Below are 57,671 nucleotides of genomic sequence, written 5' to 3'. Positions count from 1 at the left end.
GCCGCCTTCCTGCGCCGCGTCGTCACCCGGCTGTGCCTCGATCACCTGAAATCCGCCCGCGTGCGGCGCGAGACTTATACCGGGCCATGGCTTCCCGAACCAGTGGTGGAGGAAGAGCCGGTAGAGGACGTGACGCTGCCGCTGCTGCTGGCGCTCGAACGGCTTTCCCCGCTCGAACGCGCGGCGTTCCTGCTGCACGACGTATTCGGCGAGAGTTTCGAGGATATCGCCGCCGCCATCGGCCGCGATACCGCCGCCTGCCGCCAGCTTGCCAGCCGCGCGCGGGCCAATGTGCGCAGCGAGCGCCCGCGCTTTGCCGTCGACCGGGCGCACGGCATGGCCATCGCCGACGCCTTCTTCCAGGCCTCTCGCGGCGAGGGCCTCGCCAATCTGGGCGCCTTGCTGGCCGAGGACGTGCGCTTCCATTCCGACGGCGGCGGCAAGCGGCCCGCCGTTGCCCGCGTGCTGGAAGGCGCGGACGAAGTGGTCCGCGCGCATCTCGCACTCGAACGCCTGCGCCGCGCGCCGTCCGCGCTGGTCCGCTACGGCTTCGTCAATGGCCTGCCGGGCTTCGTGACTCGCGAACCGGACGGCATCCTCCAGACCACGGCACTCTTGGTGGAAGATGGACTGATCCGTGCCATCTACGTCACCCGCAATCCGGACAAGCTGCGCCATCTGGAAGATTCGCTGCACTGAGATGGTGTTTTCCGCGCTTTTCACGCTTGGCCGCGCAAGCTGCGCGATTGGCCGACAAAGGAAAGCTTGTGCTTGACCTCTCTTTCTCAACTTAATAGGTTGAGTTTACCCCGCAGATGACCGGTGACCGGGCCGGACTGCATTTAAAGGGGCCTCGGTCCGCGGCATTTGATGGGAAGCAGCTTGCTCCGCGATACCAACCGCTAAAGCGCGCGATGCTCGGGCGACAACGCCAAGCGTCGTGTTCCCCTCACGAAACGATGAGGTGATACGATGCCGAAATTCCAGACCAGCGCCTGATACCGCAGACCGATACGCGAAGGGCCAGTCGAGCCGCACCGGACAACCGTTGCGCGTGTGCCTGAAGCTGTCGGCCTGAAACCGGATCTCCAGACCCCCTCCGCAACGCGCTGAGCGCGCGGCTGCGAAGGACCCGTCGTGCCCACCGGGCATCGACCGGCAGGCTTTGCGGCGTGCCCGGCGATGCTGGTGCACGCCCTGGCGAGACGGCTTCCCGGGCCCTGCTTCTCCCCCAGCGATCACACCGAATGAATTCGCCGCCCGCAGGTCGTCGTCACGCCTGACGAAAGCGGCACTAACAGGGAAATACCGTTCAATGCTCCGCACGTCTTTCAGGAATACCGTTTCCGCCACCAGTCCCCTGGCGCTCGCCGCCGCTCTGCTTTTCACCGTGCCCGCCTATGCTGCCGAGGCCCCTTCGGCCGATCTCGCCGCGGCGACTCCGGCCGGGAGCGCACCGGATGCCGCTGCCGCCGATGGAAACGGTGATACGGGCAGCACGATCATCGTCACCGCATCGCGACGCCGCGATGAAAACGTGCAGGAAGTGCCGGTGGCGATCAGCGTCATCAGCGCCGCCGCGCTCGAACGCCGGGGCGACTATACACTGGGTTCGATCCAGCAGCAGGTGCCCAGCCTACAGGTCATCACCTTCAACCCGCGCAATACCAACATCAACATTCGCGGCCTTGGCTCCAACGTCTCGCTGACCAACGACGGACTTGAGAACGGCGTCGGCTTCTACATCGACAACGTCTATTACGGCCGCGTCGGCCTTGCGCAGTTCGACCTCGTGGACATCCAGAGCATGGAGATCCTGCGCGGGCCGCAGGGCACGCTGTTCGGCAAGAACACGACCGCAGGCGTCATCAACGTCACTTCGCGCAAGCCCACGTTCGATCCGGAGCTCTCGGCCGAAGCCAGCCTTGGCAACTATGGCTACTATCAGGTCCGCGCCTCGGCATCGGGTGGTCTTATCAAGGACCTGCTGGCCGTGCGTCTGTCGGGCGCGATCAGCCAGAATGACGGGTTCCTGTGGAACAAGACCACCAACACCCGCGCCCAGAACTATCTGAACAAGAGCATTCGCGGGCAGCTGCTGTTCACGCCCGATCCCAACCTCGAAGTCCGCATCATCGGCGACTACGCAAGGCAGAAGCAGGACTATGTCCTCAACGTCTTCGCCGGCCTGCACACGACATATGCGGACGGCACCCCGATCGCCGGCAACTTCGCCCAGCGCGCCGCGCGCTTCCCGGGCTACACCCTGCCCGACTTCGCGCCCTTCGACCGCGTGGGCGAGGCGGACAGCCATTACCAGTCGAACATGGCCGGCTACGGCGTTTCGGGCGAAGTGAACTGGAAGCTGGGCGGACCGACGCTCACGTCCATCACCGCCTATCGCTGGTGGGACTGGGATCCGGCTAACGACGGTGACGGTACTTCGCTGCCGATCGTGGTCAAGGCCCAGCAGGCCAACCGCCAGCGCCAGTTCAGCCAGGAACTGCGCCTTGCCTCGAAGGACAATGGCACCTTCGACTGGGTGGTCGGCGCCTATTACTTCTGGCAGACCGTGCGCGGCTACGGCGCGACGGGCTATGGTTCGGCAGCGCCGCTCTGGTTCCTCGGCGCGTCTAACCCGGTGAACAATGCCGCGCTCAGCGGTTACGAGGTCAATTCCTACTCCGACCCGCAGACCAAGACCTTGGCCGCGTTCGGCCAGACCGACTGGCACATCACGCCCTCCCTCACGCTGACCACCGGCCTGCGCTTCACGCATGAAGAAAAGGACGGCGTGTTCGAACAGTGGGTGGCGCAGGCCGCCGACATTTCCGGCTTCTCCCCCGCCGTCCAGACCCAGATCCAGGCCATTCGCGCCAGCTTCAACAAGGCCGTCCCGCTCACCCACACCAGCTTTACCGACAACAGCCTTTCGGGCCTCGTCTCGCTGAGCTGGAAGGTTGCGCCGGACGTGATGGTCTACGGCAGCTACGCGCGCGGCAACAAGTCGGGCGGGCTCAACCTGACCCAGCTTCCCTCCAGCGTTACAGATCCGACGGTGAAGCCTGAAAAGGTCGACGCGTTCGAGATCGGCGTGAAGTCCCAGTTCCTCGACCACCGCGCCACGCTGAACGCCGCCGGGTTCTGGACCGAGATCAGCGATTACCAGACCGCGATCACCGATCTCGATCCCTCCAACCCGCTGGTCAGCCGCCAGTACATCGCCAACATCCCCAAGGTCCGCTCGCGCGGTATCGAGGGCGAGCTGACCGTGGCGGCGACCGACTTCCTCTCCTTCAATGCCTCGGGCACGTATACCGACGCCAGCTACATCAGTTACGACAACGCCCCGCAGGCGATCGAAAACCTCAACCACGGCGCGATCCAGGATCTTTCGGGCGCCCGCCTGCCCGGCGTTCCCAAGTGGGCCTGGACGCTGGGCGGAGACTTCAACCATGCGCTGACGACGCTCGGCGGCAAGGACGTCTCGGTCTACGCCCATGCCGACTACGCCTACCGGTCGAACTACAACACTTCGGCCTCGAACTCGGCCTGGGCGCAAGTGCCCGGCTACGGGCTGGTCAATGGGCGCATCGGTTTGCGCACCGATGATGGCCTGTGGGACCTCTCGATCTGGGCCAAGAACCTGTTCGACAAGGACTACTTCATTGCACTGGCGCCCGCGAACACCGGCGTCGTCACCGCGCAGATCGGCGAACCCCGCACGATCGGCGTCACCCTCCGCACCAAGCTCTGACCGCCGGCTCATAACGTAGCACAGGGAACCCGCGAGCCATGCATTACCAGTCCTTCGCCCGGCAACGCCTCAGCCAGCACCAGAGCCACAGGAAGCTCGATGCATGGCGCATGTTCCGCCTCAACGCATTGGCCATTCCGATCTTTGCGGCGGCGCAGCCGGCAGTGGCCTTCGTACCGGCCATTCTGGCGCGGGACTATGGCATTCCGCTCGCGGGCCTCGGCCTTGTCTACCTGATCGGGCAGATCGCCAATTCGCTGCTCGACCCAGTGATCGGCGCGCTCAGCGATCGCACACGCAGCCGCTTCGGACGGCGGCGGCCGTGGATCGCGGCCGGCGGCCTGCTGTTCACCCTTGGCATCGTCATGCTGTTCTTCCCGCCGCACGGCGCCGAACTGCTCTGGGTGAGCGCGGGCGTGTTCTGCTACTATGCCGGCCACTCGATCACGCTGACGACAGTGCTGGCCTGGTCCGGCGAGATCAGCGGCAATTACAACGATCGCACGCGCATCTCCTCGCAGTTCACGCTGCTGTCGGCAGTGGCGCTGGTGCTCACCCTGCTACTCCCTGCCGTTGCCGACCAGTTGCGGCCCGACGACGGCCCGCTGCGGCTGACGCTGTTCGGCACGCTTATACTGGTGACGGCGGTGCCCGCGCTGCTGCTCACGCTTACCGGCGTGCCGGATCGCAGCGCCCCGGCCGACAGCGAGCCTTTCGCCTTCGGCAAGTCGATCAAGGCGATCTTCGGCAACCCGCTGCTGCTGCGCGTGCTGGCGGCGGACGCGGCCGTCACTGCCGGGCAGGGCGTGCGCACCGCGCTGCTGCTGTTCGTCATCACCCTCTATTTCCACCGGCCGGTATGGGCGGCGGGCTTCTTCCTGCTGCAGTACGCGTTCGGCGTGCTCGCCGGGCCGATCTGGCAGCGCATCGGCCTCGTTCTGGGCAAGGGACGGGCCGCCGTGCTGGCCGAAGTGGCGCAGGCCGTCATCAATCTGGGGCTGGTGTTCCTCACTCCCGACCGTTTCGGCCTGATGGTCTTCCTCGCCATCGCACAGGGTCTGACGCAAAGCTCGGGCAACCTGATGCTGCGTTCGATGGTGGCGGACATTGCCGACCTCCACCGCGCCGAAACCGGCGAGGACCGGGTGGGCCTTTACTACTCGGTCTTCAGTGTCTCGATGAAACTGGGCCCGGCACTCGCCTTCGGCATCGCCCTGCCGCTGGTCACGGCTTTCGGGTTCAACCCCGCCGCCGCCACCAACACGCCCACTGCGCTGAACGGCCTGCTGCTGGTCTTCGCACTTGGCCCGGCGCTGGGTCATGCGCTGGCCGCCGTGCTGGTCTCCCGCTTCCCGCTCGACGCCTCGCGCCATGCGGAAATCCGCCGCCAGATCGAAGCGCGCGACGATGTCTACGCCGCCGCCTCTCTGGTTCCTGCCGAATAGTTCTCCCCCCTACCCCCCATCAAGAATCCACGACGAAGGAGTAAATGCCATGACCTCGATTGCCACTTACGCCAATGCCAAGGACCCCAATTCCCCGCTCGACATCGCACCGATCACCGGCACCATCGGCGCCGAAATCCGGGGCGTGACACTCTCGGGCGATCTCGACGGCGAGACCGTGCAGCACATCAAGGACGCGCTTGTCCGTCACAAGGTCGTGTTCTTCCGCGGCCAGCACGAATTGAACGACGAGCGCCATGAAGCCTTCGCCTCGCTGTTCGGCGCGCCGGTCGCCCATCCGACGGTTCCGGTGGCCGAAGGTTCGAGCTACCTGCTCGAACTGGACAGCAAGGAAGGCTACGCCGCCTCCACCTGGCATACCGACGTGACCTTTACCGACGCCTATCCCTCGGGCTCGATCCTTCGCGCGATCACCATTCCCGAAGCGGGCGGCGACACCGTCTGGGCCAATACCGAAACCGCTTACGAAGGCCTGCCGGAAAGCCTGCGCCAGCTGGTGAACAATCTCTGGGCGGTCCACTCGAACGACTACGACTATGCCCAGGTCCTCGCCAACACGCCCAAGGCCAGCGAAGTGGCCGAAGAGCGCCAGAAGTACCACAAGAACATCTTCGCCGCGACCGTCTACGAGACCGAGCATCCGCTGGTCCGCGTGCACCCGGTCTCGGGCCAGCGCAGCCTGCTGCTGGGCCACTTCGTGAAGCGCATCGTCGGCCTCAACCAGGCGGATTCGGCGCGGCTCTTCGCGATTCTGCAAGACCACATCACCCGCCCCGAGAACGTCGTGCGCTGGCGCTGGCAGCCCGGTGACGTGGCGTTCTGGGACAACCAGGCGACCCAGCACCGCGCCGTCTCCGACTTCGGCCTCCAGCGCCGCACCCTGCGCCGCGCGACGATCGCGGGCGTGGTGCCGGTGGGCCTCGACGGCCGCAGCAGCCGCACGATCCGCAAGGAAAAGGCCACCACTTACGAACCGGCCTGATCCTTCCACCCTGTAGGGCCGACTACTGGAGCGCAATCCGTTCATTCCGAATGGAATTGCGCTCCATTTTTATCGTTTGTTTGCCGCAGACCCGCGCCGCGCACCCAACCGCGGCGCGGGACTTTTTTGCGCCAAATTCTCCATCCGCATGCTCGATTTTCAGGAAATCCTCGATGTCTGCCAAGCGTCTTTTCAGTTTCGCCACCGCTCTCAGTGCGGCGCTGCTTGCCACCACTGCCGCCAGCCCGGCCGCCGCCCAGAGCGCGCCCAGCGCCGCCCCCGCGCCGGTTCCCTCGCCCGCGCGGCCGAACTTCCTGGTGATCGTGGCCGACGATCTCGGCTGGTCCGACCTAGGCGCCTTCGGCGGTGAGATCGCGACGCCCAACCTCGACCGTCTCGCTCTAAGCGGGCTGCGCCTCACCGGTTTCCACACTGCGCCCACCTGCTCGCCCACGCGCTCGATGCTGCTGTCGGGCACCGACAATCACCTTGCCGGGCTGGGCAACATGGCCGAACTGACCGCGCCGAACCAGAAGGAGCAGCCGGGCTACGAAGGCTATCTGCGACCCGAAGTCGCCTCGCTGGCAGAGCGCCTCGCCGCCGGCGGCTATCGCACGCTGATCTCCGGCAAGTGGCACCTCGGCCTCAAGCCCGAGCAGGACCCGCATGCACGCGGCTTCCAGTACAGCTTCGCGCTGCTGCAAGGCGGTGCCAACCACTTCGGCCTCGATCAGTCGGCCGATCCTACCAAGGGCGCGACTTATACGCGCGACGGCAAGGTCCTCGCCTCGCTGCCTGCCGGGTTCTATTCGTCCGACGCCTTTGCCGGCAACCTGATCGAAGAGTTGCAGCGCAGCCGCAAGGACACGCCGGACAAACCGTTCTTCGCCTATCTGACCTTCACCGCGCCGCACTGGCCGATGCAGGCGCCGGACGAGGATATCGCCCGCCAGCACGGCCGCTACGATGCCGGCTTCGAAGCGATCCGCGCCGCGCGACTGGCCCGGCAGGAACAGCTCGGGCTCATCGCCAAGGGCACGGTCGCCCACACCCCGCGCGCGCCGCGCGGCGGGTGGGACGGCCTCTCCGTCGCCGACAAGCGCGAGGCCGCGCGCAACATGGAGATCTACGCCGCGATGGTCGCGCGCATGGACGCGAACGTGGGCCATGTGATCGACGCGCTGCGCGCCAGCGGCGAACTCGACAATACCGTGATCGTGTTCCTGGCCGACAACGGCGCCGAGGCGCTCGATGCCAAGACCACCGGCGCCAAGATGCTCGCCCGCTACACCACGACCGCGAACAACGCGCTCGACAATCTCGGCAAGGGCACCAGCTACACGACCTATGGCCCCGAATGGGCGCAGGCCGGCACCGCGCCTTCGTGGCTGACCAAGGCCTATGCTTCGGAGGGCGGCACGCGCACGACGGCCTTCGTCAACTTCAGGGGTCTCGCTCACCCCAAGAGCATCGGGGGTGCCTATGTGAGCGTGGCCGACATCGCGCCGACCCTGCTCGATTACGCCGGTATCCCTAGCGGCGGCACCACATTCGAGGGTCGCACCGTGCTACCGATCACCGGCAAGAGCGCGCGCCCCTGGCTGGAGGGCAAGGCCGCATTCGTCCATGCCGCCAATGAGCCGATCGGCACCGAACTGTTCGGCAGCCGCGCGCTGCGCAAGGGCGACTGGAAGGCTACCGATGTAGGTGACGGCCAGTGGCGCCTGTTCAATATTGCCGCCGACCCCGGCGAAACCCAGGACCTTTCGGACAAGTATCCCGACAAGCTGCGCGAGCTGGCGGCGGACTGGGACGTCTATGCCAAGGCGAACCACGTGATCCTGCCGGATCAGGTGCTCTACCGCCCGTAAATGCGGATGCCCCTCACGTGGTTGTCGCCACGTGAGGGGCACTTTTTCAGAGCTTCGCCTGGACGCCCACGAAGATGCGCTGGCCGGGGTAGTAGAGCTCCAGCGGCATGTCCTTGTTGATGTAGGTCTTCGAGTATTCCTTGTTGATGTTCTGCATCTCGAAGAACACGTCGAGGTGATACTGCGGGAAGCGAAGGGTAATCTTGCCGTCGAGATAACCTTCGGCCTTGCGGTAGATCGGGTTGTTGCCGTTGGTGGCATCGATCACCGTGTCCAGCCACTTGGAACGATAGTTGTAGTTCAGGCGGGCGTTGAGCATGCCTTTGTCAAAGAACACGCTGGCATTGTAGGTGTAGGTCGAAAGGCCCGGATATTCCTTCAGCGCACCGCCCGTCGCGACATTGGTGAGGTTGGTGCGGATGGCGCGGGCATAGGTGAAGTTGCCCGAGGCGCCGAAACCGTCGAGCGGCTTGGGCAGGAACGTGAACACCGTCTGCGCGCTCGCCTCGATACCGTCGAGCAGCGCACCGCTGCCGTTCACGGGCTGGCGGACGGTGTAGGTAATGCCGTCGTGGAACAGGTCCACGCCGTCGCGCAGGACGTTGCCGATCACGAAGCTGGATTCGGACTTCTTGTAATAGCCAAGGCTCAGCATAGTGTCCGGGTTCGGATACCAGGCAAGGTTCACTTCCCACTGGTCCGCGCGGTAGGGCTTCAGGTCCGGATTGCCTGCGGTGCAGACATCGTCCGCGCCGGAGATCGTCTGGTCGTCCACGCAGTTGATGTTCGGCACCAGATCGGTCGGCTTGGGCCGCGCAAGGTTCTGGGCATAGTTGGCGCGCAGATAGAGGTTGGGCTGGATTTCGAGGTTGGCGTTGAACGCGGGCAGGACATCCGTGTAGCTGTTCGAGATCTCGGCCTCTTGCGCCGCCACGACCACCGTCTCGGTGCCGCCGGTCGCATTGATGCGGGTGACGCGGCTGATGTTGGTGCCAAGGCCCTTGTCCTCGGTATGCGTCCAGCGAACACCCGCGTTGCCGGTGAGGTTCATGCCGAAGATCTGGGTGTCGATATCGAGCATGGCATAGCCCGCCAGCACCGATTCCGTGATCTTGGCGCTGGGGATCTGCGGATAGCCGTCGGCAAAGCGCACGAGGTCATGATCGAAGCCCGACAGATCGTAGATCTGCGACAGCACACTGGAATCGAAGTTGGGATAGGCCAGCCGGCTCGGAATGCCCGAAGGCGCGTTCTTGAGGCCGGTGTAGAGCGGCGCGCCGCCCGTCACCCCGCCCAGCGACGAGATCAGCGAGGCGTACTGCGCGGGCGTGATGTAATAGGTATTGCCGTTGCGCGCCTGCGTGGGGTTGTTCTGGATCGTGGTGGTGTACGAGACGTTCGCGGTCGACTGATAGGTCAGCGTCGCGGGATCGATCAGCATCGAGCCGCCGCCGAGATAGTTCAGGAACTTCTGGCGGCGAGCCTGCGCGCCGAACTCGAACTTGCTGACGATGGGGTGGTCGATCTCCCAGTCCGCATCGAACTTCAGCTGATCTTCGGTGTTGTTGTATTCGGCCGGGCGGTACTGGAGCCCGGGCCCGTAGATCGGCAGGACCTGCCCATTGGCATCGGTGCGCGTGGCATCGGAATAGACCGACGGATTGGCCGGATCGAAGTTCGAGGGGAACTGGAAGACCGGAATGCCCTGCGCATTGTTGCGGTCGATCACGATGCCGGAAACGCTCGTGCCCAGCGAGATCAGGTTGGTTTCCGAATCCGTGTGCGCGGTGGCATGCGATCCCAGGAAATCGATGTGCAGCTTGCTGAGATCCCAGCGGAACCCGCCGGAGAAGTACTTCGAATTCTGGTCGTAGCTGAAATCGCGGCGCTGCACGCCGACGATGTTGGCGGCGCCGCCCCAGTTGGGCGCGGCCGCCGTGCCGAGGTTCACGGCATTGAGCGCGGTGGTCAGGCCGGTGACGACGTGGTTCTCATTTACCGTCGACGTGCCGAGCGCCACCTGCTGGCGCGATGTGCCGCCACCGGCACCGGCGGCAAGCTGCGGATCGAGGTTGAAGCGCTGGATCGTGCCAAGATCGACCGAGTAATTGACGTCCTGAAGCGTCTGGTTGCGCACGTTGATCTGCACATTGGTATAGGCGCGGAAGTTCGGCGCGATCTGATATTGCAGCGTGAGATCGCCGGAGATGCGCTTGTCTTCGCGTACGAGGTTGCGATAGCGCGGCGTCTTCGGGGCCCAGTCGAAGAACTGGGTTTCGCAAGCGAGGCGGTTGGCGGTGGCCTTCGCCGCGCTTGCCCCGCCGACACCGGCGCAGCTCTCGTACGTATTGTAGCCCGCATAGAGCGGATCGGCGACGGTCTTCTCGGTCGAATGATCGAAGTCGGCAATGCGCGCCCAGCCCGTATTGCTGATGTAGTCCTGCCGGGTAACCACATCGCTGTATGTGGCGTTCAGCAGCACGCCGAGACCGTCGATCAGGAAACGGGGCGTGCCCGCGAAGAACGAGACGCGCGGGCGCCAGTTCTGGGTGGTGTCGAGATGCTGGCCGGACACGCTGAGCGACAGGATCGGCTTCATCAGCTCAAGCGGCTTGCGGGTTTCCACACGCACGGTGCCGCCGATGCCACCTTCGGTAAGATCGACCGCGTAGCCCTTGTAGACGTCGATCGACTTGACCAGTTCGGCCGCCAGTTCGCGGAAGTCGCCCGAACGATCGCCGGTGGCGCTGACCTGGCTGACGCCGTTGATTTCCACACGGTTGAGATCGGGCTCGACGCCGCGGATCGAGACTTTCACGCCTTCGCCGAAATCGCGGCTGAGCTGAACGCCAGTGATGCGGGCAAGTGAATCGCCGATGTTCTTGTCCGGGAAGCTGGCGATGTCGTCGGCAACGATGGAATCGACGATGGTGCGGGCCTGCCGCTTGCGGTTGATCGCCGACTGGAGCGAGGCGCGCGTGCCGACGACGACGATGTCGTTGGCGGTGGTGATCGCCTTTTCGGCGGTCTTTTCGTCGACCTTGGCGGTCACTTGATCATCGGCTGATGGAGAGTCGCTCGGCGGCGGGTTTGACGGCGCATTTGTCTGAGCAATAGCCGGAGCGGAAACCGTCAGTGCAACCGCAAGGGCGAACCCGGAGGCTCCCTGCAACACCCGATGACCAAGGCGGTTTGCGTGAATAATGGACGTAACTTCAGCGTTCTGAGCCGGCATAGCCTCTCCCCTCTTTCCCCTGACGATCTCGCTTGTCCGGTTTTCCGGCGTCGGATCGAATCACTTTCTAGACGGACACTTATGGAACCGATATGTGGGATGCAATGCTATAATTTGGACCTTATCGGTTCCATATCAGGAGGATGATGCAAATGGCGGCCCAAATCCGTGCGCTGGCCCTGATGGCCGGGCTTGTTTCTCTGCTCCCGCTGACGGGCCCTGCCCTTGCCGCGACTCCGGCGGCGCGCATGGCTCCGGAACGGCTCGATCGCGGGGCCGTGGCGCTACCCGCCAAGGATGGCGGCGTGCTCGTGAATTGGCGGTTTTTGAACACCGATCCCAAGAATGCCCGCTTCCGCGTGCTGCGCGACGGCGCGCCGATCCACGTCACCAAGCCCGGCGAGGCGACGACATTCGTGGACGCACAGGGCACGACAAAAAGCGCTTACACGGTGGAGCGCATCGGCGACCGCGCGGGGCCGCAGCGCGCCATGATGTGGGACAAGGGCTATCTCTCGATCCCGCTCGTCCCACCGGCAGACGGCGTGACGCCCTCCGGAGAGGCCTATTCCTACACCGCCAACGATGCCAGCGTGGGCGATCTCGACGGCGATGGCCGCTACGAAATCGTTCTCAAGTGGGACCCCACCAACAGCCACGACAACAGCCAGACCGGCTATACCGGCGATGTCTTCCTCGATGCCTATCGCCTTGACGGCACCCGGCTCTGGCGCATCGACCTTGGCCGCAACATCCGCGCCGGGGCGCACTACACCCAGTTCCTCGTCTTCGATTTCGATGGCGACGGACGCGCCGAAGTGGCGATGAAAACCGCCGATGGCACCGTGGACGGCACCGGCAAAGCGATCGGCGATGCCAATGCCGACTGGCGCAGCACGGGCGGCGAAGTGCCGCAGCAGGACCGCACCGGCGCGAAAGTGCTAGCGGACGGCACCAAGGTCGCGCCGATGCAGGGCCGCATCGTCAAGGGCCCCGAATATCTCACCGTGTTCGAGGGCCTGACCGGCAAGGCGCTTGCCACCGCGCCTTACGATCCGCCGCGCTATCCGGGCGGCAACCCGACGCCGGAACAACTCGCCGCGACCTGGGGCGATGGCTACGCCAACCGCTCGGATCGCTTCCTGGCGGGCGTCGCCTATCTCGACGGCCACCAGCCGAGCATGGTCTTCGCGCGCGGTTACTATTCCCGCACCGCCATCGCCGCGTGGGACTGGCGCGGCGGCAAGCTGACCGAGCGCTGGCTGTTCGACAGCGCCGCGCCGGGCAACGCGGACTTTGCCGGGCGCGGCAACCACCAGCTTTCCATCGCCGATGTCGACGGCGACGGGCGCGACGAGGTGATCTACGGATCGATGGCGGTGGACGACACCGGCAAGGGCCTCTGGACCCGCCCGCTGTTCCACGGCGACACCATGCATGTCGGAGATCTCGATCCCGCCCGTCCGGGCCTCGAAAAGTTCGGCGTCTTTGAGGAAATCCGGCACAATGGCGGGCTCGGCTCGGCCCTGCTCGATGCCCGGACTGGCGAAGTGCTGTGGAGCAAGCCCGCCGAGGAAGACGCCGGACGCGGCCTCGCCGCCGATATCGATCCGCGCCATTACGGCGACGAGTTCTGGGGCGCCAATTCGGATCGACTTTTCGACACCAAGGGCCAGCCGATCGGCCCGCACCCGCGCCAGACCAACTTTGCGATCTGGTGGGACGGCGATCTGCTGCGCGAACTGCTGGACGGCACCACGATTTCGAAGTGGGACTGGGAGCACGGAACCACCACGCCGCTGCTCGCGCCCGAGGGACTTGCCTCGAACAACGGCACCAAGGCGACGCCCGCGCTTCAGGCCGATCTCATCGGCGACTGGCGTGAGGAAGTGATCTGGCGCCGGGCCGACAACCGCGAACTGCGCATCTACACCACGCCCTTCGCCACCCCGCATCGCTTCGTCACGCTAATGCAGGATCCGGTCTACCGGGCGGGCGTGGCGTGGCAGAACACCGCCTACAACCAGCCGCCGCACACCAGCTTCTATCTTGGCGCGGGGCCGAACGGAGAGCGCTGAGAACGCGCCCACGCCAGCGAGCGAACGAAAGGGTGTACCAACTCCCAACCTTCGTCATTGCGAGCGTAGCGAAGCAATCCAGGGCAGCCCGGCGCCGCTCTGGATTGCCACGTCGGCTTCGCCTCCTCGCAATGACGAAGGAAAGGGAGAGGGACTACGGCGGTGTCGGCGGTGGGTCCGAATTCGAATTGAAAACGCGCAATTTACGTCGCAGCGCCAGTTGACGACTCAACCCACATAATGAAATATGATCCCACATAAGGCACTTGCGAGGTGCCACACCCAAGGGAGAGAGCATGACCAAGCCGGGCTGGAGCCGCCGCGAGATATTGGCCCAAACGCTGGCGACATCCGCCGTCGCGGGTTCCATGGCGCTGATGCCCGGCCGCGCGAATGCTGCGCCGATCGGCGCGCAGGAGCCGCTCGGCTCGGGAATCGCACCGGGAGACGACGTGGTCTGGCTCGACGGCGCGCTGCCTTCCGGCGCCGATAGCCAGAACTGGGGCCAAAGCTGGGGCCAGCCCTGGCCGCGCGGCACGCGTCTCGACAAGCGCGGCTATGTTCTCGAAAGCGCGGGCGGCGCGCGCGAGGCGCTTCAGACATGGCCGATGGCATGGTGGCCGGACGGTTCGATCAAGTGGACCGGCCACGCTCTGCCCGCCGGCGGCGGTCAGGCGAGCGGCCTGCGCGTGGTACCCGGCTCCGCAAAACCGGCACAGATCCTGTTCCTGCGCGAGGCGGGCGATACGATCACCATCACGGTCGGTCAGACGGTCTGGACCGTCGGCCGTTCCGGCGAGGCGCTGATCCGCTCGGCGCGCGTGGGTTCCGCCGAAGTGCTGCAATCGGTGCGCCTCATCGCCAGCGCGCAGGACCGGCCGGACGATGAGGACGGCGCCCCCGCTCTCGCCCGCTGGACCGGCACGATCGAGAGCGCCACGGTCGAACAGAGCGGCCCGATCCGCGCGGTCGTGAAACTCGATGGTCGCCATCGCGGCAGCGAGGGCGACTGGATTCCCTTCTCCGTGCGCCTCTATTTCCACGCCGGGGCGGACAGCGTGCGCATCGTCCATTCGATGGTGTTCGACGGCGATCCGGCCAAGCGCTTCATCCGCGGGCTCGGCCTCGAAGGCGCGGTGCCGATGCGCGACAAGCTCCATGACCGCCACGTACGCTTCGCGGGCGAGAACGGCGGCCTCTGGGCCGAAGCAGTGCGCCCGCTCACCGGCCTGCGCCGCGATCCCGGCAATGCCTTCCGCAGCGCGCAAGTGGCCGGGCAGGCAACGCCCCCGCTCGACCAGATGAGCCCGGCGCTGCGACAGAACCTCGATTACGTGCCCGCCTTCGGCGATTTCCGCCTGCGCCAGCCCAATGCGGACGGGTTCTCGATCATCAAGCGCACGCGGCCCGGCTTCGGGTGGATCGATGTCGATACGGCAGGCCGCTGCCCCGGCCTCGGCTATATCGGCGGGCCTTCGGGCGGCGTGGCTTTCGGCATGCACGATTTCTGGCAGCGCTGCCCGGTCGGCCTCGACGTGGCCGATGCGGCCGGTGACACCGCGCGTTTCACCGTCTGGTACCATGCCCCCGATGCCCCGGCGATGGACTTGCGCTTCTACCACGACGTCATGGGCATGGACGACTACGAGAAGCAGAACGCGGGCCTTGATGCGACTTACGAGGACTACGAGCCGGGCTGGGGCGATCCCTCCGGCGTGGCCCGTACCACCGAGTTCCGCCTCTGGGCCCTGCCCGCCACGCCCTCGCGCGAAAGGCTTGCGGCCATGGGGCAGAACCTTGCCGCGCCGCCGCGCCTGGTCGCCAATGTCGCGCGCGTTCATTCGGCCGGGATGTTCGGCCCGTGGAGCCCCATTGCCAAGGGCGGGCCGCTGCGTGAAAAAGTGGAGACGCGGGCCAAGCGCGAACTCGATTTCTACATCGGGCAAGTGGACCAGCGCCGCTGGTACGGCTTCTGGAACTACGGCGACGTCATGCACAGCTATGACAATGACCGGCACGTCTGGCGCTACGACATCGGCGGCTTTGCGTGGGACAACAGCGAACTCTCGACCGACCTCTGGCTCTGGTACGGCTTCCTGCGCACCGGCCGCGCCGATGTGTTCCGTCTGGCCGAGGCGATGACGCGCCATACCGGCGAAGTCGATGTCTATCACTCCGGCCGCTTCAAGGGCCTCGGCACCCGCCACGGCGTGCAGCACTGGGGGGACAGTTCGAAGCAGCCGCGCATTTCCAACGCCGCCTTCCGCCGCTTCTACTACTACCTCACCACCGACGAACGCTGCGGAGACCTGATGCACGCGCTGGTCGATAGCGACCATGCGCTGAAGACGGTCGATATCGGCCGGAAGGTCCTGCACCGTGCCGAGCCCCTCGCCGGAACTGGTGCAGTGGTGCCGGAGCAGCCGCTGGCGGAAGGTCAGGTCTTCATGCAGTTCGGCACCGTCTGGGGCTCTCTGCTGGGCGCATGGCTGACCGAGTGGGAGCGCACGCGCGACACCCGCTGGCGCGACCGCATCGTTGCGGGCATGCGCTCGATCGCGGCCATGCCCAAGGGCTGGCTGGCGGGCGGCGGCGCCTTCGACCTTGCCAGCGGCCGCTTCGTTAGCGGCGGGAACGAGGTGAACATGAGCCACCTCAACGGCGTGTTCGGCGTATTCGAAATCACCGCCGAACTGCTCGAACTGGTGGACGAGCCCGCCTATCGCAAGGTCTGGCTCGAATACTGCGAACTCTACAACGCGCCCGAAGCCGAGTTCCGCGCCCGCACCGGCTCCCCCGGCAAGGGCCGCGCGCTGACGCAGGCGCATTCGCGCTTTACCGCTTATGCCGGGGTGCAGCTCGGCAAGCCGGAACTGGTCAAACGCGCGTGGGGAGAGTTCTTCGGCGCGGGAGACCGCGAGGGCCGCGACCAGTCGCGCGGCGCGCACCGGGTGGAGGGCGCGGCCGTGCTCAAGCCGGTGGACGAGATCGCCGAAGTCTCCACCAACGACGCCGCGCAGTGGGGCATCGCCGCCACCGTGAACCTCACGCTGATCGGGGATGTGCTGGAATGAGAGTGCTCGCTGCCGCCGTGGTGCTGGCGCTGCTCCCGGCGGCGGCGAACGCACAGGCTGACGACTTCCGCCACGGCCTCTCACACTGGCGCGTCGAGGCCGAGGCGGCCTCGCGCGTCAGCGTAAAAGGCGGCGTGATGGACATCGACGCGCCACAAGGCATTTCGGTCTGGTGGGCCGACGAACTCACCGGGCCTGTCGCCATCGAGTACGAAGTCATGGCGGTCTCCGAAGGCGGGAAGAACGACGCGGTGAGCGACGTCAACGCCTTCTGGATGGCCACCGACCCCGCCGCGCCGGACGGATCACCGCTGACGAACCCGCGCAGCGGGGCGTTTGGGCGTTATGACACGCTGAAGACCTACTACGTGGGCATCGGCGGCAACCGCAACACCACCACGCGGATGCGCCGCTATGTGGGCGAGGCGGGCAACCGGCCGCTCCTGCCCGAGCATGACCGGTCGGACCCTGCCGCGCTGCTCGTGGCAAACCGATGGGTGCCGATGCGCCTTGCCGCCGATGGCGCGACGGTGACCGTGGATTTTGACGGCCAGCGGCTCTTCACGATGACGGACGCCGCGCCCTACCGCCGGGGCTGGTTCGCCTTGCGCACGACGAAGAGCCATCTGCGCATTCGCAATTTCCGGATCGTGCCGCTTGGGGCCAAGCGCTGAGGTGAACCGGATGGAACAGCTCCTCCCCTGCAGGGGGAGGGGGACCGCCGCGAAGCGGTGGTGGAGGGGTATAATGCTCTCGGCGTGGCACACCACCGAAAGGCTGACACCCCTCCGTCAGCCCTACAGGCTGCCACCTCCCCTTGCAGGGGAGGAGCAGCGCTTAGCCTCACGCCCCGTCGGAGGGAATCTTCAACCCATGCCGAGCCCCGAACCGCGCGAAACGCGTGAGCCACACCCCGGCGCGGCCGTCCGGTTCGAACAGCGGCGCGCCGTGGCCGCCCTTTTCGATCACGAAGAGTTCGGAAGGTATCTTCGCCGCCCGGCAGCCCTCGAACATGGCGAGGCTGTTGCCGCAATCGACCACGGTATCGTCCGCCGCATGGCCGAGCAGGATCGGCGGCGTCGTCGCGGGAACGTCGAGATTCACCGAATAACGCCGCGAGAGTTCCTCGCTCGGGTTCGCGCCGAGAAGCTCGCTGCGCGACTGCGCATGGGCGAGCGGCGGCACCATGCTGACGACCGGGAAGAACATGCCCGCGACGATCGGCCGCGCGTCCAGCGCATCGGCTGCATCGACCGGCTCGTAGACTTTCACCCCCGCCCGCGTGGCAAGGCTGCCGCACAGGTGCCCGCCTGCCGAGAAGCCGATGGCCGCCACGTTGGCCGGGTCCACGCCCCACTTCGCGGCATTGGCGCGGATCACGCGCATGGCGCGCTGGGCGTCCTGCAAAGGCGTGTCCGGTCCGCCGGTCCAGCCGTCATGCGGCAAGCGGTAGAGCAGTTCGAATGCCGTCACCCCCTGACTGGCGAACCAGCGCGAAGTCGCGGAAGGCTTCGTACCCATGGCGACGCGCGCATAGCCGCCGCCCGGCATCGTCAGCACCGCCGCGCCGGTGGGCCTTGCGGCCGGGCAGACGGTCAGCATCGGCACCGCGACATGGGGCCAGGCGAAATCGTCGGGGTTGCTCTTGTTGGAGCGCAGCACGCGCTCCTCGGTCACGCCGCCCTTGGGCAGCCCCGGCGGCGAGCCCGGCCAGATCGGGAAACGCTCGCCCGTCACGACGTTTTCGCCGCTTGCAGCCGGCGCCCGGCCGGACAGCAGCGGGGCCGCGGCCAAGGCAGTAAGCGAACCCAGAAACTGACGGCGGTCACTCGACATATTGCACAAAGCCTTGGAACGACAAAGACGCTGGCTGACTATATGACTAAATAGACTTCATCAACTTGAATTTTCGTGAAACATTTAATCGAATTATCTCGGATAATTCGATCGATTATCCGTTTTCAATTCGTTCAATTCGCACAATTGCCCATATAAATCGCAGCATTATCCGAAGAAATTGACCTTTTCAATTTCCGATAACGCCTAAACGACCGGATTTATTCGGATAACACAGCGCAGAGACGCCGCTATACTCTCTACGACACGACGCATGCGAAGCTTTCATGCCGCAGGAAGCAACATCCCGGACCAATCGTCGGATCGTTGCAGGTCGCCCGTAGCGTGGGCGCGTCCGTAATCGCGGCCGGGAGGATCCAGGCTAAACTCAGGCGCTGCCGGATGTCCTCGGCGGCGCCAGAGTCATCCGCTGTTCCAGGACGGCCTTTGTCATGTCCACCAGTTCGGCAATCGGCTCCGCATTCTCGCGCGCGTAGAGCGAGACGACCATTGGGGCCGCTTCGCCCAACCCTGTCAATCGGCGCAAGGCCCTGCCCTCCACCACCGAGCGGGGCAGCAGCGACAGGCCCATGCCCGCCTCCGTCGCGGCCAGAACGCTCTGCAAGCTGCTGCCAGTAAAGGCGACATACCACCGCCGCCCGGCCGCTTCGAGCGCGCGGAACATCGGCTCGCGGTAAAGGCCGCCGGGGGGAAAGGTGACCAGCGGCACCGGATCACGCGCCTCCAGCGCGTGATCGCGGGCGGCGAACCAGCCAAGCGGCTCGGGATAACTGGCGCGGCAATCGGGCGCGGGCCGGTCTTCCTTGACGACGACAAGATCGAATTCGCCCTGCCGGTACCGCGCCGCGAGATCGCGGCTGAGGCCGGTGACGACATCCAGACGAATGCGACTGTTGGCCGCCGCGAAACCGGCAAGCCGCTGCGCCATGGCGGGCGTTGCCAGATCTTCGGGCAGGCCGATGGAAACCCCCGCCGTGCCCGCCGGATCGCGCAGGAGGTTGCGCGCTTCCTCGTCAAGTTGAAGGATGCGCCGCGCATGGCCAAGCAGCCGCTCCCCCATGGCGGTGGGGCGTACCGGGCGCGCCGCCCTGTCGATCAGCGGATGACCTGCCGCTTCCTCCAGCCGGCCCAATTGCTGGCTGATCGTGGACTGCGTCATCCCCAATTGCTCCGCTGCGCGGGTGAAATGGCCGCTATCGACGATGGCCACGAAACTGCGCAGAAGCCGGGGATCGAGCATGATGATCATGTATATATAGAATGATGGGCATTCTGACATCTAATTTGTGAATGCATCTGCGATCTCCTACCAAGGCGACAAAGGAGACAGGTGCCCATGAAGTTTCTTGCCCCGTTGATCGCCGGCCTCATGGCCTCCGCATCGCCCGCTCTGGCGGCAAGCGAGGGCGACCTGATGATCCGCCACGTCACCGTGATCGACGTGGAACATGCGCGCGAGGTGAAGGATCAGGCCGTGGTGCTGCGCGGGGCGGACATCGTCGCGGTGGGCGGCGATGGCGAAGTTTCCCGCCAGTGGCACGCGCAGGATGTAGTGGAGGGCAAGGGCCGCTTTCTGATCCCCGGGCTATGGGACATGCATGTCCACTTCGGCGGCGGGCCGGACCTGATCGAAGAAAACAAGGCGCTGCTGCCGCTCTATGTCGCGCATGGCATCACCACGATCCGCGACTGTTCGGGCGACCTTCCCGATCAGGTGCTCGCCTGGCGCGGAGAGATCGCCAATGGCACCCTGTTCGGCCCGCGTCTGCTGACCTCCGGCGCCAAGATCGAAGGCATCAAACCGGTGTGGAAGGGCACCATCGAAGTGGGCAGCAAGGCCGATGTCGATGCCGCGCTCGCCCGACTGCAGGACCGTGACAAGGTGGACTTCGTGAAGATCACCGACAGCACGCTGGATCCGCAGCTGTTCCTCTATGCCGTATCGCAGGCCAAGGCGCGCGGGCTGCGTACCTCCGGCCATATCCCGATGGCGCTGACCGTCGGGCAGGCGGTGGATGCGGGGATCAGCTCGATCGAGCATATCGACTATGCCTACAAGGCCGGCGTCAAGGACGAGGCGGCAATCGCGGCGGACTTCGCGGCCGGCCGCATCGACCGCGCGGAAGCGAACCGGCGGCTCGATGCCGGGTTCGACCCCGCCACCGCCATGGCCTCCTACCGCAACTTTGCGCAGAAGGGCGTCTTCGTCACGCCGACGCTCAACGGCGGCCGCGTGCTCGCGTGGCTGGACGCGGATGACCATGCCCACGATCCCTACCTCGCCTATATCGGCCCGAAACTGCGCAAGACCTATGACTGGCGCATCGAGCGCGCGGCCAAGGCGGACGCGGCAGCCATCGAGGCCCGCCACGCCCATTTCGAGCATGAGGCCGCCGTGCTGCCGATGCTGGAAAAGGCCGGTGTGACGGTGATCGCGGGCACCGATGCGGGATTCCTCAATTCCTTCAACTATCCCGGCATCGGCCTGCATGACGAGCTTTCACTGTTCGTGAAGGAAGGGCTCACGCCCGCGCAGGCGTTGTCCGCCGCGACCCGCGCAGGCCCGGCATGGTTCGGCCTGCTCGACCGCTACGGCGCGGTGAAGAGCGGCATGGCGGCCGACCTCGTGCTGCTGGACCGCGATCCGCTGAAGGACATTTCGGCGACGCGCGCGATCCGAGCGGTGGTGATGCGCGGCAAGCTGCACGACCGCGCGGCGCTCGACGCCATGCTGGCCGAAACCCGCAGCAAGGTGGCGGCGTGGAACGCTGCCGAAAGCAACGGAGCGGCACAATGATCGACCGCCTCTTCACTGGCGCCGTGCTGGCGGACGGCCGCTCGGTCGACCTTGCGGTGCGCGACGGGCGCTTCGCCGCCATCGGGCCAAACCTTTCCGCTGACGCGGCAATGGAAACGGTCGATCTGACCGGCAGGCTGGTCCTGCCCGGCTTCGTCGACGGCCATATCCATCTCGACAAGAGCTTCGTCGGTGAGCCCTGGCAACCCCATCGCCCGGCCGCGAGCCTGCGGGAACGGCTGGCCGCCGAGAAAGCGCTGCTGGCGAAAGTACGCCCCACCGCCCAGCGCGCCGATGCGCTGATCGCGCAAGTCGCCGCCTTCGGCACGGTTGCCATGCGCAGCCACGTCGATGTCGATGCCACCACCGGCCTTTCCCACCTCCACGCGGTGATGGAAGCGCGGGAGAAATGGCGCGACCGTGTAGACATCGAACTGGTCGCCTTCCCGCAGGCCGGCATCCTGACCTGCCCGGGCACGGCCGACATTCTGGAGGCTGCAATTGCCGAAGGCGCCGAAGTGGTGGGCGGCATCGATCCCGAGGGCATGGACGGCGACTCCGACGGGCATCTTGACGCGGTCTTCGGCCTCGCCGACCGGCGCGGCGCGAAGATCGACATCCACCTCCACGAAGGCGGCGCGGGCGGCATCGCGCAGCTCCATCGCATCGCCGCGCGCACGAAGGCGCTGGGCCTTGGCGGGCGCGTAGCGGTCAGCCATGCCTATGCGCTGGGCGATGTGGACGGGGCCGTGCTGAACGGCATTGCCCGCGCGCTTGCCGATGCGGGCGTGGCGATCATGACCAATGCGCCCGGCGACCGCGCCTTCCCGCCCATTCTTCGCCTGCGCGAACATGGGGTCAGGGTCTTTGCCGGCAACGACAATATTCGCGATGCCTGGTGGCCTTACGGCAATGGCGACATGCTCCAGCGGGCCATGCTGATCGGCTACCGTTCGGGCTTCTACCGCGATGAGGAACTGGCCGTCGCGCTGGCCATGGCGACGGAAGAAGCGGCACGCGCACTCGGGCTGGAGCCGCCCCGGCTGGAGGTCGGTATGCCGGCCAGCTTCGTCGCCTTGCAGGCCGATACGCTGGCCGCCGCCGTCGCGGCCCCGCCCTCCGATCGCGTGGTCGTCCATCGCGGCCGAGTGTTCTGATCGGTCAAGATACAGGCATCGGCGCTCTTGCTATCCGGGCGATCAGGGCCGAGATGGAGCCGTAGCGAGGGCGCTTTGCAGTGCCCGCATTCGATAGAGAACTCGCATGACCAGCCGCTCCGTTGCCGGGATCCATCCCGCCCATCGCGACGATATCGCCGACCTCATCACGCGGCGACCGGTGCCCGGGCCCGGCATCGATCAGGTCGACCCCTTTCTGTTTCTCAATCACCACGGCCCGCAGGTCTATCAGCCCGGAAACAACGGCCTGCCTTTCGGCCCTCATCCGCATCGCGGGTTCGAGACGGTGACGTTCATCCTGGAAGGCAATCTCGCCCACTACGATACGGGCGGGCACGAGAGCATTATCGAAGCGGGCGGCGTGCAGTGGATGACGGCTGGATCCGGCCTGATCCATGCGGAAGTGTCGCCTCCCAGCTTCAAGCAAGCGGGCGGCGCCATGGAAATTCTCCAGCTCTGGGTCAATCTGCCGTCAAACTTGAAGATGACGGCGCCGCGCTACACCGGCGTCCAGGCCGATGGCATTCCCGCGATCCCGATCGCAGACGGTCAAGGCACGCTGAACCTGATTGCGGGCGCGTTCGGCGATGTCACCGGTCCGATCCCGTCGTTGACGGGCGTGTTCATGTCCACCCTCCGCCTGTCTGCCGGAGCAAGTCTTGACCTGCCGGCTCCCAAAGGGCGCAGTGTCTTTCTCTACGTCGTGTCTGGAAGCGTTTCGGTCAGCGGCAAGGCGGTGAACGCCTGGCACCTCGTGACCATGGACGACGACGGCGATCTGGTGTCGTTCGAAGCGCACAGCGACGCGGTACTGCTGTTCGGCCACGCGGACCCGATCGGTGAACCGGTGGTAGCGCACGGCCCCTTCGTGATGAATACGCGCGAAGAAATCGGCGAGGCCATTCGCGACTATCAGGCCGGCAAGTTCAACGGCACGGGTCCCTTGCTCGGCGTTGGCCAGTAAGCGAGCAGCGCCCCGCATCTTCGACCTGTGCATGTGGCAATAGGGCGATGACTGTTGCGCCCCCAACACGATATCGCTAACGGCCTTGCATTCGCTCGGACCCGGTGAAATTCCGGGTGGCTATTCCGGCCGCCGATCCGCCGGACAACGCACTTCGCCAGCATTGACCCTTCCTGGCCTTGCCAGTTGCTTGCGATTACTGCGGAATATCCCGGTTCATGAATTTCCGATCTTTCGCTCGTTATCGTGCCGAGTGGTTCGGCGGCGGCGTCGCCGCTGCACGCCGCGATGTCCTGGCGGGCCTGGTGGCCACATTTGCGCTCATCCCTGAGGTCATCGCGTTTTCGTTCGTGGCCGGAGTGGACCCGCAGGTCGGCCTTTTCGCCTCCTTCGTCATCGGCATCGTGATCGCCTTTGCCGGGGGGCGGCCAGCGATGATCTCCGGCGCGGCAGGTTCGGTCGCGCTCGTGGTCGGCGCGCTCGTGAAGGCGCACGGCCTGCAATACCTGCTGGCAGCGACGATCCTTGGCGGACTTCTCCAGATCGCGTTCGGACTGGCGAAACTGGATGTTCTGCTGCGCTTCGTCTCGCGTTCGGTGCGCACCGGTTTCGTCAATGCCCTGGCGATCCTGATCTTCTCCGCGCAAGTGCCGCAGATGCTGGGCGTGACCTGGCATACTTATGGGATGATCGCGGGCGGCCTGGTCATCATCTATCTGGTGCCCAGGATCTTCAAGGCGATCCCCTCGCCGCTGATCTGCATTGTCGTCCTGACGGCGATCGCGATGGCCTTCCCGATGCCGATCCACACCGTTTCGGATCTGGGCACGCTGCCCGCTTCGCTGCCCGTCTTTGCCCTGCCGGACGTGCCTTTGAATCTTGAGACCTTGCGGGTCATCGCGCCCTATTCGCTGGCGATCGCAGCGGTTGGACTGCTGGAATCGATGATGACGGCCAGTGTCGTCGATGACCTGACCGAGACCACCAGCTCGAAGGCGCGCGAATGCACAGGACTTGGGCTGGCGAACATGGCGGCGGGTGTGTTTGGCGGCATCGCCGGTTGCGGCATGATCGGACAGACGGTCGGCAATGTCCGTTATGGCGGGCGAGGCCGCCTGTCGACGCTGGCAGCGGGCGTTTTCCTGCTTGTGGTCCTTGTGCCCTTGCGGCCTTGGGTTGCCCAGGTCCCGGTCGCGGCGCTCGTGGCGATCATGATCATGGTGTCCGTCAGCACGTTTTCGTGGACATCGTTGGGCGATCTGGCCCGCCATCCCAAAGTCTCCGGCGCCGTCATGCTTGCCACCGTCGTGGTTACGGTGGCGACCCACGACCTGTCATCAGGCGTGATCGTCGGCGTGCTGATGAGCGGCGTCTTCTTCGCGTTCAAGGTGACCCGGATGATGGATGTGGCGATCACCTACGATCCGGATACGGACACGAGGACTTACGCGGTTTCCGGCCAGATTTTCTTCGCAAGCGCCGATATCTTCGCCGATCGCTTCGACTTGCGCGATACGGCCCGAAGCGTGCGCATCGACCTGACCGCCGCCCATTTGTGGGACGTGACGGCGGTGGGGGCGCTGGAAGTCGTGGTGGACAAACTGCGCCGACACGGGATTGCCGTCGATCTGATCGGGTTGAACGAGGCAAGCGCCATATTGGTGGACCGTCACGCGCCGCTCGTCCGTCGTGCAGGATGAATGATCGGCCGCAAAATGCCGGTCTGAGGATGTAAAGGGCGGTGCATAAGGCAGCCAATGCGGGAAAGCGGACACGCCCCCTACCCCGCTCATCCTGAGCTTGTCGAAGGATCTTGGATCCGCGCCACGCCTCGGGCGCTTCGACAAGCTCAGCCTGAGCGGATTTAAAGGGCCGGAATTGCGGGTTAGCTGTTGTCCGATTTCATGCTTTTCGGCGTGAGCGCCTGCGAGAACCCCCGGCCGGCCTTGGGGGGCCGACCGGGGGCAGCCCGCGCACCGCGGGGGGAACGGTGGGGCTGTCGATACGCAGTCTTGGCTTATGGGGCCTTGGCCGCGCGCTCGATCAACTGCGCCACTTGGGCCGGGTGTGAGACCATGACGACATGCGAGGCGCCCTTGACCACCACCGTCTCGCGCGCGCCGGCACGCTGCGCCATGAACTGCATCGCCGCCGGCGGAATGTTGCGGTCGGCATCGCCATAGACGAACCACGAAGGCACGTGCTTCCACGCCGGAGCAGTCGAGGCCTCCGAAAGCGCGGCATCGGCAATCGGGCGCTGGCCTACGGCCATGAGCCGAGCCTGCGCTTCCGGCACATCGGCGGCGAACTGCGCGGGGAAGCGGGCCTGCTGGATGTAGAGGTCGTTTCCGCCACCGGCCAGCGGCACCGGTGGCGCCAGCGTCGGCCCCAGCGTGCTGCCGGGGAACTTGCCGGTCAGCCCCAGCGCGGTCTCGCCCGCTTCGGGTGCGAAGGCGGCGACATAGACCAGCGCCTTGACGTTGGCCGCGCCCTCGGCCGCTTCGCTGATGACCGATCCGCCATAGGAATGGCCGACCAGCACGACCGGGCCGGCGATGCCCTTCACCACGTCCGCCACGATATCGGCGTCCGCGCGGACCCCGCGCAAGTTGTCCGGCGCGGCAACGACGGCGTAGCCGTCATGCTGGAGCGCGGCGATCACGCCGTTCCAGCTCGACGAATCCGCGAAAGCGCCGTGGACGAGAACCACGGTAGGCTTTGCCGCCGAAGCTGCGGGCTCTGCCTGAGCAGCCGGTGCAAGGAGGCCAGCGGCGAGCATCAGCCCGCCAGCGATAAGCGATTTCTTCATGGGCTGTTCTCCAGTTCAGACGAGCGCGACGACGGTGTCGATGTTGCCCTTCACCGCCTTCGAATAGGGGCAGGTGCGATGGGCGGCCTCGATGATCTGCCGGGCGAGGTCCGGATCGACGCCGGGCACGCTGACGTCGAGCCTTGCGGCCAGCGCATAGCCGTCGCCCCCGTGGCGCAGTTCCACTTGCGCATCGATCGCGAGCGTTTCGGGCAGCTCCACGCCTCTCGACTTCGCGGCGATCGCCATGGCGCCTTCGAAGCAGGCGGACCATCCGGCGGCGAACAGTTGCTCCGGGTTGGTGCCCGCGCCGGATGTGCCGGGGGTGGTCAGCTTCACGTCAAGGTGGCCGTCGGAACTGCGGGCGGCGCCTTCGCGGCCCCCGGTTACGTGGACATGAGCGGTATAGAGGGTCTTGCTGTCGGACATGGGTTTTCTCCTGTGGGGGGCGGATTTGGTGTGAAGGTCAGCGGAGCGGGCGGAACGCGGCGCGCACTTCCTGTGCGAAGAGCGCGGGCTGTTCCCAGGCGGCGAAGTGGCCGCCGTCGCTCACTTCATTGAAGTAATAGAGGTTCGTGTAGCAGCGCTCGGCCCAAGTCTTGGGCGCGCGGAAGATCTCGCCGGGGAAGACGCTGACGGCCACCGGCAGGTCGATCACCCCGCGCGCGTTGAAGTTGTTGCTGTGGTCTTCCCAGTAGATCCGCGCGGCAGAGGCGCCGGTGGCGGTGAGCCAGTAGAGCGAGATGTCGTCGAGGATCGCGTCGCGGCCCAGCACGCGCTCGGGCTGGCCGTCGCTATAGGTCCACTGCGCGATCTTCTCGTACATCCACGCGGCCATGCCGACCGGCGAGTCCACCAGCGAATAGCCGATGGTCTGGGGCCGCGTGTTCATCATCGCGGCATAGGCGGAATTGTCGCGGTAGAAGGCTTCCAACTGGTCGAAGGCGGCGCGTTCCTTGACGGAAAGGCTGGCAGGCGCGGGATCTCCGGCGGCGAGGATATGGGCCACATCGGCGGGCACGACGGCGGGCATGTTGAGGTGGATGCCCAGCAATCCCGGTACTTTCTGCAAGGCCATGCGCTGCGAGATCACCGAGCCGCAGTCGCCGCCCTGGCCGACATAGCGATCATAGCCAAGGCGCAGCATCAGCGTGGACCATGCCCGCCCGATCCGGTCCGATCCCCAGCCCGGCACCGTCGGCTTCGCGGAGAAACCGAAGCCCGGGATCGAGGGGATGACAAGGTGAAAGGCATCTTCCGCCCGCCCGCCATGCGCGGTGGGATCGGTGAGCGGGGCGATCACGTTCAGGAACTCCAGCACCGAGCCTGGCCAGCCATGGGTCAGGATCAGCGGCATGGCGTTTTCGTGGCGGGAGCGGACGTGGATGAAGTGGATGTCCAGCCCGTCGATCTCGGTCATGAACATCGGCAGGGCATTGAGACGGGCTTCGACCTTGCGCCAGTCGTAGGCGCCCGCCCAGTACTGCATCAGCGGCTGCAAGGTCTGTCGGCGCACGCCCTGGCTGTCATCGCTGACGGGCTGCGGATCGGCCCAGCGGGTCTCGGCGATCCGGCGCTTCATGCTGGCGATCTCGGTTGCGGGAATGGCGATGCGGTACGGGCGGACGCTGTCTTGCGTAACCGCCGCGCGGGCCAGGCCGGGCATCGCCGTCATCATTCCGGCCAGCGCCGCGCCCTCTCCGATCCGGGCGACGAAATCGCGCCGCGATGTGGAATATCCTGCAAGCATTTGTCTATCCTTCCGCCGATCATCCGATCTGTTGGCTGGATGATAGAGCGGACGCGCTTCGGGCGCCCGTTAGGTGCCGCAATGTCGTGTTAGCGTCTGCCTGGGAGCGCTTCAGGCACCGCGCGCTCTCACCGGCTAACGCGGCCCATCAGCATCTGGCGTGAAGCGCGCCGGACGGCGCCCTAGATCTCTTTCCCGATCAACAGGCGCTCAACCGGAGATATCCGTCATGACCACGAACCGCTCGATAGGCTTCATCGCCGCTGCCCTGATGGCGGCGGGCACCACCACCGCGACGTGCTGGCGCGAGGCGCTGGCGCGCACGCCAGCGGACGGCGATGCCATTGCTTCCGCGCCCAGCGATGCAACGCCGCGCCCGCTGCAAGTGCTGGCCGATGCGCGTCCATGGCTGGGCGGGGCCGCACCGTCGCTGCGCGGCAAAGTGGTGGTGGTCAATTTCTGGACCTATTCGTGCATCAACTCGCTGCGCGCCCTGCCCTACCTGCGCGGCTGGAACGAACGCTATGGGGACAAGGGCCTGACCGTCATCGGCGTTCACGCGCCCGAGTTCGATTTCGAGCACGATCCCGGCAAAGTGGGCGCGGCCACGCAGGCGCTCGGCGTCGGCTACCCCAACGTTCAGGACAACGACTATGCCGTCTGGCGCGCCTTTGGAAACGAGGGCTGGCCGGGGTTCTACATCATCGACGCCCATGGCCGCGTGCGCGGCTATACCGTGGGCGAGGGCAATTATGCCGAGGCGGAGCGACTGATCCGCAAACTCCTTGCCGAAGCCGGACATGATGTGTCCAGCCTGCCCGAAGCCCCGATCGGCGCGGCAGGCGTGGAAGCGCAGGCGGACTGGCCCAACCTGCAATCGCCCGAGGCCTATCTCGGCTATGCTAAGGCGCAGGCCTTCGCCTCCCCCGGCGGACTGCTTCGCGGCGGTTCGGGCACTTACACTCCCGCCGCATCGCTGCCGCTGAACCGCTGGGACCTGGCCGGAAGCTGGACCGTCTCGCGCGAATTCGCCCGGCTCGACAAGTCCGGCGGCGCGATCCGCTTTCATTTTCATGCGCGCGATGCCCATGCCGTGCTCGGCGCGCCGGCCGATGGCCAGCCGGTCCGCTTCCGGGTGACGATCGACGGCAAGGCCCCCGGCGCCGATCACGGAACCGACACCGACTCCGCCGGATGGGGGGAACTGCGGCAGGACCGGCTCTATCAACTGGTCCGCCAGCATGGGCCCGTTTCCGACCGCACCGTGCGCATCGAGTTCTCGCGCCCCGGCGTGCGCGCCTATTCGTTCACGTTCGGATGATCTGATCTCGCCCCCAACTCTACTAAAGCCTCTCCCACGACCGGCAACCATCGTATAGGTAGCCGGACATGCCGCACTGCGGCATGATTAAAGTGCGGCATTTTAGTGAGATAGGGGCAAGACGGCATCGTGGCGCAAGGTGAAAGTCAGAACCCGGACAGGCAGGATCTGGGCGAGCGAATGGCCTTCGGGCGCTTCTGCCTCCATCCGGCCAAGCGCCTGCTGACGCGCGACGGGCAGCCGGTGGAGATCGGCGGGCGTTCGTTCGACATTCTCGTCGCTCTGGCCGAGCAGCCGGGCCGCGTTCTGTCCAAGCGCGAACTGCTGAAACGGGTCTGGCCCGACGTCGTCGTCGAGGATGGCAGCCTGCGCTTCCACATGGCGGGGCTGCGCAAGCTGCTGGGCGAGGGCGCGGATGGCGACGGCAGCCGTTATATCGCCACCCAGGTCGGCGTGGGTTACGCCTTCGTCGCTCCCGTGGAGCGGCTGGAAGTGGAGCGGTCGGAGCATGCCGTCGCGGTTGCCCAGCCAGTTTCGGCTCCGGCGGGCTTCACCACCAACATTCCCCCGCCGCTGCCGCATCTTATCGGCCGCGAGCGCGACCTCGATCTGCTGCTGGCCCGCGTGGCCGATACCCCGCTGTTCACGATTGCGGGCCCGGCGGGCGTCGGCAAGACCTCGCTGATGATCGAGATCGGCCACCGCCTGACCGCGCATTTTGCCGGGCAAGCGGCTTTCGTGGACTTCGGCATGCTGGAGAACCCGGCGCTCGTGCCGCCGATGATCGCGGGCGCCATGGGCATTTCGGTGCAGAGCGGCGATCCCGCCGCCGTCATCCTTGGCCATTTGCGCGGCGGCCCGTTCCTGCTCCTGCTCGACAATTGCGAGCATGTGATCGAGCAGGCGGCCGAGATCGTCGAGCGCATCATCGAAGCCGCACCGCAAGCCCGCATCGTCACCACGTCGCGTGAGCCGCTGCGCGCACTGGGTGAGCATGTCCACCGCCTCGATGCGCTGGACTATCCGCAGGAGGTGAAAGGGCTGACGCGCGAGGAGCTGCTGGCCTATCCGGCGGTGGAGTTGTTCTGCGAACGTGCCCGCGCCGCCGACAGCACGCTGGAAATCGACGATGCGGACGCCCGCCTGATCGCGGACATGTGCCAAAGGCTGGACGGCATGGCGCTGCCCATGGAACTGGCCGCCGTGCGTGTCGCCACGCATGGGATCGCGGCGACCGCGCGCCAGATCGGCGAGCGTTTCAGCCTTGCCTGGTCCGGCCGCCGCACCGCGCAGCCGCGCCAGCAGACCCTGCGCGCGACGCTGGACTGGAGCTACGACCTGCTTACCCCGGCCGAGCGGACAGTGCTGGACCGACTGGGCGTCTTCGTCGGGCCGTTCTCCGTCGATGCGGCGCTCGACGTGGTGACCGATGCGGCCTTGGGGTCTGACGAGGCGGCGATGGCGCTGGACGACCTCTCCGCCAAGTCGCTCATCGCCGCCAACCGGGCGCGAGGATCGGGCACCTACCGCCTGCTCGAAATGACCCGTGCCTATGCGCGCGAAAAGCTGGCCGCGCGGGGGGCCGAGGAACACCGCGCGACGACCCGCCGCCATGCGATGTTCTTCCTTTCCGAACTGGAAGCCATCGCCGCGCAGGACAAGGCCGCGTTTCAGGATACCCGCTCGCTGCGCCCGCAACTGGGCAATATTCGCAGCGCGCTCGACTGGAGCTTCGGGCCGGAGGGCGACATCCGCCTTGCCGTGCGCCTGGCGACGGCGAGCATGCGGGTGTTCCTCAATCTTTCGCACCTGGTCGAATGCCGTACCTGGGCCGCCCGCGCGATTGCCGCGCTGGAACCCGATCAGCGCGGCACGGCGATGGAACTGGAATTGCAGGGCGCGCTCGGCATCGCCTTGATGTTCACGCGCGGCAACACCCCCGAGGCGGGCGAGGCGCTGGCCCGCGCGCTGGAGGTTGCCACTCTGGTGGAGGACCGCTGGAGCCGTCTGTGCATGCTGGGGCGGCTGCACATCTTCCATGAGCGGATCGGGGAATATGCCGTGGCCATGGCCCATGCCGAACAGGCGATCGCGGTGGCGGAAGAGATCGGCGAGCCGGAAGCACTGGCCGTCGCCTGTTCGCTCTCGGGCATTTCCCATCACCTCGCCGGCGACCAGACCCGCGCGCGCCGCGATCTGGAGCGGGCGCTGGAAAACAGCCCGCAATCGCAGCGCAATCTTACGATTGCCTACGGTTTCGACCATCGCAACCGCTCCGGCATAGCACTGGCCCGCGTGCTGTGGCTGGCGGGCGAGTCCGACGCCGCACAGCATCTGGCCGAGCAGACCGTGGCCGAAGCGGCAGCGCTCGATCACCCGGTCACGCATTGCATCGCCCTGATCTGGTCGCTGTCGGTCCACTTGTGGATGGGCGACGTGGCGCGAGCCGAGCAGGCACTCCGCACTTTCCGCGATTGCGCGCAGGTCGATGCCCTTGGCCCCTATATCGCGGCGGCACAGGGTTTCGGGGGTGAATTGGCCATCGAGTACGGACGCTACGCCGAAGCCGTCGAAGCCCTGGAAGAGAGCCTCTCGCAATTGCGCGGCGCGCGCTACGAACTGCTGGCGACCCCGTTCTCGATCGCGCTGGCGCGCGGACTTGCCGCGGAGGGCAGGCTGGCCGACGCACGCCGGGCGGTGGAAACCACGATCGCGCGGTGCACCGCCAGCGGCGAACGGATCGCCTTGCCCGAACTCTTACGGATCAAGGCGGCCATTGCCGGTGCCGGTGGTGCCACGGAGGATGCGCTCGCCGCGCTGGAACAGGCAGGGGCAGTCGCCCGGCAGCAGGGCGCGCGCGCCTGGGAAATGCGCGTGGCCGCCGACCGGGCGGGTCTGCTTGCCCACTCGGTCAGCCCGGGGGCAACAGAGCGGTAAGCGCGTCGCCCTCCGGCCCGTCGAACACGGTGGCGCGGCCGACGCCGAGCCACCGTGCATGGGCTTCGCCGCGTTCGGCTTCGGCGGCGTCGAACGAGGCCAGCGCATCCATGCCCAGAACCAGATGGGCAGGCACGTCGTCGCGGTTGGCGAGGCACAGAATGACCTGCGCGATGCGCGCCGGGTCGCCCACTTCGTTGCCCGCATAGGCCCTGATCCGCTCCAGCGTAATGCCGACCGTTTCGGCATAGTCCGGCAGCACGGTGCTTGAGGCGGCATTGCCCGCGATATCGGCCCAGTCCGTGCGCATGCCGCCCGGTTCCAGCGACACGATGCGGATGCCCAGATGGGCGACTTCGCTGCGCAGGACTTCAGTGAAGCCGCCGACCGCCCATTTCGCCGCCTGATAGGCAGAGAGGCCCGGCGTGCCGACCCGCCCGCCCACGGATGAGACATTGAGGATGTGACCCGAACGGCGCTCCCGCATGAACGGCAGCACCGCGCGCGTCATGTTGACGACGCCGAACAGGTTGGTTTCCACTTCGGCGCGGAAATCGGCGGAGGATTTCTGCTCGAACGCTTCGAAATGGCCATAGCCCGCATTGTTCACCAGCACGTCGATCCGTCCGAAGGCGGCAATCGCGGCGGCGGCAGCCTCGCCGGCGCGCGCCTCGTCGGTCACATCCAGCGCGAAAGGTTCGATGCGGTCGCCGTAAATCGCCTTGAGGTCGTCAAGCTGCGCCACGTTGCGGGCAGCGGCGAGCACGTTGTCGCCGCTTTCCAGCACAGCGGTCAGGATCGCGCGGCCAAGGCCGCGCGCGCTTCCGGTGATGATCCAGGTCTTCTGCATGTCTTTTGCTTTCTGTCGGGGGGAAGGATCAGGCGGCGGGCTTCAGGATCGCGCGCGGCTCCAGGAAGGCGTCGAGACCATAGGCACCGATCTCGCGCCCAAGGCCGGACTGGCGAAAGCCGCCAAACGGCGCGCGGGGATCGTGCGGCGCACCGTTGATGACGACGCGCCCGGCCACCAGCTGCCGCGCCACGCGCAGCGCGCGGCCTTCGTCCGAGGAGAGGACATAGGCCTGAAGCCCGAAGTCTGAATCGTTGGCGATGGCGATGGCGTCAGCCTCGTCGTCATAGGTGATGACGCTCAGGACCGGGCCGAAGATCTCCTCGCGGGCGATGCGCATGGTGTTGGAGACATCGGTGAAGATCGTCGGGCGCGCGAACCAGCCCCGATCCAGCCCTTCGGGCCGTCCTTCGCCGCCGGTCAGCAGAGTGGCACCTTCCTCCAGTCCCAGCCGGATCCAGCTTTGCACGCGTTCCCAGTGCGCGGCATTGGCGAGCGGGCCGATGCGCACTTCCGGATCGGTGGGAATACCGACCTTGAGCCTTTCCGCCTCCCGCTTCAGGCGCGCAAGGATCTCTTCCCGGCGCGAGCGCGGCACCAGAATGCGCGATCCGGCGACGCAGGCCTGCCCGCTGTTGGCAAAGCCGCTCATCAGCGCAATGGGGATCGCGGCATCGAGATCGGCATCGTCAAGGATGATCGTCGGGCTCTTGCCGCCCAGTTCCAGCACCATTCGCTTCATCGTTTCCAGCGCCGAACGCTGGATGATCCGTGCCGCCGGCGTCGATCCGGTGAAGGTGATCAGCGCCACGTCGGGATGGGCCGTCAGCGCCGCGCCGACTTCCGGGCCGGTACCGTTCACGACATTGAGCACGCCCTTCGGCAGCCCCGCCTGATGCAGGCATTCGAGCAGCACCTGCGTCTGGATCGCGCTCTGTTCGGCGGGCTTGATGACGATCGTCGATCCCGAACCGATGGCATGGGCCAGCTTGGTCGCGATGAAACCGAAGTTGCTGTTCCACGGCGTGATCGCCCCGATGACGCCGAGCGGCAGCATCGTCACGGCACTGGAACCGGCCGTCCGATCAAAGGCATAGTCCTCCACCGAGGCGGCCATGACTTCGAAAACGGAAGCGGTGTTCTGCACCGAAAAGCCGGTGAAATAGGCCGGTGCGCCGTATTCCTCGGTCATTGCGGCGATCAAATCGTCGGTCCGGGCCTTCACGGCGTCCCGCAGGCGATAGAGCATGGCAATCCGCTCTGCCTTGGTGGTGCGCGCCATCGCCGGGAACGCCCGTTTGGCCGCCGCGACGGCCAGACGCACATCCTCCGCATCGCCCAGACGGACGCAGCCGATCGGTTCTTCGGTGGCGGGGTTGAAAAGGTCGAAACGCGCGCTCCCGTGCGGCGTTACGAAAGCGCCGTCGATGTAGATCTTGTCGATATTCCGCATTGTCCGTCTCCATTGGTCAGCGACGATATGGCTTACGCAAGCTGTTCCGATTAGAAGGACAATGAGAGACAGTCTGATGAGGAAAATCGCGCAATGCCCAAGGCGAGCCTCGCCGAACTGGAAGCCTTCGCCACCGTCGCGCGCCGGGGCGGCTTTCGCGCCGCTGCGCGCGAACTGGGGGTTTCCTCCTCCGGGCTGAGCCATGCCATCGCCGCGCTGGAAGAGCGGCTGAACCTGCGCCTGTTCAACCGCACCACGCGCAGCGTCGCCTTGACCGCGGCAGGCGCGCGGTTCCTGGAGGAAATCCTTCCCGCGCTCGCCGCAATCGATGGCGCGATCGAGAATGCGGGGGAGCATCTGGGCGAACCCTCGGGCCTGCTGCGCCTCAACATGGCGGCGGGCGCGGCGCGGTTCGTCATGGCGCCGCTGATCCGCGACTACCTTAACCGCTACCCCCGCATGCAAGTGGAGATCGTCAGCGAAGCGGCGCTGGTCGACGTGATCGGCAAGGGCTTCGACGCCGGGATACGGCTGCGGGACAGCGTTCCGCCCGACATGATCGCCGTGCCCATCATCCCGGAGGTGCGCCTTGTCGTCGTCGGTTCACCGGATTACCTGCGGGATCGCCCACGACCGATCGTCCCGCGAGACCTGCTTGCGCACGAATGCATCCGCTACCGCATGGGCAGCGGGCGCATTTATCACTGGGAGTTCGCGCGCGGCGGCGAGCGACTGGAATTGGACGTGCCGGGCCGCATGATCGTCGACGACAGCGGGCTGATGCACGATGCGGCGCTCGCAGGGATGGGGCTGGCCTATCTGGCCGAGGAGACAGTTGCCCCGCATGTTCGGGAGGGACGCCTGACGCGGCTGTTGACGGACTGGATGCCTCTGGAACCGCCGCTGTGCCTTTACTACTCCGGGCGCCGTCAGGTCCCGGCCAAGCTGCGCGCCTTTATCGAACTCGCGCGCGCTCTGAAATAGCGCAGGCCGGACATGTTCGGCGGAGCGGATGAAAACCGATCCAGAAGACGCCGGAAGAATGGAGGCCAAGGTTTGACGCATAAGCCGGGGCTGGCTACCGCCTGAGCCATGATCGTTCTGCTCTCTCCCGCCAAGACTCTCGACTTCGAACGCACGCTGCCGGCCCTTGCCGCCACGACGCCACATTTCGTCAAGGAAGCGCACGATCTTGCCAAATCGGCCGCGAACCTTCCGCAAAAGCGCTTGGCTGAATTGATGCGCATTTCGCCGCGCCTCGCAAAACTCAATGCCGACCGCTTCCGCGACTTCGCCGACCTGCCGGAGCGACAGGCACTCTATGCCTTTGCGGGTGACGTCTACACGGGGTTCGAGGTGGACACACTGGACGAGCCGGGCGTGGCCTTTGCCCAGGACCATGTGCGAATTTTGTCCGGCCTTTACGGGCTGCTTCGCCCGATGGATGCGATCCGTCCCTATCGCCTGGAAATGGGAACGCGCTGGGCGCCGCGTCACAAGAAGTTGACCGACTGGTGGGGCGACCGCATCGCCGCCCTGTTGCGGCAGGAAGTCGCAGACGAAGGATCTGGCGTAGTGCTCAATCTGGCCAGCCAGGAATACTTTGCCGCCGTCGAGGACCGGCTGAAGGGCATGCGCGTCATCAACGTCGACTTCCGCGAGCCGGGTCCGAACGGCTCGCGCTTCGTGAGCTTCAACGCCAAAAAGGCGCGGGGCATGATGGCGCGGTGGATGTGCGAACATCATATCGTCGATGCGGATGCCATGCGCGGGTTCGACAGCGACGGATATCGCTTCGATCCGCACGAGAGTGACGCCGACAACTGGCGCTTCACGCGGGCGTGACTAGGGCGGAGCGTTCGCATTTTCGATCCGCGAACCCCTCCCCTCGGCGCGCAGCTGAGACCGTGCGCAAGCGAACATCTTCGAACCGTCCAGGCAGCTTGAGGTTCAAGCGGCCGGGATAAGGGGCGGCTTTCTCGGCCATCGGGACTTGCGACGATCTGCATCGGCAGATTGCCGACAAGCTAAACTCCATGGGGGCATTAGATTTTCTCCTTTGCCGCATTCTCAATCAAATTGATAGAGAATGCGGCCTGTTTGGCGGCAGGTCCATGAGAGGAGACATTTATGAGAAAAGCACTTTGGGTTGCTGCTGCCCTGCTCGGTTCCGCGGGAACTGCCGCACTTGCAAACCCCAGCGTCTTTCCCACGGGAACGACCCGCTACGATCCGGCGAAAGCCTGGAACGGCTATGTGATCTTCAGCGGGACCGACGAAAAAACCCATCTGATCGACATGAACGGCAACGAAGTCCGCACATGGGATCATCAGGGTTTTCCCGGTGAACTCCTCGATCCGGCGGTAACGGGCGGAGCCAAGGGCCATGTCCTCGTCCAGCTGGCGGCCAGCGACCAGAATGGCATCGGCACCGTGCCGGGCATGAAGATCTTCAGCAACAAGTCGATCGCCGAACTGGACTGGAACGGCAAAGTCACCTGGCAGTGGAATGGCGAGGGCACGCCGCCGGGCGAAGCGCGCCAGCACCATGACTGGCAGCGCCTCGCCAATGGCAACACGCTGGTACTGGCCAACTGGCCGCACAAGGTGGATGGCTTCACGTTGCCGCAGCAGCTTGACGATGCCGTCTACGAAGTGACGCCTGCCGGCAAGGTCGCGTGGCGATGGGCGGTATCGGAACATCTCGATGAACTCGGCTTCACGGCCGAGCAGTTGAAGCTCATCCGCGAAGCTTCGACACCGGATTACTTCCACCTCAACGACATGACGTCGGTCGGCCCCAACAAGTGGTTCGACGGCGGCGACAAGCGCTTCGCGCCCGACAATGTCCTGATCGATTCCCGCAACGGCGATTTCGTGGCCATCATCGACAGGAAGAGCGGCAAAGTCGTCTGGCACCTGGGGCCGAACCTGCCGCCTCTGGTCAGTCACGCCGCGGGCGCTCGCCCTGCCCCGGCTCCGCAGCCCGGTCAGCCGGTCGACCAGTTTGTCGGTCAGCATGACGCGCATATCATTCCCAAGGGACTGCCCGGTGCGGGTGACTTGCTGCTGTTCGATAATCAGGGCGCCGCAGGCTATCCCGACGCCGAACTCGCGACCGTTGGCGGCTCGCGCGTGTTGGAGATCGATCCCACCACGGGCAAGGTCGTCTGGTCCTACACGGCCGATAATTCCGACCAGCCGCTCTGGGCATTCCGCAGCGCCTTCATCTCCAGCGCGCGCCGCTTGCCGAATGGCAATACGCTGATCGACGAAGGCATGAACGGCCGCTTCTTCCAGGTGACCCCGGCTGGCGAGATCGTCTGGGAATATGTCAGCCCCTATTTCGCGAAGACGTCTGCCGCCGGCAGCGGCCGCCCGGTGACGAGCAACTGGGTCTATCGCGCCCAGCCCGTGCCCTACGACTGGACGCCCGAAGGCACGCCGCACGAGGAAACCGCAGTCGTTCCGCCCACGCCTGCAAACTTCCACATCAAGGCGGGCGTATAACGAAAATCCCACCCGCCTGCGACAGCGCCAGGCGGGTGGGAAATTACATCAGCAAATCGGCCCGCCTCGCCCCTCCTTGGCCGACGATGCAAATGGCGTTTGCGCCGGCCAACGGACTGAGCGCGGCACTGTCACCGGTCTCGATGATCTCGAAGCGGTCTGCCGTCCGGCGGGCAAAGCGGATGCGTTCCGCGCCGGCGTCTGCCTTGAGGTTGGGCTTTGGATGATGCTCCCATCCCAACGCGGCAGACCGGCCATCGGCGGCGAGCAGCGCAGGAACGATAAAAAGCTCCAATGCGGCCAAAGCGGCCACCGGGTTTCCGGGAAGTCCGGCGAGAAGGCGGCGATTGCCGCAGCGAGCAAACCAGAAGGGCTTGCCGGGCTTCATGCGGACCGCTGGGACAAGGAGATCGAGGCCGTCCGGGACGAACGCCGAACGCGCGCGGTCGTGCCGGCCGCCCGAGGCTCCGCCGGTAATGATAAGCAGGTCGGCATCCACTGCACGCGCCCGATCACCGATCGATCCATCGTGATCCTCGACGATGCCAAGATCGGTGACATCCAGGCCAAGCTGCGTCAGCCGCGCCCACAAGGCGAATGAGAGTGCATCGTAATTCCCCGCCGGCGGGGCCGGAACACCGGGCCGGACAATCTCGCACCCGGTGGCCAGCAAGCCGATCCGGGGCCTGGACCGCACATGAATGCGGTCGATCCCGGAGGCCGCGAGGCGGGCAATGTCGAAATGATCGAGACAGCGCCCTGCCTGCACCAAGAGATCGCCGCGCTGGAAATCGCAGCCGGGCAGCCGTACATCGCGCCCGGGCTCGATCCGGTCTGCGATCAGGATCCCCTCTGCAATCCGGCCATTTTCGCGCCTGACGATCGCGGCTGCCCCTTCAGGTATCCGCGCGCCGGTGGAGATATAAATGGCTTCGCCGGTGCCGAGCGAACCGTGATAGGCCAAGCCGGCGCGGCTCTCGCCAACGATGCGATAGCGCGCGTTCCCATCTCCTACGGCCCAGCCATCCATGGCCGCCGACGGGAAGCGGGGTTGGTTTCCGCTTGCGCTGACATCGCACGATGCCATCCGGCCGAAGGCATTGCGCATGAGAACTTCTTCAATGCCGTCCAATGCCCGGATCGCATCGATGATCGTCCGCGCGGCCTCGTCAATGGATAAAGCCGTCACGCATATCCCTTCGCAAAGGTCCGTGCAGAAGCGACTGGACGGTGCTGGCCGACAGCCTCGCCGATCAAAAGCAGGGTCGGATCGTCATCGCTGACCGTGGCGACCAGAAATGCCAATGCGGACAGGTGCCCGCGAATAAGACGCTCGCTGGCCAGCGAGACGTCCACTGCCACCATCACCGGTGTTTGGGGGTCGCAGCCCGCCGCGATCAGTGAACTGGCGATTTCCCCCGCCGCCGCGCGGCCCATATAGACGCCCAGCGTGCCCCCTGCCCTGACCAGCGCGTCCCAGTCGAGATCCAGCCGCTCGCCCGCGCGCGCATGGGCCGTCAGCAGAGTGATCGAGCGCGTAACGCCGCGCAGCGTCAGCGAGGCATTGGCGCTGGCAGCGGCAGCGCTGGCCGTGGTGACACCGGGACAGACGCGCACGGCAACGCCCGCCTGTACGAGATGGTCCATTTCTTCGGCGGATCGCCCGAATACCGAAGGATCGCCGCCCTTCAGGCGTACCACGCGCTTTCCCGAGAGCGCGGCCTGCAACAGCAGATCGTTGATGGACCCTTGCGCCTTGCTATGCCGGCCTGACCGCTTGCCGACGCTCACAGCCTCGATCCCCTGCGGGATCAGTTCGAGCACGCCCGGGCCGACCAGCGCATCGTAGAACACCACGTCCGCCGCACGGATCAGGCGCTCGGCCTTGCGCGTGAGCAGGTCCGGATCGCCCGGCCCGGCGCCCACCAGCCAGACTTCGCCCGGCGCGATCAAGCCGCCACCTGCAAGGTCTGAGGATGGGCGATCAGGATGCGATCGCCTTCCCGCCGCACCGCGATCGTCGGGGTGCAACCCTTGTCCTCGCCCTGCGCCTCGCCGCTGGCAAGGGCGATGTTCCAGTTGTGCAGCGGGCAGGCGACCGAATGGCCATGGACGATGCCCTGACTGAGCGGCCCCTTCTTGTGCGGACACTCGTTGACGAGCGCGAAGACCTTGTCGTCGCCGGTGCGGAACACGGCGATCTCCTTCTCGCCCTCTACTTGAACGGTGCGCGCGCCGCGCAGGGGAATGTCGGACAAAGTGCCGATGTCGATCCAGTCGTTCATGTGCGTTACTCCGCTGCAATTGCCAGAGGTTCAAGGTGCTGGTGCAGTTCGGCCTTCTCACCGGCCGCGCGTTCGGCCCAGGGGTCATCCTGGCTGAAGCTTTGCGAATAGAGGAATCTGCCGCGCAGAGCCTCGCGGCCAACCTCATCCTCGACGATGCGCTGCTTGACGTACTCGACGCCGACACGCTCGATCCACGGCGCGGTGCGTTCCAGATAGCGCGCTTCCTCACGGTAGAGCTGGACGAAGGCCGCGCAGTAATCGAGCGCTTCCTGTTCGGTGGCGACTTTGCAGAGCAGATCGGTGACGCGCACGTGAATGCCGCCATTGCCGCCGACGTGGAGTTCGTAGCCGGAGTCCACGCAGACCACGCCGAAGTCCTTGATCGTCGCCTCGGCGCAATTGCGCGGGCAGCCGGAGACCGCGATCTTGAACTTGTGGGGCATCCACGATCCCCAGGTCATCCGCTCGGTCTTCACGCCAAGGCCAGTGGAATCCTGCGTGCCGAAGCGGCACCATTCGGAGCCCACGCACGTTTTCACCGTGCGCAGCGACTTGCCGTAGGCATGGCCGGAGACCATCCCGGCGGCATTGAGATCGGCCCAGACGGCGGGCAGGTCTTCCTTCTTGATCCCGAAGATGTCGAGCCGCTGGCCGCCGGTGACTTTCACCATCGGCGCGTCGTACTTCTCCACCACATCGGCAATCGCGCGCAGTTCGCGCGGATTGGTAAGACCGCCCCACATGCGCGGGACTACGGAATAAGTGCCGTCCTTCTGGATATTGGCGTGCATGCGCTCGTTGACGAAGCGGCTCTGCTGGTCGTCCTCATACTCACCGGGAAGCGCGCAAAGCAGATAGTAATTGAGCGCTGGACGGCACGAGGAGCAACCATCGGGCGTGGACCAGTGGAGCTTGTGCATCGCTTCGGGGATCGACTTCATCTCCTGCGCCACGATCTCCCGCCGCACATCGTCGTGGGTGAAGCTGGTGCACTTGCAGAGGGTCTTGGGGCCGGATTTGACTTCGTCGCCCAGCGTCAGCGCCAGCAGGTTCTCGACGAGGCCGGTGCACGAGCCGCAGCTTGCCGAAGCCTTGCAGGTGGCGCGCACCGCATCGAGGCTGCACGCGCCCGCTTCGATGCAGGACACGACCTGCCCCTTGGATACGCCGTTGCAACCGCACACTTCCGCATCGGTAGGCAGCGCGGCCACCGCCGCCAGCGGATCGGCATTGCCGCCGGAGGCGAAAGCCTGCCCCAGAATGAGGGTATCGCGGATTTCCGAGATATCCTCGCCCTTGCGCAGCAGATCGAAGTACCAGTTGCCATCAGCCGTATCGCCGTAGAGCACGGCGCCGACGATCCTGCCTTCCTTGATGACAACGCGCTTGTAAACGCCGCGCGAAGCATCGCGCAGGACCACATCCTCGCAGCCCTCACCGCCAGAGAAGTCACCGGCGGAAAACACGTCTAGCCCTGCAACCTTGAGCTTGGTGGACGTGACCGACCCTCGATAGCCGCTGTGCCGGTCGGTCAGGCCGTCGGCCAGGCTGCGGCACATGTCCCAGAGCGGCGCGACAAGGCCGTAGACATTGCCCTGATGCTCGACGCATTCGCCCACCGCCAGCACGGCGGGGTCGCTCGTCACCATGTGATCGTCGACCTTGATGCCGCGATTGACCTCCAGCCCGGCTTCGCGCGCCAGTGCGGTGGACGGGCGGATACCGACGGCCATGACCACCAAACTGGCCGGAATCGCGCGCCCGTCCTTGAGGCGCACGCCCTCGACTTTGCCCTGACCATAGATTTCGGCAGTGTCGGCCCCGGTCAGGATCGTCTGGCCGCGCGCTTCGAGCGCGGTCTTGAGCAGCCAGCCTGCCGCCTCGTCCAACTGGCGCTCCATCAGCGTGGGCATCAGGTGGATGACGGTGACTTTCATGCCGCGCAGCGACAGGCCATGCGCGGCTTCCAGACCGAGCAGGCCCCCGCCGATCACCACCGCGTCGCCGCCTTCGGCCGCTGCCGCGACCATGGTGTCCACGTCCTTCATGTCGCGGAAGGAAATGACGCCGGGCAGATCCTTGCCGGGCACGGGAATGATGAAAGGATCGGAGCCGGTGGCAATCAGCAGCCGGTCGTAATGGACCCTGCGGCCGGACTGCGACGTGACGGTCTTTGCTGCGCGGTCGATGGCAACGACCGGGTCCGAAGCGACCAGTTCGATGCCGTTGTCATCGTACCATGCGCGGGGATTGATGACGATCTGATCGAACGTCTTCTCGCCCGCCAGCACCGGCGAAAGCATGATCCGGTTATAATTCACATGCGGTTCGGCGCCGAAAATGGTCACGCGGTAGCGTCCGGCGTCGCGCGTTAGCAGTTCCTCCACCGCCCGGCACCCGGCCATGCCATTGCCCACGACCACAAGATGCTCGCGCACGTCATCCGATGGCACGACGAGGGCATCGTCGTAGTCCGGCGCCGTGGCTTGCTGGGGTTCGATCCCGTCCTGAAATTCCATTCGCGAGACTCCGCAAAAAGCAAAGGGAGAAACGAGAAAAGGCCGCCATCCGGACCCTCGGTTCGAAACCGAAAGTCTGGATGGCGGCCTTGCCATCGTTCAGGCCTCCACGACCCGCCAATGGGCCGCTTCGGTGATGTAGGAAGGACAACGTCGTCCTTTGCACTGCACCATATGGGGAAACGCCCGAGGGCTCAAGCGATTCCGTCATGCCTCTTGATCAATAAGCCCAGTCCAATTGAATCCAGTACTTATCGGTATCCGTCGCCATTTCTCGGGCGTCGTAACGGGCATAACGCAGCGATAGCGTCGTCCTGTGCAGCTTCGCAGATGCGAGAAGATCGACCTCATTGCCATAGTGCTGGCCAAGGCGGTCGCTGTCGAAACGATGCCATGAGCCTTGCAGCCCAACCGCCGAAAACGGCCCCAGCTGCTTCCAGCCATAACCGCCGCCGAAATAGAGATCGCGCACGCCGTTCGCAGGCGTGGTCAGGAACTTGTCGGCCCACCCCTGAAACTTGAAATTGGTGCCGAGCGGGGTCTGGAAGCTGGTGAAGGCTTTGCCGCCATCCGGACCGCCGCCGGCGCCGAGAACTTCGTATCCCGCATTCAGTTTCCAGCCCTTCACATCGAGCGTGGCATCCGCCAGCCAATAGTCGGCATGATAGTCGCCGGGGTTGCGATGCCAGTCTAACTGGCGGGCATAACTTGCCTGCCAGGAGAATTTCACCGCCGTCAAAAGCACACGATTGCCGGCCAACCGTGCACCGTAAGTCTGGCTGGACAGTCTGTATCCCTGCACGGCCGCCTCGTCCTGATCGACGAGGTAGCCAAAGCCGGTCAATGTACCGATAGGTGTCGCCAAGGACAGGTTCGCGAACACATTGTTCCCGCCCACTGCCTGCGGACGCGCGCCGTGTCCATCGACGCCCCAGATCGTCCGCACGCTCCACGCATAGGCCAGATCGAGCTTCAGCCCCTTCAGCGGCGTCACTTCGGCCCGCACGGCATCGAAAGTCTGCGCATTGTCACGAAAGCCGACATTGCCGACGAAGCGCTCGTCATCCAGCGCGATTTTCTGCCGCCCGGCAGTGAGCGCGATGATCGGCGTCCTGTATTGAAGCTGCGCCAGATAGAGCGCCACATTCTGCGGATCGGCGACCAACGGCCGGGTCGCGGCGCCGTGAAGACCGTCGTAGTAATCGCCCACTACCGCCAGTGTGCCTTGCGCGACGACAGTAGCGCTCAGCGGGCCACTCGCCGCCGAAGCCCCGCCGCGAACACGCAGTGTCAGGGCATCGGCGGAGGCGTCCAGTCCATCCTGATCGACATGCTCATAGCGAACCCGCGCCTCGGCCACGGGTTTCAGCACCACTTCATCGGCATGAGCAGAGCCGGCGCAAGACATCGCAGCGGTCATGGCGACCGCCGTTCCCAACAGATATCGCATTGGATGTTTCCCCCCTGGGAAAGTAATTGGGCGGCGGTACGGACCCTATCGGTCCGTCCGCCGCCTCCCTCTCCGATCAGATACGCGCGCCGGTCTTCCAGTTGGCGCGCCAGCGGGTCTTGACCAGAGCCACGCCTGCCTGAGCAGCCACGGCGAGCCCCGCGAAGATCAGGAAACCGGGTGCGAAGCTGCCGGTCATCTGCTTGGCAAGGCCCAGCGAGCTGGCCAGGTAGAACCCGCCGATCCCGCCCGCCATGCCGACGAGCCCGGTCATCACGCCGATCTCCGCCTGAAAGCGCTGCGGAACGAGCTGGAAGACCGAACCGTTACCGGTGCCCAATGCCAGCATGGCCAGCACGAACATGCCGAGCGCGCCCGGCAGCGAGTGGGCCTGCGCCACCCCGACCAGCGCGACGGCCGCGACCGCATAGACCATCATCAGCGCCTTCACGCCGCCGATCCGGTCCGCCAGCGCGCCGCCCATCGGGCGCACCAGCGATCCGGCAAACACGCAGCCCGCAGTGCAATAGCCGGCCGTGATGGAGGTAAGGCCGAACTGGTCGGTGAAATAGATCGGCAACGAGGCGGCAAGGCCCACGAAGCCGCCGAACGTCACGGCATAAAAGCCCATCAGCCACCATGCGTCGGCCTGCTTGAGCGGCCCGAAGTAATCGACCAGCTTGCGCGGCGGCGGCTGGTTGGGCGCATCCTTGGCAAGGATCAGATAGACCACCAGAACCACCGAAAGCGGTATGCAGGCAAGGCCCAGCACCGCGTTCCAGCCGAAGGTCTTGGCCAGCATCGGTGCGAAAAGCGATGCCAGCACGGTGCCCGAATTGCCCATTCCGGCAAGCCCCATCGCTTTGCCCTGGTGCTCGGCCGGATACCAGCGGCTGGCAAGCGGCAGGGCGATGGCAAAGCTGGCTCCGGCAAAGCCAAGGATCACGCCCAGCGCCAGCGTGCCGCCGAAGCTGTTCACGCCCACGAACCATGCCGTGAACAGGCCCGCGATCACGATCAACTGGCTGATCGCGCCGGAACGCTTGGGGCCGATGCGGTCCACCAGCAGCCCGTTGACCACCCGCAGCAAGGCACCGGCAAGCGTCGGCACCGCGACCATCAGGCCCTTTTCGGCAGGCGTCAGGCCGAGCGTCTTCGAAATTTCCGGCGCCAGCGGGCCCAGCAGGACCCAGACCATGAAGGCCAGATCGAAATAGAGAAAGGCGGCGATCAGCGTCGGCGCATGACCGGCTTTCCAGAAGCTGGTCGCCGGGGCAGCCCCCAGTGTATCTTTGGCCAGTGTATCTTCGGCCAGCGCGGCCTCTCCGTCACGTTTCCAGTAAGCGGTTGCCATCGTAAGTCCCCCGTAAAACGGACACGAAAAAAGCCGCAGGCCGGACGTCACCCTTGGGTGAGACCGGTCAGCGGCTTTGCTGCGAATTTCGGTGAGGATGGCGCTCCACCGTTGAAGCGGCGCATCCAGATATGATCACGCGCCTTCGCGTGAGATCTGCATCATCAGACGATTCGCCTTATGTTGCAAGGCACAAAATTTCGGCCGCTTTCAGTGCGACTGCGAAAAGCCCTTCAGATATTCGTCGATCCGATCAGGATCGAACACCCGGCCGTCGAAGAAGCGATCGGCGCCGAGCGTCAGGTCGCCCTTGCGCGAACCGACCGCCAGCGGGCTGGCCACGGCGCCTTCCAGTTTCATGCTGGCCCCCGGCATCGGCACGTCGCTGCCGGCAAGCGCGCGGCGGAACACGTCGGGACGAAACACCGCGCCGGCTTTCGAGGCGTTTTCGGGCGAATGTTCGACCATGCCCCAACGCACCAGCTGGGAGTAGATCCACAGCGCCTGACTGCGCCACGGAAACGACGTGGCCTCACGCGAAAACAGCACGAAATCCGGTGCAGCGACGGCGGCATCGCCCGCGCGCGGAATGATCCGGCCCGACAGCGCGCGCAGGATCAGATCGGCAGGCTGGTTCACATAGCGCGCATCGGCCAGCAGGTCCGCCAGCGCCTCGTGATTGGCGGGCTCATCGCACCAGGCGGCGGCCCGAGCCAGCGCACGCAGCAGGCGGTCGGCCGTCTCCGGGTTCTCGTCCAGCCACGTCTCGCGGAAGGCCAGCACTTTCTCGACGCCGCGCTGCCAGATGCGCTCCCCGATGGCCACCGCCTCGGCCCGGCCGGAATCGATGGCGGCGCTGCCCCACGGTTCACCGGCGATGAACCCATCGATCTCCCCCGCGTGGATTGCCTCGACGGTGAGCGAGGGCGGCAATACGCGCAGCACCACGTCACGATCGGGATCGATGCCCGCGCTGGCCAGCCAGTAGCGCAGCATCAGGGCATGGCTGGAGAAACGGTGCACCACGCCGATCACCGGCTTGCGTCGCCACAAGCCGATGGCAGAGGCGAAGTCGTGCGCCGTGCCCACCGGATCGGCAAGCCGCCGCGCCGGATCGGGCTCCAGCGCGGCCGCAAAATCGCGCGCCATCACCAGCATGTTGCCGTTGACGCCCAGCTTGTAAGGCGCAGCCAATGCGGCGGGCTGCTGGCTGAGCCCCAGCGTCACCGCGACGGCCAGCGGGGCCAGCATATGCGCCGCCTGCACCTGACCATAGACCAGCCGGTCGCGAAGAGTGGCCCAGCTCGTGGTGCGAACGAGGTCGAGCGCGATGCCCTCTTCCTCGGCAAAGCCATGTTCACGGGCGACAGCGAGCACGGCCACGTCGTTCAGCGGCAGGAAGGCGATACGAAGGTTGGTCGTCATAGTCCGCCTCCCAGAAGGTCGCTGGCGGTAATCAGCGCCTGCGCCACATCCACGATCTTCTTGCCCTGGTTCATCGCGCTGCTGCGCAGCAGTCCATAGGCGTCCTGCTCCGAAAGGCCGCGCTGGTTCATCAGGATCGATTTCGCGCGATCCAGCACCTTGCGATCGGCCAGCGCCGTGCGCGCTTCCTCCAGCTCGGTCTGCATCTTCGAGAAGGCGTTGAAGCGCCGCACCGCCAGTTCCAGCACCGGCTTCACCCGTTCCTTGCGCAGGCCATCGACCACATAGGCCGAAACGCCTGCGTCGATGGCGGCGCCGATCATCGCCTCGTCCGACTGATCGACGAACATGGCGATGGGCCGCGCGAGCGCGCGGCTGACCGACAGCATTTCCTCCAGCGTGTCGCGGCTGGGACTGCCAAGGTCCATCAGCACGACATCGGGCGCCATGCGTTCCAGCCGCGCGACGAAGGCGCCGCGCGGCGGGACGATGTGAATATCGTCGTAGCCAGCCTCGCGCAGCCCTTCCTCAAGAACGGTTGCCCGCAAGCCGCTGTCATCGATGATGACGATTCTCATGTCCCGCCCCCGGCATTTCGGCGTTGCTGATCGTTGAGTGGTCCGGGCATGTCAACGATCGATCCGGATCATCGGCGGCAAGGTATTCCCCGGTTCAGTAGACATCGCGGACATAGCGCTTTTCGCTTTGCATCTGCGCCACATAGTCGCTGGCGTCCTCGCCGCTCATGCCGCCATGTCTGGCAACGATCTGCTTCAGCGCCTTGTCGACATCCTTGGCCATGCGTCCGGCTTCCCCGCAGACATAGAAATGGGCGCCGCCGTCCAGCCATCGCCAGAGTTCCGCGCCTTCTTCCTGCATCCGGTGCTGGACATAGATTTTCTCTGCCTGATCGCGCGAGAAGGCCAGGCTGAGCCGGTCGAGATGGCCGGTCCGGCGCCATTCTTCGATCTCGTCGCGGTAATAGAAGTCCGTCGCGGCGTGCTGCTCGCCGAAGAACAGCCAGTTGCGTCCCTTGGCGCTGCGGGCCTGGCGGTCGTGCAGGAAACCCCGGAACGGGGCGATGCCGGTGCCTGGGCCAACCATGATCGCGCCGCGTGCAGGATCGGCCGGCGGATGGAAATGCGCGGCGGGCTGGAGGAAAATGCCGACATCGGCATCCTGTGCCCGGTCGGCCATGAATGCCGAACATACGCCGTGGCGACTGCGGCCTTCGCAGGAATAGCGCACTGTCGATACCGTCAATTGCACTTCGTCCACCTGCGCGTGGGGGCTGGACGCGATCGAATAGAAGCGGGGCTGCAGAGGACGCATGACCTGCCCCAGATCGCCGGGGCTCAGACGGACGCCGGTTTCTTGCAGGACGTCGGCGATCTGGCGCCCCCACAGCCACCGGTCGAATTCCGGCTTCCGGTCGGGATCGAGCAGGGGCGCAAAGGACGCATCCGGGCAGCGCTCCGCGATCAGTTCGAGGATACTGCGGTTGAGCCGGGCAATATCCCAATGCCGGATGAGCGCGTCGAAAAGTGCCATCTCGCCGACCTGTTTGACCGCCACGGGCGCTTCGGCGGAGAGATCGAGGACGTTCAGTATTTCGGCGGCCAGCGTGGGGCAGTTTACCGGCCAGACACCCAATGAGTCCCCGGCCTTGTACGTGAAATCCCGCCCGGTCAGGTCGAAACCGAGCTGACGGACCTCCTTCGCAGCCCCCGCTCCGCTCAGCAGGATATTGCGCGAAAGCGCGGTCCTCAGCGGCGTCTTTCGCGAATAGACGGCAGCTGCGACGGCTTCGGCAACTGGCTGCTCCGCCTCTAAGATGCGGGTCGGCGCGGGCGCAGATCCGGCATCGGGAGCACTATCCGGCTGAAGCGCGGCCAGAGTACTCGCGACCCAGGAGGCAGCGGCCTCTTCGTAATCAGGCTCGCAATCGATGCGCGGGGCTAGCCTTGCCGCGCCCAGTTCCTCAAGCCGCGCATCGAGTTTACGCCCGAAGCCGCAGAACTGGTCATAGCTGGAATCGCCGAACGCAAGGACGGAATAGCGCAGGCCTTCAAGGCGCGGAGCCGCCGCTTCGGTGAGGGCCGACCAGAACTGCCCGCCATTGTCCGGCGCATCGCCGTCCCCGAACGTGCTTGCGATCAGCAGCACCGTGTCGGCATCGGCCAGTTCGGCTGGTTTCACCGCATCCATGGCCAGCAGCCGAACATCGTGCCGCGCCTGTTTCAACCGGCCGGCGCAGGCCTGGGCGAAAGTTTCGACATTGCCGGTTTGCGAGGCCCAGAGCAGTAGAATGTCACTCGATTGAGAATGGCCCGATGACGGGGCGACGGGCGCTTCGTTTCCATCGGGGAGAGGTGCCCGCGCGAAGAGACCGGCCAGCAATCCGTTCACATAGTGCCGCCGCTCCGGATCGAACGGGGAACCTTGCGGGACGAGGGGCACGTCGCGCGCAGGCAGGGTCTCCAGCGATCGCAGGCCGGATGTGAAGCCCGTGAGATAGGCTCTTTCCTCATCGGAAAGACGCGGCGGCTGTGCAGCTTCCAGCCCCATTACGCGTTCGAAAACGTCAACGGCGGCCTGTTGCATGGGCGAATACCCCGAAAACGATGGCGAAGAAGGCGCGCAGCCTGCGCCTTGCGCTTCGACCGCGTGCCGAACGGTTTCAGTCTCGGCAGGGCCGGATATCCGCATCAATGCGACGGCCGAAAACTTGAATTCGGGCTGCAGCGATATCGGGTCCACCGCGTCGCTGGTCACGGCATTGATGGCAAGGTCGTCGCCGAAAACGTCGTTCCAGTGAAACGGCGCGAAGCAGTTGCCCGGGCGAACCCGGTTGGTGACGAGTGCCGGCAGCACCGCCCGTCCGCGCCGCGACCTCACTTCCACCTGATCCCGCTCCCCGATACCCAGCGACGCCGCGTCCTCCGGGTGGATTTCGATGAATGGCCCGGGGTTGAGCTTGTTAAGCGTGGGCACTTTCCCGGTCTTGGTCAGGGTATGCCACTGGTGCTGGAGGCGTCCGGTGTTCAGGACCAGCGGAAATTCTTCGTCCGGCATCTCGGCAGCGGGCATGTGCGGGCGCGGCAGGAAATGGGCCTTTCCGCTTTCGGTCGGGAACGCGATGCGCGGCTGGGAGCCATCTTGCTCCACGCGAAGGGTCTGAGAGATGCCGTCGTTCAGATAGCGGATGGGATTGCGGTCGGTTTCAGTTTCCGGCGGACAGGGCCATTGCATGGCGCCTTGCCGCAACCGTTCGTGGCTGGCGCCGCGAATGTCGTATCCAGTTCTCATGTTCTGGAACTGGCGGATTTCCTCAAAAACCTCCGCCGCTGAGGCATATGTGAAGGCGTCGGCATAACCCATCGCGCAGGCTACGCGGGCAATGATCTCCCAGTCCGCCATTGCCTCTCCCGGGGGATCGACGGCCTTTTGCATCAGCGTCAGATTGCGCTCAGAATTGATCATCACCCCCTCGGCCTCTGCCCAGAGCGCCCCCGGCAGGATGATGTCGGCGTAGCGGTTCGTTTCGGTATCGACGTAAACGTCCTGACTGATCACCAGTTCGGCGGCCTCAAGCCCGGCGATTACCGTCTTGCGATTAGATACGCTGGCAACCGGGTTGGTGCAGATGATCCAGCACGCCTTGATGCGCCCTGCCGCCATATCCTCGAACATCGCGACCGTTCCCGCGCCGGTTTCGGTGCGGAGCGTGCCTCTGGCCACGCCCCATACGTCCTCCACTAAATGACGGTCGGCTTCGCTGGTGGTTACGCGCTGGCCCGGTAGGCCCGGGCCCATATAGCCCATTTCGCGCCCGCCCATCGCATTCGGCTGTCCCGTCAGCGAGAACGGCCCGCTGCCGGGACGACAGATCGCCCCGGTGGCGAGGTGCAGGTTGCAGATCGAATTGGTGTTCCAGGTGCCGTGGGTGCTCTGGTTCAGGCCCATGGTCCAGCAGGTCATCCACTCGCCCGCCGCGCCGATCCACTCGGCAGCCCGGCGCAGATCCGCCTCGGGAATGCCGGTCACTTCGGACACGCGTTCCGGCGCATAGTCCGCCAGAAAGTCCGGCATTGCCTCCCAGCCTTGCGTGAACCGGGCGATAAACTCGCTATCGATGCCGCCAGAAGCAACCAGCAGGTGCAGCAGACCATTGAGCAGTGCGAGATCGGTGCCGGGCCGGATTTGCATGAACAAGTCCGCCTTGTCTGCCGTGGCATTACGGCGCGGATCGACGACGATCAGCTTCGCCCCAGCCTTCACCCGGTCCATCATGCGCAGGAACAGGATCGGATGGCAGTCCGCCATATTCGCGCCGATAACGAAGAACAGGTCCGCCTTGTCGAAATCCTGATAGGACCCGGGAGGCCCGTCGGCGCCGATCGACAGCTTATAGCCGCTGGCGGCGCTGGCCATGCAGAGCCGCGAATTGCTCTCGATATTGTTGGTGCCGATGAAGCCCTTGCAAAGCTTGTTGGCAAGATACTGCGCTTCCAGCGACATTTGCCCGGAAACGTAGAGGGACACGGCATCGGGCCCATCCCGGTCGATAATCGCGCGCAGGCCGCTGGCGGTCCGATTGATCGCCTCGGTCATGGGAATGATGCCCTGATCCGTGCCGCCGGCAATGCGGAAATAGGCAGCATCCGCGCGCCCGGGCGCGGTGACGGGGACGTTGCAACTGCTTCCCTTCGTGCAGAGACGGCCGAAGTTGGTCGGATGGCTCTTGTCGCCGGTCACCTTGACGATCCGACCGTCGGCCACGTCCATGACGATGCCGCAGCCGACGCCGCAATAGGGGCAAACGCTTTTGACGGTCTTGCGATTCACGCCTGCCTTCCGCACGAAAAAGGCGCCATCGATCATCACCCTAACAGGTGGATCGATGGCGCCGTTGCCATTTCAAAATTGATGGTAATCTGGGAACCGACGCCGCATCGTTGCGGAATGGCTCCTAAGCCGGCCAATGTTTGTCAGATGAGAAACGACCCCGCAAGCGTCTTTTTTTGCGCTGCACAATCTGTCCGTTTCTCAAGGACCGGTGCTGATCCTCATTGACCTGCCCCCCGAAAGGTCCGTCATTCTGCTATGGTGTTCCCCCTGAGACGGCAAACGGAGCGGCAGGCGCAGCACGGATCATCGCGATCTTCAATGGGTATGTGCGAGCATGATCTGGTGATAGGGGTTGAAGGCCAGAAGATTATCGATCGTATCGGACTCGCGAGCAAATACGCCTAATTCGCGAACACGGCCGGTCCCACTGGTCATGCGCAGGCGGCGATAGGCACTAAAGCCGGTATGTCGCTTCATGAATTCGATTTCGCGAGCGGCGTCGGAGCCGGATTCCCAAAACACGAAGTGCGACACATGACTATCGATCTTTTTGGCGATCTTGACTGCCGTGTCACCCTTATCGAGGAAATGATATAGTACAGTCAGCATGATCGCGACTTCGAATACCTGGTCGCCCAAATCGACGTTTTCTGCGGTATCCTGCCGAAAATCACACCGCGTGTTGAAAAGTTCGTTGAGGATCGAAGCGGTGCTGAAGTGGCAATCTTGCGGCTCCACACCAACGACGTGCGCGCCCATGCGGCTGAAATGGCGGGAAAAATATCCGGCGTTGCAGCCGATATCCAATACGCTCGCTGGCCGGATATAGCCGAGCGTGTCGGCTATGCAGCTGAGCCGGTTCGGGAAGAAATTGTCCCGATAGGCGAAGGGGATATGGAATTGTGGATGCTCGATGGGAGCGTAAGGTTGGTTATAGCCGATCTGGTCGACATGGTTGCGCACGCGCTCACCGATGGATGGCTCGAATAACGCCGAGAAGGATGAACGCGACATGCGAACATTGGCCCAACGTTCGCGGCGCGCAATCAAATAGCAGGTCCGATGATGGCCATCCCGCAGAATGAAGCGGCCGGTCGATGCATCATATTCGCCCTCAAGAAGAAAGGCTTCGTCTTCAATGCCATTTTCCGCATAACGTGCATTGAGATAATTGAAATAGTCGTAGCGCTGGGAAATTTGGTCCGCCGCACTGCGCGGCAGAGCGATACCCATTGTGTTATGAGTGGTGTTCCACCAATTCTCGTAATAGCTGACATCGAGCTGCGAAGGATCGAAGAAGCCTTCGAAAAGCCGGATGTGGGACCGTAGGCTCATGATTGGTAAGCCGTCGGTGATATTGTGCTGCTGATGCCATAGCGGCGGGCGCTCGGCATAGGCGTTCGGACCATGGATAAAGTCGTTGCTTTCGCAGAACAACATTTCCACGGGCACGCGGCAAATATGCTTATCGCCATCGATGTTGTATGGTTTATGCATTATTTTTCCTATAAAATCAGGATCGCTATTGAGCGCAGCATCGAAGACGTTCGGCAGCGCGTTCTTTAAAAAGAATGGTGGTGCCAGCAGATATTCATAACCATGACTACGGAAATTTCTGATCCGGCAGAACAATCCGTGCCTGAACGACAGGCTGGGGAATCACCTCAACGCGGACACAGCCTTCCGGGGTGCGCAATGATGCAATCTGCCCGATGGGCCATAGGATGAGCCGTCGTTTCGATTATCGGCTCAGGCATCGCGGAGCTTTGGAAATTCATCTCTGACAACCTCATCAAATTGCGCGCATTGAGGGAGCGAAGTGCCCGTACCGCTCGCGTGTTCACGTGCTTCTGCATTTATAGAGGGGTGGAGAGATTATTGGTCCGCTCCGACGGAAGCCGGCCTTGCCGGCTGCAACGGCGGCTGACGACTGTTCGCAGATGGAAGAAGAGCTGAACGAAGCCCTTTGGCCGAAACGGCAAGGGCTTCGTTTGGCGGCATCCAAATCCGGCGGGGATGGTATAGGTGCTGCACTGATGGTCTAGGCGGCGCTCCAGGCCCATAAATCGAGCGACCGCAATGTTCTTACCGATTCAGCCGCCTCCCTGATCGTAACGCGCTCTCGACGGCGGGCAGAATATCCGGACCAAGGACGCCGCCCCGGTGGCGATCAAGAGGCATGGGCCGGCTTTCAAATTGTCTGCTTCGCCTCGCGGGAAACGCCGCGCGGCAGATCATGGCTTGGCTGTGTCCGCGTTGCCGCCCGCGTATTGCGCGTCGCTGACCTTCTCCATCCAGATCACCGACTTGCCGTCCTTGCTTTCGGCAAGCGCGACATGGGTCATTTCCTCGGAAGGGGCGCGCCATGCCAGTGTTTCACGCCTGGTGGGATCCAGGCGACGTCGCCTGTTTCCAGGGCTTGCGCGGGCCGGCCCCGTTCCTGCACAAAGCCGTGGCCACTCGTGACGATCAGCGTCTGACCGAGCGGATGCGTATGCCAGGCGGTTCGCGCGCCGGGCTCGAACATCACGGTCGCCCCGCCGACCCGGGCCGGTGCACCGCGCTGAAAACGACCCTGGACATGCACCTGGCCGGTAAAGTTCTCTTCCGCCCCGACGCTCGACACCCCAGTGCCGGGCTTGATGACGGAGACGCTCAGGTCTTCCGACTTCGGTTCAGCCGTTGCGATCGCCGATAACGACATCATGCCGACGGCGGTGATGGCGTTCGGCCCTGCCGCGAAGTCGCACGAGTTCCGTGAGCGCAAGCCGAGCTGGGCCAAGAAACTCGAGGGCCGAACCTATCACCAAGTCGTTAACCGGCGGGGCTGTCCCAAGGGCGGCGGCGTCGAGGTCGCGACCCGGTTGACGCGGGTCTGGCGCGGCTTCGACCTGCGCACGATCCGCGCATGAGCACCTCGGACCCAAATCGGTTGAGGTGTAAGCGATCGATGTTCCGGAGGCGGCGGCATGAAGATCGCAGCGCACCACATCCAAAGCACGTTTTTTCCGAGTGGAGGGTGAGGAAATCGCCGCTGCACCTCCCGGAAGTTCGGCGGAGCCAGCTCTATGTCACACGACGGCGCGCAATGGCGTAATGGGACCAGCCTTGGCCACAAACGCAGCCTGATGCACTGCATCAAGCTCATCAAGGTACCCGTTCAAGCGCTCGTCGCCGAGTTCAATGTGATGCTTGCGTCCGGTGCGTTGCAACTCCCGTAGAGATTCTTCAGCCTCGTGCCGGTCGAGCCTTGAGAGCAGCATTGCTAGAAGATGGCGCGTCGCGAACTGCGCCCCCTCGCACTCGAGGGCCACACGTTCCAAATTGTCTACTCGCTCTTCAATTTTTCTAAACATGCCAATCCACCGCATCACGCGTTTTATCAACGCGAGATATTGGCGCCCCCCCATCGTTTCTTATGAGCCCCCTCGAGGAGGGCCTTAATGATCATTGTAGAATGTTCGCGTGGGTTTCGGTCGTGTAAATCCCCGCATTCCGAATTCGTGTCGATGCCTTTTCATCAGGCGAGGGCGACCGTCGCACTCATTGGCCACCCTCTGATCGCCTCGCGTTACCAGATCGTCCGCGGCGGCGGTGTAGGCAGGTCGCGCATGGCGTGCAAGTTGGGGGGAGAGCGCGCTGTAGCGCGCTGCACTCACTCCTCGGTCGGGCGCTCGCCGTTTGTCATGAGGCGCAGCATCACGTTGACGACGGGCTTCAGCAAACTGTGCGGCGTATCCAGCGCACCGTATCCAGTGCACGGCAAGCTCAATCGCACACTAAAGACTCCCGCATTCAACGTATAGTCGATCGAACTAACCCATACCCCGATTTAATGCCTCGTCAATGGCCGCGATCTGGGTGCGGGCAACATCAATTGCGGCGGAATTGTCAAGTTTCGCACTTCTCAGGCAACGGACTCGCATTTCGCCGGTTTCGAGCAATTGGAGGCGGTGTGCGATCCTCTTTCTGCGTTCAACTAGGTCGTGCAGCGTCCAATCCATTGCTTACGTCCATTTGATATCAGCCCAGGCGGGCAATTCCTCGATGCGCGAGAACCGAATTTCCTCGTGCACCACCATTCGTATCGTCGCGTGCGATTGGCTGAGGCGTAAGTTAACGATCAGTAATTACGCGTGATGGCGGTCACGTAACGCTTGGGTCGCACTTTACTGGGCATACTCCGAACATCGACCTGCGACATCGAGTGGTGCCCAATCCGCCAGTGTTTGCGGAAAATGGTTACAGCACATCAGGCCGCCGGGTCGAGTGATTGGCGCAAGGAAACGAGGGGCTGAACCGGCCTGTGTGTCGCGACGGCGGCGCCCGCTACGGGGAGGCGGTCGCCGCGGTTGCCAAGTCCTGTGCAATCAACCTTTGTGCCCATTCGTAGGCGCCGCGGGTATAGACAAAAGTGGCGTCGCAAGCGTTGAGGTCGGCTTCGGAGACCGCCACGAGGGTGGCGTCGGCAGGGCCAGCACGAACGGTGGCACCGTCAGCTTCAGGGGCGCGGACGGGAGCGGCTCCGGCGGCTGCCGCACGCGGGGAGCAGCGAAGTAATCCCGCACATTATCGGCCAGCAGCGCATCATGCGCGGTCTGGGCATCGTGGGCGATCTCCTGTGATTTGTGCTCGGCTGATGCGGTGGCGGCCTTGGAGGCAGCGACCTGCTTGGCCAAATCGGCGCGGGCGCTTGCCAAAGCGGCCTTTGCTGCGCCACGCTGGGCGAATGCGCCGGTCTTGCCGCTTTATAGCCACCGGCAGTGGGCGAGCATTAGGATGGCGGCCGCTTGGCGTCCGGCAGCCACGACAGGGCAGTCTTGTCAACGCCGAGGTGGCGAGAGCCCAACTCATGCGACCCGCCTGGAACTAAGCATAGCAGGGCCGGACAGGCCATTCATGCCTACGTACTTTCCCTTAGCGGGTTGATAAGGTTGGATTAACCGGATGAAGCGTATTAGGTGTGCGATGAAATGAGTGGGTGAGGTTCCGATGAGGCAGGCCGCAAGCTCGAAAATTGGCGTGATCGTGGTTTCGTCTGCGGTGCTTTGGTCCATGATCATCGGCGCAGCTTTGATCATGGAAGGCCCGTCGCTTCCGATTTGACCTCGGTGTCCGGCGCCCCCCAAGGGTTCGTCTCAGGCCATTTGGCACGAGATGAATCCGCGGAGGCAAGATCGTCCGCCACGCCTTGCGCGGCACCGGCCGCGTCTTGCGCGCCGGCTGCGGCATCGTCCGTGATCTCGATGCCGTCCCGCCAGCACGAATCGTCTGCTTCACCAACAGTGCGCCCAGGCAAGTAAGGCCCACCATGATTTGCGCATGCGCGGCGATCGCGAGGCAGAACACGTGATCCGGCACCGTGCCCCTGAGATCGACGCCGATCAGCGCGCAGGCCCGGCGCTGCGAGACCTGGTAGTGCGGCCAGACTGGAAAGGCCAGCATCCGAGATACGGCAGCGTGCACCGCACGGACCTGGAAGATCCGCTGTGTCACAGCTGTGGAGTGGATGGGTTTTTTGTTGTGATGTGGTTGCGGGGGCAGGATTTGAACCTGCGACCTTCAGGTTATGAGCCTGACGAGCTACCGGGCTGCTCCACCCCGCGTCACCGTGTGTTGCGTCTTGCAGAGACGCGAAGAGGGCCTCAAGGGCCCTCTTTGGGGCACTGTGTGCCCTTTGTCATTGTGATGGGTTTTTATCAGCACGCCGGCTACAATGCCTGGCGACGTCCTACTCTTCCAACGCTTGAGCGTTAGTACCATCGGCGCTGTCAGGTTTCACGTCCGAGTTCGAGATGGGATCGGGTGGGTCACTGACGCTATGGTCACCAAGCAATGGAGACGGCGTGCTGTTTTTTAATCGATATCCGTGCAGTCTTTGTGTCTGTGCTTTGT

The 57,671-nt window shown here is 64.8% G+C and carries 39 protein-coding genes, 1 tRNA gene, 1 rRNA gene and 1 other annotated feature (1 of these 42 running past the window's edge); of the genes, 18 read left to right on the top strand and 23 right to left on the bottom strand.

Annotation, left to right across the window (positions count from 1 at the left end; translation table 11 throughout):
• The 4 genes from AC1VVM_RS24690 to AC1VVM_RS24675 all read left to right on the top strand — a co-directional run.
• Positions 1 to 699, top strand: partial view of a sigma-70 family RNA polymerase sigma factor gene (locus tag AC1VVM_RS24690; RefSeq protein ID WP_482956845.1) — the 3' portion only. 183 nt of this gene lie to the left of the window's left edge; only the last 699 of its 882 coding nucleotides appear in the window; its start codon lies beyond the left edge, outside the window; it ends in the stop codon at positions 697 to 699.
• A gap of 616 nt (positions 700 to 1,315) precedes the next feature.
• A complete protein-coding gene (locus tag AC1VVM_RS24685; protein ID WP_482956844.1) occupies positions 1,316 to 3,757 on the top strand; it encodes a TonB-dependent receptor in 2,442 nt (813 codons plus the stop codon).
• 38 nt (positions 3,758 to 3,795) lie between these two features.
• Entirely contained in the window at positions 3,796 to 5,202 is a 1,407-nt protein-coding gene (locus AC1VVM_RS24680) for an MFS transporter (protein WP_482956843.1), read from the top strand.
• Positions 5,203 to 5,251: 49 nt separating this feature from the next.
• A complete protein-coding gene (locus tag AC1VVM_RS24675) occupies positions 5,252 to 6,205 on the top strand; it encodes a TauD/TfdA dioxygenase family protein (protein ID WP_482906307.1) in 954 nt (317 codons plus the stop codon).
• A gap of 22 nt (positions 6,206 to 6,227) precedes the next feature.
• Here the strand turns inward: AC1VVM_RS24675 and AC1VVM_RS24670 are convergent, their stop codons facing one another.
• Positions 6,228 to 6,389, bottom strand: a complete 162-nt coding sequence (locus tag AC1VVM_RS24670; protein WP_482956842.1) for a hypothetical protein — start codon at positions 6,387 to 6,389, stop codon at positions 6,228 to 6,230.
• Here AC1VVM_RS24670 and AC1VVM_RS24665 point away from each other — a divergent pair.
• Positions 6,379 to 8,076 carry an arylsulfatase gene (locus AC1VVM_RS24665; protein ID WP_482956841.1) on the top strand — a complete coding sequence of 566 codons (1,698 nt, stop codon included), beginning with the start codon at positions 6,379 to 6,381 and terminating at the stop codon, positions 8,074 to 8,076. The genes AC1VVM_RS24670 and AC1VVM_RS24665 overlap by 11 nt on opposite strands.
• 46 nt (positions 8,077 to 8,122) lie before the next feature.
• On the opposite strand, the gene AC1VVM_RS24660 is transcribed toward AC1VVM_RS24665, so the two are convergent.
• Positions 8,123 to 11,128, bottom strand: a complete 3,006-nt coding sequence (locus AC1VVM_RS24660) for a TonB-dependent receptor (RefSeq protein WP_482956840.1) — start codon at positions 11,126 to 11,128, stop codon at positions 8,123 to 8,125.
• A gap of 335 nt (positions 11,129 to 11,463) precedes the next feature.
• Between AC1VVM_RS24660 and AC1VVM_RS24655 the strand changes: the two genes are divergently transcribed.
• The 3 genes from AC1VVM_RS24655 to AC1VVM_RS24645 all read left to right on the top strand — a co-directional run bounded on the left by AC1VVM_RS24655 (position 11,464) and on the right by AC1VVM_RS24645 (position 17,137).
• A complete protein-coding gene (locus tag AC1VVM_RS24655; protein ID WP_482956839.1) occupies positions 11,464 to 13,389 on the top strand; it encodes a rhamnogalacturonan lyase in 1,926 nt (641 codons plus the stop codon).
• A gap of 296 nt (positions 13,390 to 13,685) precedes the next feature.
• Positions 13,686 to 16,463: an exo-rhamnogalacturonan lyase family protein gene (locus AC1VVM_RS24650; protein WP_482956838.1), complete on the top strand. Its 2,778-nt coding sequence runs from the start codon at positions 13,686 to 13,688 to the stop codon at positions 16,461 to 16,463.
• Positions 16,460 to 17,137, top strand: a complete 678-nt coding sequence (locus AC1VVM_RS24645; RefSeq protein ID WP_482956837.1) for a DUF6250 domain-containing protein — start codon at positions 16,460 to 16,462, stop codon at positions 17,135 to 17,137. Before AC1VVM_RS24650 ends, AC1VVM_RS24645 begins: the two co-directional genes overlap by 4 nt.
• A gap of 169 nt (positions 17,138 to 17,306) precedes the next feature.
• On the opposite strand, the gene AC1VVM_RS24640 is transcribed toward AC1VVM_RS24645, so the two are convergent.
• Together AC1VVM_RS24640 and AC1VVM_RS24635 are read right to left on the bottom strand one after the other, a co-directional pair.
• Positions 17,307 to 18,299, bottom strand: a complete 993-nt coding sequence (locus AC1VVM_RS24640) for an alpha/beta hydrolase (RefSeq protein WP_482956836.1) — start codon at positions 18,297 to 18,299, stop codon at positions 17,307 to 17,309.
• A 388-nt stretch (positions 18,300 to 18,687) separates the two neighbouring features.
• A complete protein-coding gene (locus tag AC1VVM_RS24635; protein ID WP_482906301.1) occupies positions 18,688 to 19,569 on the bottom strand; it encodes a LysR family transcriptional regulator in 882 nt (293 codons plus the stop codon).
• A gap of 87 nt (positions 19,570 to 19,656) precedes the next feature.
• On the opposite strand from AC1VVM_RS24635, the gene AC1VVM_RS24630 reads away from it, so the two are divergent.
• From AC1VVM_RS24630 to AC1VVM_RS24615, 4 genes are all read left to right on the top strand, one after another.
• Complete coding sequence (locus tag AC1VVM_RS24630) at positions 19,657 to 21,117, top strand: amidohydrolase family protein (RefSeq protein ID WP_482956835.1); 1,461 nt, start codon at positions 19,657 to 19,659, stop codon at positions 21,115 to 21,117.
• Positions 21,114 to 22,274, top strand: a complete 1,161-nt coding sequence (locus AC1VVM_RS24625; protein WP_482956834.1) for an amidohydrolase family protein — start codon at positions 21,114 to 21,116, stop codon at positions 22,272 to 22,274. Before AC1VVM_RS24630 ends, AC1VVM_RS24625 begins: the two co-directional genes overlap by 4 nt.
• Positions 22,275 to 22,380: 106 nt before the next feature.
• Positions 22,381 to 23,259: a pirin family protein gene (locus AC1VVM_RS24620; RefSeq protein WP_482956833.1), complete on the top strand. Its 879-nt coding sequence runs from the start codon at positions 22,381 to 22,383 to the stop codon at positions 23,257 to 23,259.
• Positions 23,260 to 23,353: 94 nt separating this feature from the next.
• Positions 23,354 to 23,409 (top strand) — a sequence feature (sul1 is cis-regulatory element that is thought to sense ions involved in sulfur or methionine metabolism; They are found in Alphaproteobacteria).
• Between the two features lie 68 nt (positions 23,410 to 23,477).
• Positions 23,478 to 24,959 (top strand): SulP family inorganic anion transporter, encoded by a 1,482-nt coding sequence (locus tag AC1VVM_RS24615; protein ID WP_482956832.1) that lies wholly within the window; start codon positions 23,478 to 23,480, stop codon positions 24,957 to 24,959.
• Positions 24,960 to 25,276: 317 nt separating this feature from the next.
• Here the strand turns inward: AC1VVM_RS24615 and AC1VVM_RS24610 are convergent, their stop codons facing one another.
• The 3 genes from AC1VVM_RS24610 to AC1VVM_RS24600 are packed head-to-tail and all read right to left on the bottom strand — an operon-like array spanning position 25,277 to position 27,818.
• Entirely contained in the window at positions 25,277 to 26,068 is a 792-nt protein-coding gene (locus AC1VVM_RS24610) for an alpha/beta fold hydrolase (RefSeq protein WP_482956831.1), read from the bottom strand.
• A gap of 15 nt (positions 26,069 to 26,083) precedes the next feature.
• Complete coding sequence (locus AC1VVM_RS24605; RefSeq protein WP_482956830.1) at positions 26,084 to 26,497, bottom strand: organic hydroperoxide resistance protein; 414 nt, start codon at positions 26,495 to 26,497, stop codon at positions 26,084 to 26,086.
• 37 nt (positions 26,498 to 26,534) lie between these two features.
• Positions 26,535 to 27,818 carry an epoxide hydrolase family protein gene (locus tag AC1VVM_RS24600; protein ID WP_482956829.1) on the bottom strand — a complete coding sequence of 428 codons (1,284 nt, stop codon included), beginning with the start codon at positions 27,816 to 27,818 and terminating at the stop codon, positions 26,535 to 26,537.
• A gap of 229 nt (positions 27,819 to 28,047) precedes the next feature.
• Here AC1VVM_RS24600 and AC1VVM_RS24595 point away from each other — a divergent pair, with 229 nt between their 5' ends.
• Both AC1VVM_RS24595 and AC1VVM_RS24590 read left to right on the top strand, forming a co-directional pair.
• Positions 28,048 to 29,139: a redoxin domain-containing protein gene (locus AC1VVM_RS24595; RefSeq protein ID WP_482956828.1), complete on the top strand. Its 1,092-nt coding sequence runs from the start codon at positions 28,048 to 28,050 to the stop codon at positions 29,137 to 29,139.
• Positions 29,140 to 29,268: 129 nt separating this feature from the next.
• Positions 29,269 to 32,076 (top strand): ATP-binding protein, encoded by a 2,808-nt coding sequence (locus AC1VVM_RS24590; RefSeq protein ID WP_482956827.1) that lies wholly within the window; start codon positions 29,269 to 29,271, stop codon positions 32,074 to 32,076.
• Here AC1VVM_RS24590 and AC1VVM_RS24585 read toward each other — a convergent pair.
• Positions 32,051 to 32,926 (bottom strand): SDR family NAD(P)-dependent oxidoreductase, encoded by an 876-nt coding sequence (locus AC1VVM_RS24585; protein ID WP_482956826.1) that lies wholly within the window; start codon positions 32,924 to 32,926, stop codon positions 32,051 to 32,053. The genes AC1VVM_RS24590 and AC1VVM_RS24585 overlap by 26 nt on opposite strands.
• 28 nt (positions 32,927 to 32,954) lie before the next feature.
• Entirely contained in the window at positions 32,955 to 34,379 is a 1,425-nt protein-coding gene (locus AC1VVM_RS24580) for an aldehyde dehydrogenase family protein (protein WP_482956825.1), read from the bottom strand.
• A 93-nt stretch (positions 34,380 to 34,472) separates the two neighbouring features.
• Between AC1VVM_RS24580 and AC1VVM_RS24575 the strand changes: the two genes are divergently transcribed.
• The 3 genes from AC1VVM_RS24575 to AC1VVM_RS24565 all read left to right on the top strand — a co-directional run bounded on the left by AC1VVM_RS24575 (position 34,473) and on the right by AC1VVM_RS24565 (position 37,889).
• Positions 34,473 to 35,363: a LysR family transcriptional regulator gene (locus AC1VVM_RS24575; RefSeq protein WP_482956824.1), complete on the top strand. Its 891-nt coding sequence runs from the start codon at positions 34,473 to 34,475 to the stop codon at positions 35,361 to 35,363.
• A gap of 108 nt (positions 35,364 to 35,471) precedes the next feature.
• Positions 35,472 to 36,224 (top strand): peroxide stress protein YaaA, encoded by a 753-nt coding sequence (yaaA, locus tag AC1VVM_RS24570; RefSeq protein WP_482956823.1) that lies wholly within the window; start codon positions 35,472 to 35,474, stop codon positions 36,222 to 36,224.
• Between the two features lie 285 nt (positions 36,225 to 36,509).
• Complete coding sequence (locus AC1VVM_RS24565) at positions 36,510 to 37,889, top strand: arylsulfotransferase family protein (RefSeq protein ID WP_482956822.1); 1,380 nt, start codon at positions 36,510 to 36,512, stop codon at positions 37,887 to 37,889.
• Between the two features lie 43 nt (positions 37,890 to 37,932).
• Here the strand turns inward: AC1VVM_RS24565 and AC1VVM_RS24560 are convergent, their stop codons facing one another.
• The 11 genes from AC1VVM_RS24560 to AC1VVM_RS24510 form a co-directional block, all read right to left on the bottom strand.
• Positions 37,933 to 39,078 (bottom strand): molybdopterin molybdotransferase MoeA, encoded by a 1,146-nt coding sequence (locus tag AC1VVM_RS24560; protein ID WP_482956821.1) that lies wholly within the window; start codon positions 39,076 to 39,078, stop codon positions 37,933 to 37,935.
• Positions 39,075 to 39,842, bottom strand: a complete 768-nt coding sequence (gene cobA, locus AC1VVM_RS24555; protein WP_482956820.1) for a uroporphyrinogen-III C-methyltransferase — start codon at positions 39,840 to 39,842, stop codon at positions 39,075 to 39,077. Before cobA ends, AC1VVM_RS24560 begins: the two co-directional genes overlap by 4 nt.
• On the bottom strand, positions 39,839 to 40,174 hold the full coding sequence (gene nirD, locus AC1VVM_RS24550) for a nitrite reductase small subunit NirD (RefSeq protein ID WP_482906286.1): 336 nt from the start codon (positions 40,172 to 40,174) through the stop codon (positions 39,839 to 39,841). The genes cobA and nirD overlap by 4 nt, the downstream gene beginning before the upstream one ends.
• Positions 40,175 to 40,179: 5 nt before the next feature.
• The gene (gene nirB, locus AC1VVM_RS24545) at positions 40,180 to 42,696 is read right to left on the bottom strand and encodes a nitrite reductase large subunit NirB (RefSeq protein ID WP_482956819.1); all 2,517 of its coding nucleotides are present in this window, start codon (positions 42,694 to 42,696) and stop codon (positions 40,180 to 40,182) included.
• A 220-nt stretch (positions 42,697 to 42,916) separates the two neighbouring features.
• Positions 42,917 to 44,146 (bottom strand): hypothetical protein, encoded by a 1,230-nt coding sequence (locus AC1VVM_RS24540; RefSeq protein WP_482956818.1) that lies wholly within the window; start codon positions 44,144 to 44,146, stop codon positions 42,917 to 42,919.
• A 76-nt stretch (positions 44,147 to 44,222) separates the two neighbouring features.
• Positions 44,223 to 45,500: a nitrate/nitrite transporter gene (locus tag AC1VVM_RS24535; RefSeq protein WP_482956817.1), complete on the bottom strand. Its 1,278-nt coding sequence runs from the start codon at positions 45,498 to 45,500 to the stop codon at positions 44,223 to 44,225.
• Between the two features lie 210 nt (positions 45,501 to 45,710).
• The gene (locus tag AC1VVM_RS24530) at positions 45,711 to 46,925 is read right to left on the bottom strand and encodes a CmpA/NrtA family ABC transporter substrate-binding protein (protein WP_482956816.1); all 1,215 of its coding nucleotides are present in this window, start codon (positions 46,923 to 46,925) and stop codon (positions 45,711 to 45,713) included.
• Positions 46,922 to 47,503, bottom strand: a complete 582-nt coding sequence (locus AC1VVM_RS24525) for an ANTAR domain-containing response regulator (RefSeq protein ID WP_132391466.1) — start codon at positions 47,501 to 47,503, stop codon at positions 46,922 to 46,924. Before AC1VVM_RS24525 ends, AC1VVM_RS24530 begins: the two co-directional genes overlap by 4 nt.
• Before the next feature lie 94 nt (positions 47,504 to 47,597).
• Positions 47,598 to 51,773: a bifunctional nitrate reductase/sulfite reductase flavoprotein subunit alpha gene (locus AC1VVM_RS24520; RefSeq protein ID WP_482956815.1), complete on the bottom strand. Its 4,176-nt coding sequence runs from the start codon at positions 51,771 to 51,773 to the stop codon at positions 47,598 to 47,600.
• A 318-nt stretch (positions 51,774 to 52,091) separates the two neighbouring features.
• The gene (locus AC1VVM_RS24515) at positions 52,092 to 53,408 is read right to left on the bottom strand and encodes a class I SAM-dependent methyltransferase (protein ID WP_482956814.1); all 1,317 of its coding nucleotides are present in this window, start codon (positions 53,406 to 53,408) and stop codon (positions 52,092 to 52,094) included.
• Positions 53,409 to 54,117: 709 nt separating this feature from the next.
• Positions 54,118 to 54,483, bottom strand: a complete 366-nt coding sequence (locus tag AC1VVM_RS24510) for a cupin domain-containing protein (RefSeq protein WP_482956813.1) — start codon at positions 54,481 to 54,483, stop codon at positions 54,118 to 54,120.
• Here AC1VVM_RS24510 and AC1VVM_RS24505 point away from each other — a divergent pair.
• Positions 54,482 to 54,688 carry a hypothetical protein gene (locus AC1VVM_RS24505; protein ID WP_482906278.1) on the top strand — a complete coding sequence of 69 codons (207 nt, stop codon included), beginning with the start codon at positions 54,482 to 54,484 and terminating at the stop codon, positions 54,686 to 54,688. The genes AC1VVM_RS24510 and AC1VVM_RS24505 overlap by 2 nt on opposite strands.
• A gap of 159 nt (positions 54,689 to 54,847) precedes the next feature.
• On the opposite strand, the gene AC1VVM_RS24500 is transcribed toward AC1VVM_RS24505, so the two are convergent.
• The 3 genes from AC1VVM_RS24500 to rrf all read right to left on the bottom strand — a co-directional run bounded on the left by AC1VVM_RS24500 (position 54,848) and on the right by rrf (position 57,609).
• A complete protein-coding gene (locus tag AC1VVM_RS24500) occupies positions 54,848 to 55,186 on the bottom strand; it encodes a hypothetical protein (protein WP_482906277.1) in 339 nt (112 codons plus the stop codon).
• Between the two features lie 2,119 nt (positions 55,187 to 57,305).
• Positions 57,306 to 57,382, bottom strand: a tRNA-Met gene (locus tag AC1VVM_RS24495).
• Between the two features lie 112 nt (positions 57,383 to 57,494).
• Positions 57,495 to 57,609, bottom strand: a 5S ribosomal RNA gene (rrf, locus tag AC1VVM_RS24490).
• Positions 57,610 to 57,671: the final 62 nt, after the last annotated feature.

This window comes from Novosphingobium sp. BL-S-33 (assembly GCF_056857025.1).
This window is presented reverse-complemented; position numbering and strand designations above follow the sequence as displayed.

What these genes read in the sequence shown, in the direction of transcription:
- AC1VVM_RS24635 (WP_482906301.1), bottom strand. Translation starts at nt 19,569, where the DNA reads ATGATCATCATGCTCGATCCCCGGCTTCTGCGCAGTTTCGTGGCCATC.
- AC1VVM_RS24580 (WP_482956825.1), bottom strand. Translation starts at nt 34,379, where the DNA reads ATGCGGAATATCGACAAGATCTACATCGACGGCGCTTTCGTAACGCCG.
- AC1VVM_RS24565 (WP_482956822.1), top strand. Translation starts at nt 36,510, where the DNA reads ATGAGAAAAGCACTTTGGGTTGCTGCTGCCCTGCTCGGTTCCGCGGGA.
- nirD (WP_482906286.1), bottom strand. Translation starts at nt 40,174, where the DNA reads ATGAACGACTGGATCGACATCGGCACTTTGTCCGACATTCCCCTGCGC.
- AC1VVM_RS24640 (WP_482956836.1), bottom strand. Translation starts at nt 18,299, where the DNA reads ATGTCGAGTGACCGCCGTCAGTTTCTGGGTTCGCTTACTGCCTTGGCC.
- AC1VVM_RS24645 (WP_482956837.1), top strand. Translation starts at nt 16,460, where the DNA reads ATGAGAGTGCTCGCTGCCGCCGTGGTGCTGGCGCTGCTCCCGGCGGCG.
- AC1VVM_RS24655 (WP_482956839.1), top strand. Translation starts at nt 11,464, where the DNA reads ATGGCGGCCCAAATCCGTGCGCTGGCCCTGATGGCCGGGCTTGTTTCT.
- AC1VVM_RS24680 (WP_482956843.1), top strand. Translation starts at nt 3,796, where the DNA reads ATGCATTACCAGTCCTTCGCCCGGCAACGCCTCAGCCAGCACCAGAGC.
- AC1VVM_RS24615 (WP_482956832.1), top strand. Translation starts at nt 23,478, where the DNA reads ATGAATTTCCGATCTTTCGCTCGTTATCGTGCCGAGTGGTTCGGCGGC.
- AC1VVM_RS24625 (WP_482956834.1), top strand. Translation starts at nt 21,114, where the DNA reads ATGATCGACCGCCTCTTCACTGGCGCCGTGCTGGCGGACGGCCGCTCG.
- AC1VVM_RS24675 (WP_482906307.1), top strand. Translation starts at nt 5,252, where the DNA reads ATGACCTCGATTGCCACTTACGCCAATGCCAAGGACCCCAATTCCCCG.
- AC1VVM_RS24685 (WP_482956844.1), top strand. Translation starts at nt 1,316, where the DNA reads ATGCTCCGCACGTCTTTCAGGAATACCGTTTCCGCCACCAGTCCCCTG.
- AC1VVM_RS24540 (WP_482956818.1), bottom strand. Translation starts at nt 44,146, where the DNA reads ATGCGATATCTGTTGGGAACGGCGGTCGCCATGACCGCTGCGATGTCT.
- AC1VVM_RS24505 (WP_482906278.1), top strand. Translation starts at nt 54,482, where the DNA reads ATGCCGACGGCGGTGATGGCGTTCGGCCCTGCCGCGAAGTCGCACGAG.
- AC1VVM_RS24600 (WP_482956829.1), bottom strand. Translation starts at nt 27,818, where the DNA reads ATGCTTGCAGGATATTCCACATCGCGGCGCGATTTCGTCGCCCGGATC.
- yaaA (WP_482956823.1), top strand. Translation starts at nt 35,472, where the DNA reads ATGATCGTTCTGCTCTCTCCCGCCAAGACTCTCGACTTCGAACGCACG.
- AC1VVM_RS24595 (WP_482956828.1), top strand. Translation starts at nt 28,048, where the DNA reads ATGACCACGAACCGCTCGATAGGCTTCATCGCCGCTGCCCTGATGGCG.
- AC1VVM_RS24510 (WP_482956813.1), bottom strand. Translation starts at nt 54,483, where the DNA reads ATGATGTCGTTATCGGCGATCGCAACGGCTGAACCGAAGTCGGAAGAC.
- AC1VVM_RS24530 (WP_482956816.1), bottom strand. Translation starts at nt 46,925, where the DNA reads ATGACGACCAACCTTCGTATCGCCTTCCTGCCGCTGAACGACGTGGCC.
- AC1VVM_RS24620 (WP_482956833.1), top strand. Translation starts at nt 22,381, where the DNA reads ATGACCAGCCGCTCCGTTGCCGGGATCCATCCCGCCCATCGCGACGAT.
- AC1VVM_RS24500 (WP_482906277.1), bottom strand. Translation starts at nt 55,186, where the DNA reads ATGGGGGGGCGCCAATATCTCGCGTTGATAAAACGCGTGATGCGGTGG.
- AC1VVM_RS24665 (WP_482956841.1), top strand. Translation starts at nt 6,379, where the DNA reads ATGTCTGCCAAGCGTCTTTTCAGTTTCGCCACCGCTCTCAGTGCGGCG.
- AC1VVM_RS24585 (WP_482956826.1), bottom strand. Translation starts at nt 32,926, where the DNA reads ATGCAGAAGACCTGGATCATCACCGGAAGCGCGCGCGGCCTTGGCCGC.
- AC1VVM_RS24525 (WP_132391466.1), bottom strand. Translation starts at nt 47,503, where the DNA reads ATGAGAATCGTCATCATCGATGACAGCGGCTTGCGGGCAACCGTTCTT.
- AC1VVM_RS24630 (WP_482956835.1), top strand. Translation starts at nt 19,657, where the DNA reads ATGAAGTTTCTTGCCCCGTTGATCGCCGGCCTCATGGCCTCCGCATCG.
- AC1VVM_RS24650 (WP_482956838.1), top strand. Translation starts at nt 13,686, where the DNA reads ATGACCAAGCCGGGCTGGAGCCGCCGCGAGATATTGGCCCAAACGCTG.
- AC1VVM_RS24575 (WP_482956824.1), top strand. Translation starts at nt 34,473, where the DNA reads ATGCCCAAGGCGAGCCTCGCCGAACTGGAAGCCTTCGCCACCGTCGCG.
- AC1VVM_RS24535 (WP_482956817.1), bottom strand. Translation starts at nt 45,500, where the DNA reads ATGGCAACCGCTTACTGGAAACGTGACGGAGAGGCCGCGCTGGCCGAA.
- AC1VVM_RS24605 (WP_482956830.1), bottom strand. Translation starts at nt 26,497, where the DNA reads ATGTCCGACAGCAAGACCCTCTATACCGCTCATGTCCACGTAACCGGG.
- nirB (WP_482956819.1), bottom strand. Translation starts at nt 42,696, where the DNA reads ATGGAATTTCAGGACGGGATCGAACCCCAGCAAGCCACGGCGCCGGAC.
- AC1VVM_RS24610 (WP_482956831.1), bottom strand. Translation starts at nt 26,068, where the DNA reads ATGAAGAAATCGCTTATCGCTGGCGGGCTGATGCTCGCCGCTGGCCTC.